Here is a 57671-nt window from a genome sequence, read left to right as displayed (position 1 = left end):
CACGCGCGGAATCATGTTGGCCGGGAACTGGAAGACCTTGTAGCTGCGCGTTTCCTGGGCGAGGGTTTGGTGACCTAGGTTTAGCAGGCAGAGAAGGAACAGGAGTGAGATGGATGAACAGCGCATGGTTGTCAAGGTAGCAAATGCCTTGTAGGAACGCGCCACGGCGCGTTCGGTCATTGCGCAATTTGGTGACTAACAAAGCGGGTCGCGTGTACTGCGTTGCAACGTGTTGAGCAAGCAAAGCAGCCGACGAACGCGCCGCGGCACGTTCCTACAAAATTTGGTTTTTCCACTTAGTCTAGCCGCTGCGCTGCAACCTCTTGCGCGCAAAAACCATAGGCAGAGAGAAACCACTCCACTTGGCGTTTCCTCTCCGCTATGAAAAAGATTGCTCTGGAAGAACACTTCCTTTCTCCTGCTTTTGTCGAAGAGTTTAAGAAAGGTATGCGCAGCCTCCCCGACGAGGCCATGCAAAACATCCTGACGCGCCTGCAAGATTTTGGTGACCAACGCCTAGCTGCTATGGATGCGGCTGGTATCGATAAAGCTTTTCTTTCGCTCACTAGTCCTGGTGTGCAAATCGAGACCGATACTGCCCGCGCCGTGAAGCTTGCCCAAGAAACCAACGACTTCCTGGCCGCCGAAATTCAGAAGCAGCCTACGCGCTACGGTGGCCTCGCTCACCTAGCCCTGCAAGATCCCCAAGCGGCGGCCGATGAGCTGGAGCGCAGCGTGCGCCAACTCGGCTTCCGCGGCGCCATGATCAACAGCCATACCAACGGTCACTACCTCGACGAAGAACAATACTTTCCCTTCTGGGAACGGGTGCAAGACCTAGGAGTGCCCGTGTACCTGCACCCCGCCAACTCCTACCAAAAGCTCCAGATACTAGAAGGCCACGACGAGCTGCTAGGTGCCACTTGGAGCTGGACCGTCGAAACGGCGACGCACGCCTTACGGCTGGTATTCGGCGGCACCTTTGAGCGTTTCCCTAACGTGAAGCTGATCCTAGGTCACATGGGCGAAACCTTGCCTTACGTTCTCTGGCGCCTCGACAGCCGCTCACGCCTCGCGGGCTTACCCAAGGGACTGACCAAGCTGCCCTCACAATACATCAAAGACAACATCGTGATAACCACCACCGGCGTCTGCGCCGATGAGTCGTTGCAATGCGCTTTATCGGCCCTAGGTGAAGATAACGTGCTGTTCTCCGTCGATTACCCATTTGAGGAATCGAAACAGGCCGGCGATTGGATTGAGCAGGCGCCGATTTCGGAGGCGGTGCGGGAGAAGGTGTGTTATAAGAATGCGGAGCGGGTGCTGGGGTTGAAGTAAGAAAGATGACTTCGTAATAAACTGGAATAGGCCCAAAACTATGTTACGGGTTCTTTAGCTCGGCCGGGTTTATGATCCAGTTGTAAAGAATTTGTAATTCCCGCCCGCAAAGAGGACCAACCGGCTAGAATGTTACGTTGCAAGCAGCGCGGGTGCTGCGGATTACAAATCCGCTTCTCGAACGACTGAATTATAAATCCGGCCGAGCAACGTTGGTATATTAATACTTATGTGCAAATATTACTTTGATCTTAATATTCGCTTCTGTTTTTCCAATCGAATTTATCTTTATTGTTATTATTCCATTTTTCTAGATCGTTAAGCATTGTGCCAATTATTTTCTTGCTGATCCAGCGGCCGTTGGCAAAAACACCGGATATTTTTCGCGTATTATGTATATTTTCCAAAGGATTGGCATCAAGCAAAACAAGATCAGCATATTTTCCAACTTCTACAGTCCCAATTTTATCGCCAAGCTTCAGCCAAGTGGCGGGTAAGCGTGTGGCTGAAGCTAGAGCCTCTTCTGTGGTGAGCCCAGCTTTAACCAATAGTTCTAGTTCATCATGAAGTGAATATCCCCAAACTACCCCAGAAACCCCCGCATCCGTACCTGCAACAATAGGAACTCCGGCTTCCTTGAAAGCTTTTACCAATCGAAGGTGAAAATTCACCATGTCATCAATACGGGCAACACGTTTCGGATCTGTTTCCTGATTATAGTGATTGGAATTAAGCCATTTGCTTTGCATAAGCGGATGCACATATTTAAGGCTAGGTAGGTTGCGAACACCATCCAGTGAGCGTGTTTGATTAGCAATCCACACCATAGTGGTTAGGGTCGGGGTTAACCAGGTTCCATTGTTTTTGGCAAGTGTTGCAAAACCTCGTGCATCCTCGTCGCTTAAATCTTTGCTCTGCTTCGAATATTCTTCGGCGTGAGCTACCATGTCGAAATGAGGGATGAATGCTTCACGTAGTCTGCCTCTAAAAGCATTTGGAATATGCCCTACAACCTTCATTCCTTGCTTGTTAGCCTCATCAACAATGGCTTTGAACGTTTCAGTGTCTAAGCCGGAATAAAGCTTAATAAACTCGTATCCTTGCGCTTTAGCTATACGAACTGTTTGACGGCCATCAGATGGCGTGTTAGCCACATTACCTGAAACATTTCCTCCATCTATCAAAAAAGCTAGTGCAACACGAGGGCCGATTACTTGGCCTTTCAGTATTTCATTTCTTTGCCCGAAGTGTTCTACTCTTGCGCTTAATTCGAATACCGTTGTAACAGCATTTGCTATATAAAGCAGCATGAAATGCTGAGTTTTCGCGAAAAGTGTAGCTCCTTTTGTGGGGTAGTTTGCACTAAAATTAACGTCAGCTAGATTATGGACGTGCATGTCAATGAGTCCAGGAATGAGCCATTTGCCTCTTCCATCTATTATACTACTTGCCTTATCAGAGATACGGCTATTTATTGATAAAATTTTCTTATTCTTAATTACTACCGTAGCATTTTTAATAGTCTTATTTTCTGGCGTCATCGGAATAATATTTACATTCTTAATGATGTATATATCTTCTAATGGTATTTTGTTTTGTTTCAAATTACTGATAGATGATTGTTCTGATGCAGTGCAGCCATTAAGAGCTAGTACAATAAAAAATTGCGCAAATAGGCAGTAATAAGAACTATCTCTCATACCATTTTTGAATTATGTTCAACAATCGTATTGCTAACAGTAGCAATGTAACTTTAATATCAGCAATCTGCCTTCAATGCACAAGTAATGCTTCACGTCAATAGCTTAGAGCAGTGAAGGTGTACTAAGCATTCTAGCCGCCTTAACGCCAACCCAAGCCGGTAAGCTGTACCTTCGTAAACTCCTTTCCTACTGTCGGAAACCAAACCCTAGGGGAAGGCTGTTTACTGCTCTATGGCCGAAGAATCTTTACAAGTGGCTGCCCCCGCGGCAGATCCGATTGACCAGCTAGACCCACGCGAGTTCATTCTTATCAAAAACGCGCGGGTTCATAACCTCAAGAATCTCAGCGTGGCGCTGCCGCGCAATAAGTTTATCGTCGTCACGGGCCTGTCGGGTTCGGGCAAGTCGAGCCTGGCTTTTGACACCTTGTATGCCGAAGGGCAGCGCATGTATGTGGAGAGCCTGAGCAGCTACGCGCGCCAGTTCCTGGGCCGCATGGACAAGCCCGACGTCGATTACATCCGCGGTATCTCGCCGGCCATTGCCATCGAGCAGAAGGTCAGCATTAAGAACAACCGCTCGACCGTCGGGACCAGCACCGAGATTTACGATTACCTGAAGCTGCTATTTGCGCGGGTAGGTCGTACATTCTCGCCTATCAGCGGCGAGCAGGTGCGCAAAGACAATGTGGCCGATGTGGTCGACTACCTGTTTCAATTGCCCGATGGCACCCGCGCGATGATTTTGGCGCCGCTGCTGCCGAGCGAGGACGGCCGGCCCATGAGCAAGGAGCTAGATCTGTTGTTGCAGAAAGGCTACTCCCGGGTGGTGGTCGATGGCGAAACGTCGTTCATCGAAGACCTGATCGGGGAAGGCAAGCCGGAGCCGAAGGGCGAGTTTTACATCATGATCGACCGCGCCGTGATTCGTCCCGGCGACGAAGACCTGATGTTCCGCCTGTCGGACTCGGTGCAGACTGCTTTTTTTGAAGGCCACGGCACCTGTCTGGTGAAGCTCGATGAGGAAACGCGCACCTTCTCCGACCGCTTCGAGCTGGACGGGATGGTGTTCGAGGAGCCGAACGTTAACTTCTTCTCGTTCAATAACCCCTATGGTGCCTGCCAAACCTGCGAAGGATTCGGCTCGGTGCTCGGTATTGACGAAGACCTCGTTATTCCCGACAAAAGCCTGACGGTGTACGAAGGAGCCATTGCGCCCTGGCGCACCGATAAACAAAGCGAGTGGCTGAAGCCGCTGCTGAAAAACGGCATCCGCTTCGACTTCCCGATTCATCGGCCCTACAACGAGTTGAGCGAGGCCGAGCGCCGTCTGCTGTGGACGGGCAACAAATACTTCCAGGGCCTCGACGACTACTTTAAGTGGGTAGCCGAGCAAACCCACAAGATTCAGTACCGCGTGCTGCAAAGCCGCTACCGGGGCCGCACCACCTGCCCCGACTGCCGCGGCTCGCGCCTGCGCAAAGACGCCCAGTACGTCAAGATCGACGGCCACAGCATCACTGATTTGGTGCTGCTGCCGGTGAGCAAGGCGCTAGAGTTCTTTCAAAACCTAGGTCTCGACGAACACGACGCCAAAGTAGCCGAGCGCCTCGTGACGGAAGTCACGAACCGCCTGGAGTATCTAAACCGCGTGGGCCTAGGCTATCTGACCTTGAACCGCCTGAGCAGCACGCTATCGGGTGGGGAGTCGCAGCGGATTTCGCTAGCCACGTCGCTTGGTTCGGCGCTGGTAGGCTCCATGTACATTCTGGACGAACCTAGCATTGGTTTGCACCCGAAGGATGCGGAGCAGCTGATCGGGGTGCTGCGCTCCTTACAAAAGCTCGGCAACACCGTGATTGTGGTGGAGCACGAGGAAAAGATGATGGAGGAAGCCGACCAAATCATCGATATCGGCCCGGAAGCGGGTTCGGGTGGCGGACGGCTGATGTTCCAGGGCACGTACGAAGAGATTCTGCAAGACGAAACAACGTACACCGGGCAGTACCTGAGCGGCAAAACCGAGGTAAAAGTGCCAACGTCGCGGCGCCCATGGCGCAACGCGTTGGAAGTAACTGGTGCCCGCGAAAACAACCTAAAGAACGTGAGCGTGAAGTTTCCGCTGGGCGTGATGACGGTAGTAACGGGCGTTTCGGGGTCGGGCAAGTCCACGCTGGTAAAGCGCATTCTGGCGCCGGCCGTAGCCAAGCAGCTCGGCGGTGGAGCCGGGGAGGCTACCGGCAAATTTGACCGCCTCACGGGTGTACAAGGGCAGGTGTCGCACGTGGAGTTCGTGGACCAGAACCCCATTGGCAAGTCGTCGCGCTCCAACCCGGTGACGTACGTGAAAGCCTACGACGCCATTCGCGCGCTGTTTGCCGATCAACAGCTTGCCAAAGCCCGCGGTCTGAAACCCTCGCACTTTTCCTTCAACATCGACGGGGGCCGTTGCGAAGTGTGCCAGGGCGAAGGACAGGTAAAGATCGAAATGCAGTTTATGGCTGACATTTTCCTGACCTGCGAAGCCTGCGGTGGCCACAAGTTCAAGCAGGACATTCTGGAAGTAAAGTACAAGGACAAGGGCATTGACGAGGTACTGGAAATGACCATTGCCGATAGCCTAACGTTCTTCCAGGAGCAGCCCAAAATTGTGGAGCGCCTCAAGCCGCTCGATGATGTGGGGCTAGGTTACATCCGTTTGGGGCAGTCGGCTAACACGCTCTCGGGTGGGGAAGCGCAACGCGTGAAGCTCGCTTCTTTCCTCACCAAAGGGGCTACGCTTCAGCAGGATAAGATTCTCTTCATCTTCGACGAGCCCAGCACCGGCCTGCACTTTCACGACATCAACAAGCTCATGAAAGCACTGAATGCCCTCATTGAGCAGGGCAACTCGGTGCTGATCATTGAGCACAACGTGGACATTATTAAGTGCGCCGACTGGATCATTGACCTAGGTCCGGAAGGCGGTATCAACGGCGGACATTTGCTGTTCGAGGGTACGCCGGAGGAGATGGTAAAGCTGAAAGACACGAACCACACGGCGCGCTTCCTGGCCGAGAAAGTGTAAGCGAAAAGCTAGGCTTGGTCGTAGAAGAAAGAACCGCACTGTTGCGGTTCTTTTTTTATCTATACTAGTACCATGAAGCTAGGTGCCGAAGAACAAATCTTGGTAGGCCAGCCCCCGGCCGACGAAACCGAAACCGTGATAGGCAGCTTTCCGCCCACTCGCGAAGGGCTAGGTGCCGTGTTTGAGGACGACGGCGCAACCGGCTACTTCTATGCCGTCGACCAAGGCGGCGAGGACCCGGAAATTTTGGATGCGCTCCACATTTACAACGTGGAGGATGTAGCCGATAAACAGCTTCCCGTTACGGCCCAGATCTTTTGGAATGAAGAAGAAAATGCCGTCGCGCTCATCCTAAACGGCCAATGCCACGCCCTATACGATTTTCAGCGGCGGGCTGGGTTCTGCCGAAATGCTTTTCCAGCGGCGCAAAACGGGCAAACCGAGCCCCGCGAACTAACAGATGAACTAGTGCAGCAGTACTTTGCTGCCTAATAACCTAGGTTGCGCAGACAGTAAGTTGAAAAACAATCGTACGGAGCCGGTCGACGCATCGCTACTGTGAGTGACTTTTGATAAAAGAATTACTTTGACGGTAACGATGCGCTGAGCAGCTCTCCCTGACGGTTCAAACGGACAAAAACCAATTGTCTTTGGCTGTTGCGTGACGACCTAGGTTGCTCTCCCGACAAAGCACATTCGTTGTAAGAACCCATGGATACTACGTTTACAACAGAACCTTCAGCGGTTGCCACAACTACCTTTCGCCAGCGTCGCTGGGTGGCGGCGCTGACTATTTTCGGCAACATTGCGCTTACGTATTGGTCGCGCCTTCAGCCCTTTAATGGCCAAAGCATGGGCTACGTGTCGGGCAAGTATCCGTCGTTGCTCACGCCGGCGGGCTATGCATTCAGCATTTGGGGCATCATTTTCCTGGCGTTGGCCGTTTATGCGGTTTGGCAGCTGCTACCCACTCAGCGCCCGAATCCGTTGCCAGATGCTGTAGCGAAGCCCCTAACGCTCGCCAACCTAGCAACGGCCGCGTGGGTGGTGATATTTGCCTATGAGCACATTGCGTGGTGCGCCGTCCTGATGGTACTCATTCTGGCCGCGCTTATTCTTGTGTATGGGCGGGCGCGGCAGCTCATAGCCGCTGGCGTAGCACCTAGGCTAGCGAGCTTGCCATTTGCCCTGTACTTAGGCTGGATTTCCGTGGCCGCACCCGTAAACGTGACCATTGGCCTGCGTGCTCTTGGTTGGGAAACGCCCACCAACGTGACAGTGGTACTCACCCTAGGTTTGCTGGTCGTCATCACGGCGCTGAGCCTGTGGGTGAGCCAAGCGTTTGGCGATGTAGCCTTTAGCTGCGTGATAACGTGGGCGCTGATAGCCGTGTGGGTAGCACGGCGCGGCATGTACCCCGAGCTGGCCGGCGTCGCCCTGATTGGGGCGGTGGTGGCCTTATTGGGTGGTAGCGTGCTAGCTTGGCGGCAACAAAAACGGATGACGGCGGGAGTCTGATTCGTGTGCGTACTTTTACGCCAACATTTCGCCCAATACACTTCTTTCGCTATGCGCCAACACATCGTTGCCGGTAACTGGAAAATGAACACCACCCTCCAGGATGCCCAGGCTTTGGTTTCTGAAATCACTAACATGGTCGCCGACGAGGTTACCGACTCCAACGTGCAGGTGGTTATCTGCCCGCCCTTCCCGTTCCTGACGTCGGTGGCTAAGCTGCTGCCGGAAGGCGGTCGTTTTCACCTAGGAGCGCAGAACTACCACCACAAAGAAAGCGGTGCTTACACCGGAGAAGTGTCGGCGCAGATGCTGAAATCGGTGGGCGTGGAGTACGTAATCCTTGGTCACTCCGAACGCCGCGAGCATTTCCGCGAGGACGACCAGCTGCTCAGCCAGAAGCTGAACGCTGCCCTGGCCATTGGCCTGAAGCCGATCTTCTGTGTGGGCGAAAGCCTAGAAACCCGCGAAGCCGACGAGACTTTTAACTTCATTAGCAAGCAACTGCAAGAGGGTGTGTTTCACCTCTCGCAGGAAGATTTCGCCAAGGTGGTGATTGCCTACGAGCCTATCTGGGCCATCGGGACGGGCAAAACGGCTACGAGCCAGCAGGCACAGGAAGTACACGCCTTCATCCGCGAGCAGATTGCCAAAACCTATGACGCGGCCACGGCCGAAAACACGACTATCCTGTACGGTGGCTCCGCCAACGCCAAGAACGCTCAGGAGCTATTCGCTCAGCCCGACGTTGATGGCGGCCTGATTGGTGGCGCTTCGCTCAAGTCGCGCGACTTCACCGAGATTATCAAGTCGTTTTAAAGGTGCTTTGTCTTTCTGAACGTTGTGAGGCGCTGAGTATGGTTGCCCAAGGAGCATATCTCAACGGCCTCACGGCGTTCGGCAGGACAAATACTTAGGACCTAGGCCGCCTCTGCGGTTACTGAACCAAAGCTGGTCGAAAAATTGTCCGCAAGCGGAAGCCCTTACTTACTGCTCATGTTCTACGCGTTTATTCTTGCAAGCTTGTTGGGCGTGGCTACTGCCCCCGCCGCTCCCGCTCCGATCAGTCCGAAGCTAGCTGCCCCGGCGCCCTTCGGAACGATTGATGCGAGCAAAATCTTCGGCTCTATTTATCTGGAAACCGATCCGCGGCGCAAAAGCTACTGCTTTGCAGTAATCTACGAGGAGCCTGAGCAGGCTTTCGCCGACGTGCTGGTATACAAGGAAGATAGCAAACTCTTCGCCGATAAAGCCGGCGTTTGGTACTTCACGCCCACCCGGGATTTTGCCGACTACGCGCTGTTCGTAACAAAAGACAGAGGCCAAGCCGACTTCTCCATCCACTACACGAAGGTGCGCTCCTACGCGGGCTTGCAGCGGCAGTGAACCTGGACCACGGATTCGGCGGATTTTTCGGATTCCACGGATTTTGTAGCCGATTCTCTTTTCGAAGTAATGCTTGCTTGAATAAGTAGCTAAATAAACACAAAGCCTGCTCACCTAGAGCAGGCTTTGTGTTTATCAAAAGGAGCTAGCTACAAAATCCGTGGAATCCGAAAAATCTGTTCGAATCCGTGGTTCGGTATACCTTTGCCGCTCCCAAATGGGCGGCTTTTTCTATTGCTAACTAATTCAACATGGACTTTGTAGAGTTGCGGGTGCAGGCGCCGCGCGAACTGGCCGATATACTGGTAGCTGAGCTAGCCGAAGTAGGCTACGATACCTTTGAAGACAACGACGAAGGCTTCTGCGCCTACATTGGCGAGGGCGACTTCAACCTAGATAACGTGGCCGAAATCATAGCGCGCTACGAAGGCATCGGCGAAATCGAGTACGACCACCGTGTAATTACGCGCCAAAACTGGAACGCTGAGTGGGAGAAGAACTTTCAGCCCCTCATTATTGCCGACCGGGTTTCGGTGCGGGCGCCGTTTCATCCCAAGCCGGAGCCCATTGAGTACGATATCGTGATAATGCCGCGCATGTCGTTTGGCACCGGTCACCACGAAACCACCGCGCTGATGATTGAAAATCAGCTCTCCATCGATCATCAAGGCAAGCGTGTGCTCGACATGGGCTGCGGCACTGGCATCCTAGCTATTATGGCGGCCCAACTCGGTGCCCGCGAAGTGCTGGCCGTGGATGTGGAGCCCTGGACGGTGGAAAACGCCGCCGACAACGCCGCCGAAAACAACTGCACCAACATCGAATGTCGCCTGGGCGGGGTGGAAGTGCTGGCCGGGGAAGCACCTTTCGATATCATTCTGGCCAACATCAACCGCAACGTATTGCTGGAAGATATGCACGCGTACGCAGCTTTGCTACCCGCTGGCCACCCCATTCTGTTCAGCGGCTTCTACCAGGAAGACCTAGCCAAGATCGAGGCAGAAGCGCAGAAACATGGCCTCGTGTTTCAGTCGCACCGCACGAAGAACAACTGGGTGTCAGCCAGCTTCCTTAAGCAGTAAGGAACCAGTAAGTAATAGCATGAAGCTCCCGCTTCGCGTGTCGTTGGACGATAAAGCTAGCCTAGTAACCTAGGTGCCAGTCGCTCAACGATACGCGAAGCGGGAGCTTCGCGCTATCGCCTAGCTTGGCATGGGCTGCGGCGTGTAGGTGGGGCCTTGGCAGCGGGGGCCTTGCGGCGTCCAGGCTAGCTTGTCGATACACAGCTGACGCTCCTTCATGTTCTTGTCCCAGGCATGATACACGAGGTACTCAGTTTTGCCGTCGGGGCCCATCACGTGCGAATGGTGACCGGGGCCACGCACGTGGCCTGCTACCGCGTGCAGCACGCGGGCGCCATTCTCCGCTCCAGCGTCGGAGTAAGGACCTAGGATCGAATCGGCCACGCAATAGTCTACGCCGTAGCGCGGGGTAAGGAAGTTGGCGCCGCTGTAGAAACAGTAGTATTTGCCGTTGTGCTTCCGCATGAAAGGGCCCTCCAAGGTATGCCACTGCGCGAAGGTCTTGTTACCGTAGAGGGGCATGGTACGGTTGGTTTCAAAAACCGTCCAAGCGTGTTTGGCACGCATCACGGTGCGGCTTTCTCCCGCGAGCTTGGTCATGTTCACGAGCCGGTCCACGGCTAGGCCAGTACCCGGATAGTAGCCGTTATCGGAGTCGATAAAGTCGCGGGCATAGAACAGGTACCATTTTCCATCAGTATCCTGAAACGGGTGGGCGTCAATGGTGAATTTGCTTTCGGGTACGTCAAGCAAACCTACTTCTTGGTAGGGGCCTTCGGGTTTGGTGCTCGTTGCCACGTACAGCCGGTGGCCAACGCTCGCCCCGATGGCCCCGCCACCCCGGGAGTAATACATATAGAAAGTGCCGTTGTGGTGCACTACCTCCGGTGCCCAGAACTCTGCGCCTTCCGCACCCTTCGGTGGGGCGAGGGCACCTCCAAGCGGCTGCCAATGCACGAGGTCTTTGGAGGAAAGCAAGGTGAAGATGCGCCCATCCTTCGTCCGCGAATTGCCCGTAGTGCCGAAGGCGTAGTAAACGCCTTGGTGTTGCAACACAAAAGGGTCGGGGAACTGACTAGCGTATACTGGATTGGTATACGTACCGCGGCCGGAGGGCAGCATTGAAGTTTCTAATTGTGGCAAAAAGGGGAGCAGACCTAGCCCCGCCGTGGCTTGCTTGATAAAGGTTCGACGAGAAGGAGGAGAAGGGGATTCGGATGAAAGCATCTAGAAAATAGCGAGTTGAAAGGGTGGAAGGCAGTAGCTGGCTCTTATCGTTGCAAGTAAGCCGGCTAAGCAAACCTCGAATAGCTTGTGTGCTCAAAGGTACTATTTATGCAATCGTTTGCACAAATGAAAGGCAACGGGCGCATTACACCTTCCGTGTGCTAATAGGGTCTTAAACGCACCCTGGCTAAGCCCAATTCACGGAAGCTTGTCTACCAACCTGAGCACCACCTAGGCACTTCTGAAAGCTAGGTCAGCTTTTGCTCGGCTGCTGTGGCTTCTTCTCTGAAGCGTGGTATTGTAATGTTTAGCTTTTAGTTGATAACGGCTATAGATGAAACGACAAACAAACGAGCAAATGGCCCTGTGCCGTCCATGCTAGTAGGCCAATGAGTAGTTTCGCAACCTGTTGCCCTTCATATCCTTTTTGACTAAGGTTGGTGCAATCCAAACAACATAGAAAGTTGATTTTTACACCTAGGCTCCTAGCGATTCCCGTTCTTGAACACAGTTGCTCCTCTTCCTCCTAAAGGCTGGATCTTCGGCTTAGTTGGCCTAATTGCGTTGGTGTTAGGCGTGCGGCTGTCGTTTGTGGGGCACGGGGCCATGGCCTTTCCCGACGAAGAGCGCTACTATCAGTCGGTAGAAGCCATAAAGAGCTTTTCGAAAGGTGATCTGCGAGCTGTAGGGGCACATCTGGTGCAAACCCAAGGCCGTCCTGGCGACGCGCTGCTGCGCCTGCTTCCTGCCGCCATGCAAGGTATATGGTACACCGTGGGCGGGCCAGGCCCGCACAATCCCACGTCATTGCTGATTCCGGTGCTGTTCACATACGGGGTATCGGTGTTGTCGCTGCTGCTATTCTACCGTTTGGCACGCATGCTACTGCCCACGCAAGTAGCGGCTCTGCTGAGCACATTGCTGTATGCTTGTCTGGTGAATAGCAACGTGTATATCCGTCATATCTTGCCTTACGAGCTAGGTCTGTGCAGCTTCTTGGGGCTACTGGTTTGGCTAGTGCGAGCGCAGCAGCAAGGCCGCATACTAACGCTAAAGCAAACCTGGGCGTTAGGAGTAGGGGCCGCCTTCACTGTGGCTATTTATCCAGGCTATTTTTTCGCTCCAATAATTCTGTTGGCAGTGATGGTAAGCCCACTCCTGAAAGAGCCTATCTCCGCATTAAGCGCTACCCATCACAAGTTTCCCAGCTTCAAAGTTGTCGTTTGTTTTTTCGGGATAGGGGCCCTAAGTATGCTAGCTATTCTTGAAGTGTTGGCGCTACTTACCGGAGTTTCGTATCTGCAAGCTTGTCAGGAGCTGTTGTCGGTTCAAGCTAGCACCATTACCCAGGGCGATTTTCAGGAAAGCTTCTCTTTCTTATTCAAGTACTTATTTGAGGTTGAAGGTGCGCTTGGAGTGCTGCTGCTCATGCTAGTAGGTTACGGGTTAGCAAGCCGTTTATACAAAATGGTGCGCAGGCGAAAGCGAGTACCAAAGGTTGAGCTATCATCTAGCAATGCTCTGTACCTAGCTGTGCTAGCTGCGTTCCTGGCATATGCTGCGTTAGGCTTCTGGGGGCACAAGCTCGTGTTTTACGGCCGGGTCCTACATTTTTTTCTGCCGTTCATAGTGCTATTCGCAGTGGCATCTGCATGCAGTTGGAAAAGTATGGCGTTGAGGGTTCGGCCGTTGGTAGCTGCCTTCCTTATTGGCGTAGCGCTCTATTCATTTGGCAGATTTGCCCTGCAATACCGGGAAGTAGTATATCCACTCGATCTTCTAGCTAGCCCAGCCCTCAGGTTGGTGCAGCAGAACACACTTTTTCGCAATCAGATGAATGCATCTGATAATGACGACTATTATATAGCTCGGCAAAACTTAGCTCATACTGAGGGTGCACAGGGGGAAGCTATCCTGCTGAATTTCAGCTTTCTCTATCCGATTGTCGGGCCAGGTTGTAACGAGGTACGTATTCCAGCCGGTTTCCATCAAGTTTTTGCCGCGCCACATTTTTTGACTATTCCAGCGTACGGCTTTGAGGGCTTCCTCCCAAAAGAACGGGCCCTGCTCCAGCAGTGTCAATACCAGTGCAAAGTTTTTGTGCGGCAATGATGACAAGAGCGTAAGCTTATGCTGTACCTGTGGCTACCTCTTTCAGCGCGGCGGCTACTTGGTCTTGCATGCGTTGCAACGACTCGCGGGCGAAGCGGCGCTGCAGCATGCGCCCAAATAGCTTGAAGCCTAGCCAGTAGAACGGATTGCGGATGCGCCCGACCTGCGAGACGGCATGAATGCGAAACGTAACTTGGCCACTCGTGAGCTGCTTGTGAATGGTAAACTCGATACGGCCACGCTCAAAGTGGCCCTCCAAGGTGCTGTAGCTATAGCCCCACACCTGTTCGGGGCCGGTGGGCGTATCGCGGGTCTCATCTGTCACTTTACCAATGCGTACCCCAAACCAAAAGGTGAAGAGCAGGAACCGCCCGCGCAAGATCATCGTGCGGTTTTCCAGGGGCGCATCGGGGGTGAATATACCCGTGATGAGGTCGGGGGGCGGAAAAGTGTAGTTGCGTAGTACTTGCTGTGCCGCTTGCCAGGCGCCGTGCGGCGCGGGTGGCCCGGGGGCCTCGGCGGGCAGCGTGGTTTCGTAGTCATCGAGGCGCCAGCCATTGGCCGCATTGTATTCGTTGATGCGGTCGAGGTCGAAATTGTAGTTGGCTTTGGCGTACGTAGCCAAGCGAGCCTGTTGCTGCTGCCACAGGGCAGGCGGCCTAGGAACGGTGGTTGTCGTCGGGCTCATGCTTCTGCGTTTCAATGGTAACCGGACCTAGGGCTTGTCCGCCACTCACGGCGGCCACTCGCTCGCAGAACAAGCGCCACGTTTGTTCCTGCACGCGCTGACCGGCACCCACGGTATCGTAGAGAAAAGCCACCAGCCCGTCGCGGGAACTCGCCCACGAGTGAATCTCGAAGTGTAGCACGCCGGGCTTATCGGGGTGGGCGCCCGTCGAAAACCGGATACGGCCCGCTTCTGGGTGTCCCTCAAGGGTGACAAACTCGAAGAAGGTTTCGCCGGCCTCCGTTACGCGCACGCCCCCATTCCACGGACCTAGGATCTTGATTTTAAACTCGTCGCCTACTTCCAGGCGATGAGCTTCGCCTTTTACTTTCTCAAATTCAGCTAGCAAATCGGGCGAAAATTCGGCGATGTTACACCGAATGGCTTCCATAAGCTGCTTGGCTGATTGGCGAGGATGGGCAATATCAATGCTATAGCGGCGCTCAAATAGGGGGCCGGCGCCAGTGCTGGCCGGCTGCTCAGGTTCGTTCATATGGTAGAGAGTAACTGAATGGCCAAGTGACGGAGAGCATATTCTTCGGTGCGGGATAAACTTATCCTTTCACGTGAAACGCTCGTTTTCCTAAATACGTGGGATCTGCCCACGCAGCTACTCAGTCACTCAGTCACTCTCATGTACCGTCCCTATCACCCGCCCGCCGACCCCCTGGTAGTGCGCGAGCTTACCCACGAGCAGGAAGCCATGCGTACCCGCGTGCGTCTGCTGGCCTTGCCCCGCGAACCCGCCTTCATCGCGGGCTGCGACTCCTCCTTTCCCACCCCCGATACCATCTTGTCGGTGTTTGTGCTGCTGCGCTTTCCTTCCCTAGAACTCGTGGAAAAGGTGTGGAGCGCAGGCCCGGTTACGGTGCCCTATGTGCCAGGCTTTCTGGCATTTCGCGAAGCTCCCAATTTGCTAGTAGCCTACGAAAAGCTCATCCAAAAGCCCGACATTATTATGGTGGATGGGCACGGGATTGCGCATCCGCGCCGCATGGGCATCGCGGCGCACCTAGGGGTGCTGCTCGACAAGCCGACTTTTGGTGTGGCCAAGCAAAAGCTTACGGGCAACTACACCGAACCAGAAATCACGCGGGGCAGCATTACACCCCTCACCGACCGGAGTGGAGAGCTGCTGGGCGAAGTAATTCGCAGCAAAGACAAAGTGAATCCGCTCTTTGTCAGTCCTGGGCATTTGTGCGACCAAGCCACGGCCACTCGCCTCACCCTGGCCTGCCTGCGCGGCTACAAGCTCCCCGAGCCCACGCGCCTCGCCGACCATTGGGCGGAGGAGTTTAAGAAGGAGCTGAAGAAGTAAGAACTTCTCCTGTGCATTGCAGTAGCACGCAACCTAGCTTTTACTTAATAAAAACATAAACCAAAGCCGACTCTGCTGAGTCGGCTTTGGTTCGTTTAGCTGCTTGCTAAATCCGGAAAAACGCGGTTTTCAGCCAAATGTGACAGAATAGATGCACAATATTGTACATCAATCCAAGACGGCAATATAGAGAGAAGGTTTATATAATAATAGGGGGATAAAATTTTACTTTGACCGTATAAGCAGGCGTTCAAGAGGTACTAACAAATTCATTTAAATCGGGCCTGATCAGCCTTTTCACGCTTCCATCGGCTCCCTCGATTGTGGGCAGTGCCTAGCATTCCGCGTGCGCTATGCGCGGGAGGCTTGCTCGTATTTTTAGGACAAGCCGGCAGTGTTAGCGCCCAGGTGTTTAGTGTCACGGGCACGACGCCACCGAGCAACCGCGTATCGGTGCCACGCACAACGAACGTGGTAGCCACCTTCAACGAGCCGCTGAACACCACCCCCGCCACGCTGCAATCCTTACGGGTATACAGCTTCTTGGCCGGCGGAAAAAAAGCCGGTACGGCAACGGTGAGCGGCAATACGCTGACGTTTGCGCCCGGTACTCCTTTCCAGCCGGGCGAAACGGTGCAAGCCGTCGTGAGTTCCGCGGCGCAGAGCAGTAGCACGGGCAACACCCTAGGCCAGGCCGAGTCCTTTGCCTTTCAGTTTACGACCGCCACAACGCCTAGCGCCGGTACCTTCGGGGGCGGCTCCGACCCCACGGTGCAGTCGATACCCAGCGATGTGGCACTCGGCGACCTCGACTTAGTGACCCTCAATTACAACGGCAACGTGGTGAGCGTGCGCCTGAATGACGGCACGGGTACCTACGGTGAGGGCAGCGACGAAACAATCACTACTCCCCAAGGCTCCGGCCTGATACGGCTTGGTGACGTTGATAACGACGGCGACCTAGATTTCGTCACGGCTAACTCCAACACGACCACGGCCAGCGTGCGCCTGAACGATGGCACCGGCACCTTCTCCGGTAGCACCGAAGTACAGGTAGCGTTTAACCCCGAATCGGTGGCTTTAGGTGACCTCGACCGCGACGGCGATTTGGATGTAGTAGTAGCAAATCCGGCCCTGAATGCAGCAAACGTGCGCCTGAATAGTGGCAGCGGCAGCTTCTCCGGTAGCCAGCAAGTGGTGGTGGGTAGCAGTCCGCACCAAGTGGTGCTGCACGACGTGGATGGTGACGGTGACCTCGACCTAGCTACGGCCAACACGGGTAACGCCAGCGCCAGCATACGCTTTAATGATGGTTCCGGTACCTTCGGCGGCAGCCAGGAAGTAAGCGTTGGGGCTAGCCCGGTCAGCCTCTCCTTATCCGACTTAGATGGCAACGGCACCCTCGACCTAGCTGCGGCCAATTATGGTGCTAACACGACCAGCGTACGCCTGAGCAGCACCGCTGCAACGGCACAGGCCGCTAAGGTGCTGGCGGCTACTTCTTCCCGCCTCAACCAGCAGCTAAGCGTGTACCCCAACCCGGCGCACGCCCGCGTGCAGCTGCAACTATCGCCTGAGCTTGCCAACCAAGCGTTGCAGGTAAGCCTGCTCAACTCGCTAGGACAAGTAGTGTCGGAGCAAAAGCTAGCACCCCAAGCGGCGGAACTGGTGTTGCCCCAACTGCCCACCGGCGTGTACAGTTTGCAGGTGCGCACCAACCAAGGCCTCATCAGCAAGCGCCTAATGATTGAGTAGCGCGTTGCGCTTTTTCTAATGCGCCTTTTCCAAAAAGAGCCGACTACAGGTTGTAGTCGGCTCTTTTTTTAGGAGCCTTCTAGCACATGAGTGCTCCGCTCGATTAATAAAAACTAAGCTCGCTGTTCTCGGTTCAGGCCGATTCGCAGCCGCAGCGTTTTCGGTTTGAGGGGCTGTTTTACAAATGACCGATCAAAAGCTGCTTAGCAGACACAACTGAATTTAGCGCCGAGCCTTGGCATTCTAACAAGCGGCCTTCCAAAACGAAAGTTACCGTCTGAAGCAGTTGCAGACAGAAGGAGTAAGCTAGCTCTGGTCTTACCAGCGTTCAAAGGTTGAAGAAACGCCAACTGCAATCCACCAACTTCACAACCTATTCAGTGGCTGTCTTTTGTGACGGCCACTGGGCGGATGGTGTCTAACGCTATAAGTATTTTCATAAAATTTGTATTTTATATAGAAAAACAAGCTTTTTATTCTGTTCGGTAATAGCTATGTATTGTGATTATCAGTATCATTACGAGCGAACCATACCAAAACCCTGTTACTATGAAAAAACTTTTTACCCCCATCCTACTCGTACTCGGTCTGGCGGCACCCTTCGCAGGGCAAGCCCAACAGCTGTATACCAATGGCAACTTTACGACGGGCGCCACGACCAAAAGCGGTGTAGCTGCTCCTGCTGGCTACACTTGGAGCGAAGTGCAAAACAACACGGGCAATACCACTGAGGCGAACACCAACTCGGGCTACACGGCTAACCAAACTAGTAGTATCACGCTGGCCGATGATTTTACGGTACCCACCGGTCAATCGTGGACAATCAATGACCTTTCCTTTTTTGGCTACCAAACCGGCGCACTCAGCACGCCTTCGCCCTTTACACAGCTATACATCCGCATCTGGCGGGGTTCGCCGGCCGTAGCTGGCTCCACAGTAGTGTTTGGCGATCTAACGACCAACCGCTTGGCTGGCTCTACGGATGCGCGCTCCTATCGCATCTTTAACACCCTGTATCCGACCCCTAGCGCGCCCACTACCACGCGTAAAATCTGGAAAGTACGCGCTACTGTGTCGCCAGCACTAACGCTACCGGCGGGTACTTATTGGGTCGAATGGGCGTCAAACGTGACGGGAGGTGCCGCGCACTTCTACGTGCCCGTTACTGTTGCCGGGGTGCGGCAAACGCCGGGCGCTAATGCGCTGCAGTTCATTTCGGGCGCCTGGACGCCTACCATTGACACTGGCAACCCCGATTCGGCTCCCGATGTAACGGTTGACTTCCCCTTCATCATCAACGACGGAACCATTCTGGCCAACGGCCTCAAGAAAAACGCGGTGGAGCTGAAGGTTGGGCCCGTACCGACTAGCGGCACCGTAAACGCCGAGTTTGAAACCTTGCGCAGCACTGCTACGCTGGAGCTCAGCGACATGCAAGGTCGCCAGGTGTGGAAGGGCAGCGCAAAATCGGGCAGTAGCTCGGCCACCGTGCCCATGGACAACCTAGCTTCTGGCATCTACATGTTCACCATGACGTCGGCGCAGGGCAGCTCGCGGGCTCGCCTCGTGAAAGAGTAGCCTTCCTCTTCGCTGATATATGTAGTTAGCGCGCCAGCAGTTTCTACGGAGCTGCTGGCGCGCTTTTTTGTAGCCAGCTCTGTTGCAAAGCTCCCAGCGAACTGCTGGCCTCCAGAGGCAAGCCTAGCAACTGCGCAACGGCCTGGTACACAACCTGCGGACCCGCGGCCTGGGCGAGCACGCCGCGCTCCAGGGGCTGTTGCTGCGATTTGGACAGCTTTTGCCCATCGGGGCCGGGGAGCAGCGCATGGTGCAGAAACTGAATACGCGTGGCGTTGAAGGCAGCCGTAGCGGGCAGGTGCTGAGCTAACCATAGTTGGGCGGCAGTGCTGGGCAATAAGTCGGCCCCGCGCACGATGAGCGTGGTGCCGAGCCGCAGGTCATCAACCACCGAACCAATCTGGTAGGCAGGGGCACCATCTTTTTTGCGGATTACAAAGTCGCCCAGCGCCTGGCCTAGCGCTACCATAACCTGCCCTTGCCACCCATCGGTGAAAGAGACTACTGCTTCGTCGGGTACGTGCACGCGCCACGCTGCGCCAGGCGTATCGAGCGATAGGCCGCGGTGGCGACACGTGCCGGGGTAGCGGCCATCGGGGGCCAGGGCCAGAACATCGGTGCGGGAGCAGGTGCAGGCGTATACCAAGCCCGGCTGGTGCCGAAGCTGTTCGAGCAAGTTCTGGTAGGAAGCTAGGTAGTGCCGTTGTGAGTAGTGCTGCTCAAAGTCCGCGGGGTCGCGCGGACCGGTATCGTAGTCTAGCCCCAGCCAGTCGAGCGTGTGGAAGATGTTGGCTAGGTACGCCGGCCGGAGTCGGGCACGATCAAGGTCGTCGATGCGCAGGTGCAAGGTACCGCCCGTCCGGCGCACGAGCAGCCAGGTCAGCACGAAGTTGACGGCGTTGCCTAGGTGAAGGTAGCCGCTGGGAGTAGGGGCGAAGCGCCCCCGAGTAGGTGCAACAAAAGCAGGACGAAACAGCATCGCCGCGCAAGATACGGTAGCAATATTTCCAATGTAGCCGTAAAGAGACGCGTCGACTCCGGTCCGCCACTAACCTAACCTGCATCCGTATGCCCGCACCTCGTCGTCGTTATTTGCTTTGGATTGTGCTAGTCATCGTGGGGCTTGCCGCCGGAGCCTTCGGGCTAGGTTGCGCGCTGTCGGCACCGCATTACCAGGGGCCCGCTTCGGACCATTTTGGTGGCAAGAAGTTTAAAAATGCGGGCGACGTGCACGGGCAGGAAGGCCTAGGGCCAGTGCTGCGGTGGTACCTGCACCGCGACAAAGGGTACTTCCCCGACCAGCCTAACCTGCCCTACGGACCGAAGCCGCCCGCCCGCGTGGGCAGGGGCGAGCTGCGTGTGACGTTCGTCAACCACGGCACGTTTCTGCTACAGTTCGACAGCCTGAACATTCTCACCGACCCGATCTGGAGCGAGCGAACCAGCCCCTACGAATGGATTGGGCCGAAGCGCCTGCGCCCGCCGGGGCTGCGGTTTGAGGATCTGCCCAAAATTGATGTGGTAGTCATCAGTCACAACCACTACGACCACCTCGACGTGCCCACGCTGCGCCGCCTCGCGGCCCGCGACCAACCGCGCATTTTTGCGGGCCTAGGGGTAAGTGCGCTGCTGAAGCAGGAGAAAATTCCGAACGCCACCGACCTCGACTGGAACCAAGCCGTGCCACTGAGCCCCTTGGTGAGGCTCACGTGCACGCCGGCGCAGCACTTTAGCGGCCGGGGCCTGGGCGACCGTGACGCTACGCTTTGGGTAAGCTACCTTTTCCAGACAACGCGCGGCAGCTTGTATTACGCCGGTGATACGGGCTACGGGCCCCACTTCAAAGCCATTGGGCAGCAGTTTGCGCCTATTCGCTTGGCCATCTTGCCCATCGGAGCGTACCGGCCGCGGTGGTTTATGCAGCCCATTCACATGGACCCGGCCGAGGCTGTACAAGCCGCCCTCGACCTAGGTGCTACCCGCAGCATCGCCACGCACTTCGGTACCTTTCAGCTCGCCGATGATGGCCTGACCGAGCCCGTCACGGATTTGCGCAAAGCCTTGCGCAGCAAGAATCTGCCTGATAGCGTGTTTATGGCGCTCAAGGAAGGGGTGGGCTGGCAGGCTAGGTAGTGCGCGTTGCGGCGCGTGCCTACGACATCAACTCCTGGAGCTGCTGCGCATTCAGAATGGCCGAGGCGTCGATATCGTTGTTGAAATAGATGTATACTTCCTGTACCTGCTCGGGCGCTTGAATCTGCTGGGCAAGGGCGCGCAACTCCTCCACGGCGTAGGGCGACTTGTACAACTCGGGCACGCCATGCAGGCGGTAGTAGAGCACGTCGGTGTTGGCTACCACGTCGCGGGGCAGATCTGGGTGGCTCATGCCGCAGAAGCTGATGCCGTGCTGGGCTAGCTCTTCGTAAATAGTAGGCTGCCACCAGCTTGCGTGGCGCGGTTCTAGCACGTTACGGAATGCCGGGTCGAGGCTGCCAATGATGCGTTGGAGCCGCTCGGGGGTATAAGCCATTTTGGGAGGCAACTGAAACAGCACAGCCCCTAGCTTTTCCTGCAAGCCAAGTTGAATGGTCTGGTAGAAATCGGCGAGCAGCTGCGCCGATTCGTGAAACTGCTTGTAGTGCGTAATCAACCTAGGTGCCTTCACCGAAAAGCGAAACGTATCCGGGCTCTGCGCGTGCCAGTTCTGCAAGAAAGATACCTGCGGAAAGCGGTAAAATGTAACGTTCAGCTCCAGCGTGTTGAAGTGCTGGCTATAGAACTCAAACCAACGACGCTGAGGCAAGCCTGGCGGATAAAAGCGCTCTTTCCAGTGCCGATAATGATAGCCGGAACACCCAATAAACCAAGCCTGCGTCATACGTCTAAAAAGGCATTTCGTGAAGCCGCTTATACGGCTAAACCCCGCAGAGTGGTGGTCCGCAACGGTTCAGCTAAAAATTTCGATAATGTAACGTAACCAAGAGAAATTGGACTGCGTTAAATTCCTCATAAGCTCCACCTATTACTCTTCAGTGAGTAGCAATATTCAACTTCAGACGTCATGAAAGTTTTCAAAGTATTCGTCATCATGCTGCTAGCCTTCTTCACGCTCGGCAGCGAATTCACTCAGGCTCAGACAGCTCCAAAGAAAGGATGGAGCAAGAAAGCAAAAGGCGCTGCCATTGGTGGTGGTGCTGGTGCCGTAACGGGTGCCGTCATTGGCGGTGGTAAAGGTGCCGTTATTGGTGCCGCTGCTGGTGCCGTCGGCGGCGGATTAATTGGCCGCAACAAAGACAAGAAAAAAGACCCCGTACGTTATAAGAACTACGCTAAGAAGTAAGCTAGCGGCTGATAGAAAAAGCAAGAGCCTGCGGTGTGCACCGCAGGCTCTTGCTTTTTCTATCAGCCGCCGGTCCGACGCCCTAGGCGTCCGACCGATTGTCGGCTGCATTCAACGGGTGACGCTTGCACGAGCTCAGTGCATCGTTGTAGTAGATCGTTTTAACATCAACCGGTCGGATGTCTAGGGCGTCGGACCGGCAGGGGTTAGCAGCCGCAGGAGCTAGCTGCTTCAGTCGAGGATGACGTGCTAGCGGTTGGTGAGCTGCAGTCAAACAAGCCGAAGTGCCGCTCCTTGCTGCCATCTACGCGGAAGTACTGGCCGTAGCGCGTGTAGGTGAGCATGTCGGCGGTGTTGCCACACACGAGCACCGGGCGGCCAGTTTCAAAGTAATGATGGTCGTCGAGGCGAAAACCGTGGGGCTCATCCGGGGCAGCACCTAAGTAAGTAGCTACTTGGCCGTAGTCCTCGCACTGGTCTTCCAGGTCGAGCTTGAAGGCGCGCACCGTCATGGAGTAGAACTTAATGTTGCCGACTTTTCGCTCAATCTCTTCGTTGTTGATGGTAAGCTGGCGCTGCTCCGTGAGGCGGTAGTCGCGAATACCTAGGTCGCGCAACAGGCGCCGAAAATCCTCGATGTACAGCGCCCCGCTCAGGCATTCGCCGTACAGTACGGGGTCGTGGCGCAGTGCCTCGGGCACCCGGCGGTCGGCAAATACATCAGAAATGTATAGCTCGCCGCCGGGCTTCAGCACCCGAAAAATCTCGCGGTAGGTAGCGGCTTTGTCCGTGCTAAGATTAAGCACGCAGTTGCTCACTACCACGTCCACGCTGTTGTCGGCAATAGCGGCGCTGGCTAGGTTTTCGATGTAGCCTTTGCGGAACTCCACGTTCGGGCGAGCGTAGCCGAAGCGCTCCGTGTGCGTCTGCACGTGGCGCCGCGCCACCGCCAGTTGCTCGTCGGTCATGTCGACCCCGATAACGTGGCCCTGCTCGCCCACTAAGCTAGAGAGCAGGTACGCGTCGCGCCCGCTGCCCGAGCCTAGGTCGAGCACCGTGCAGCCCTGCACTGCCGCGGGCACGCACACGCCGCAACCGTAATATTTCTCCAGTACTTCGGCTTCGAGCGTGGCCAGTATTTTCTTATGCGCCGCTGGTACATCGGTGGTGCAGCAAGCGTTGGTTTTCAGATCTTGGCTGGAAGCTAGCTGCGTGCCGTAGTAGTCCTGCACTTGCTCCTGAATCTGTTGTTCCATAATCAATCCTCCGTTCGGCTAGTTGTTAGGATATAACTGCATTGGGCGCTTTTAGTCTCACAATGGCGACAAAAAAGTCATTCCGAGCAGGGCGAGAAATCGGAGGTTGCCGTGAGAACAGCTCCCCTAACTTGCTCGCGCTGCTCGGAATGACAGGCTACCAGCGACTTTCAGGCACTGTTCTTATTCGCCCGACGGGCTAGGGATGGGCTGCTTGGTCGAGAGCGGGGCCCCGAAATGCGGCGTGCCATCGGGGTTCCAGGTGAAGGCCTGAGCGCGCAGGCTGCGGGCTGCGCACTCGCCGGTAGCCGCATTTTTGGCGTGGTACACAATCCAGTCCTGCCGGCCGTCGGGGGAAGTGGTGAAGCTGTTGTGGCCGGGGCCGTACACGCTGTTCTCCACCGATTTGTGGAAGACCGGCTCGGGCGACTTCGTCCAGGAGCTAGCTTGCAGCAAGTTGGCGTTGCCCTTCGCCGTGAGCATACCCAGGGAATAATTGTCGTCCCAGCAGGCACTGGCCGAGTACACGATAAAAACCTGCCCTTTTTTGCCGCGCAAAAATTCAGGTCCTTCCAGAATCTGCCGGCCGCCGCCCTTTTCCCACGCAAACGTTGGGGTGGCAATGATAACCTCTTGGTCTGCTTTCACGGTCCAGGGATTTTGCAGCGGCGCTAGGCACAGCACGCTCTGTGGTCCCACGTAAGCCGAATACAGAAAATACAGCTGGCCACGGTCCTCAAATACCGACCCATCCAAGCCTGAGTATTTAGTGTTGACCTTGCCCCGGTCGATCCAGGTGCCAGTAGTAGGGTCGGGGGCGCTATTTTCCAGCACAAACACCGCGCGTGTCGCGTCGCTGGGGTGCTGGGCGTCGGTGGCGGTGTAGTAGAGATACCATTTGCCGGCTAAGTGGTGCAGCTCGGGTGCCCAAATGTCGCGGGCGTTAGGGCCGGTGGCGGGCGGCGTCCACACGGTAACGGGCTCCGCTGCGGCTAGTTGGCTTAGCGCCTTCGTCTTGCGAATGGCGAGCCGGTTGCCCATCGTATTCAGGTAATAATAGTAGCCGCCCTGACGAATCACCCACGGATCAGGACCATTGGCAAGCAGCGGATTCGTGAAGGTTTTCGCCGGCGATTGTGCCTGGCTGCCATAGCTAAGCAAGCAGAAGCCAACCAAAAACACCCGATAGAAGAAGCGAGGCATAGACAAGGAATAGATGGGAGAGAAACCAACAAGAATACCAGCGGAGCCTTTCAGCAAATGGCGAACGGCTTGCTTACTGCTGCCTGCTTTAGCGCGTAAGGCTAGCTATCTGAAACCCTTCGAAGCCCACCGTAGCCGTGGAAGGGCCCTGGGCCAACACGCCCACCCGCACGCCCCGGTCCCAGGGTGGCAGGAAAGAGCCATCCACCGCGGCGCCGTCGGCGGGCAGGTTTTGCCAGGTTTTGCCGTCCGTGCTCCAGCTGAAGCGGTACTGGTTGCCGCTGCGTGCCTGCAACTGCAAGTGCAGCGCTTTGCCCGCTGGCAAGGCTACTTCACCTAGCATTTGAGGCTTTCCTCCTTTCATCTGACGAAGGCGCAACTTGCCCTCACCTGCCACTAGCGCCAACGTGTTGTTGGGGTCGCCGAGGGCAGCTAGGCCGGCTACGGTGCTAGCCGGCAGCGCCGTGGGGTCGAGGGTAGTGGTGGCGGTATAATCGGCCACGGCTAGGCTTTGGCCGAGCGCCGCGCCGCTGTGGTCGGTGCGGGCAGTGAGCAGCAGCTTGCCGCCGCGCAGCGCAAATTGGGGTTTCTCCTCCACCGGCCACTGCCAGGTTGGGGCGAGCGTGGAGCCGTTGAACTCATCCGAGAAGTCGCGCCGGCTGGTGTTAGCGGCAAGGGCTGTCGGTACGCTGTGGTTGTCCAGGAACTCAGGCCAGCCATCGGCGTTCCACCGAAACTCGCTGAGCACGCCTTGGCGGCCTACGTTCTCAAACCCATTGGTGTTGTAGGCGTGGTGCAGCATAAACCACCGGTTGCCGCGGCTAATGGCCGTGCCGTGACCGGGGCAGGTCCACACGTCGTTCTTAACCAGAATGGGGTTCTGCGCATACTTTTCCCAAGGACCTAGCAAGCTGCGCGACCGGGCCACGCCGGTAGCGTAGGTACAGCCCCGGCCGCAGCAGCCGTTCGCCGCGTAAAAAGCGTAGAAGTAGCCCTCGTGCCGCACCATGCTCACGCCTTCCACTAGGTTGCCTTCCCAGGGAGCAGTGTTGCGGAATAGCTCGGTTTTTTCGCCCGTCAGGGCTGTGTGCGCATCATTGATGCGTTGGGCCCAAATAGGAGTGGGCTTGTTTGCACTGTTGCCGTCTTCTTTCCAAATTAGGTACGCCACTCCGTTTTCATCCCGCATCGGAAAGGCATCAATGGAGCCGTCGGGCTGGCCAACCAGCGGACCTAGGTCCTGGTAGGGCCCGGCGGGATTGTCGGCGCGCGCCACGCCCACGCTCAGCGGCCCGCCTTTGCGGTGTGCGGTGTAGTACACGTACACCTTGCCGCCATCCTCGCTGATTTCGGGCGCCCAGAAGTAGTAGTCAGCCCACGCGGGCGGCCCATCCGGGAAAACGTGCCCTACCAATTGCCAATTGGTAAGGTCTTTCGACTTGAGCAACGGGAAGATAGCGCCCCAGTTGGAGGTAGTCGCCGTGGCCCAGTACGTATCCCCGATTTTCGTAACCGACGGGTCAGGGTAGTCGCCAGCCAGCACGGGGTTGGTGATGGGCGCTTCCGCGCTAGCCGTCGGCGTGGTAGCCGTGTCGGTGGTGCCAGTGGCGGCGTGTTGCTGGCAGCTAGGTAGCAGCAAAGCTCCTACTAGCAGGGAGGAAAGCGTGTGTTTGAGGTTAGAAAGCAGCACAGTTGCAGGGAGAAAGGTGGAAAGACAACTTATTCGCCACTGGGGCGCGGCAAGGCTGTATTGATGGCAGCGGGCACCCCGAAGTTCGGGGTGCCATCGGTATTCCAGGTAAATTTCTGAATGCGCGGGTTACGCACGTCGCCACAGCCCTGGCCAGCGCTGTTGTTGGCGTGGTAGATGATCCAGTCTTCGGCGCCGTCCTTCGACTTGAAAAAGGCGTTGTGGCCTGGTCCGTAGGCACCATTGCTCTTTACAAATACGGGCGTTGCCGTTTTGGTCCAGGCCGTTGGGGTCAGTGGGTCAGCAGTGGCCGTGGCGGTCAGCAGACCGAGAGCGTAGTCGTCGGTGCCGCAAAAGCTTGCCGAATACACCACGTAGGTTTTGTCGCCGTGCTTCAGGATTTCGGGGCCTTCATTCACGCCGAAGCCGTTCTTTTCCCAGGAGTACTGGGGGCGCGACAACTCTACCCGGGGACCAATAAGTGTCCAGGGGTTGCTCATCTCTGAGATATACAGGCGTTGCTCGCCGCCGCTGCCCGCCGGCCACCCCGACCACAAGAAGTAGCGCTTGCCGTTCTGTTCCAGCACCGTCCCGTCGATGGCCCAGTAGTCCTCCGTGGGGTTATAGACGCGGCCTTTCTCCGTCCAGGTGCCCGTGGTGGGGTCAGTGGCGGGGTTTTCCAGTACCCAGGTGCGCTGCCCAGCATCGGCGCCCGGCCCGGCCGTAAAGTACACGTACCACTTACCATCGAGGAAGTGTAGCTCCGGCGCCCAGATGTTGCGGGAGTTGCCCCCGTTGCTGGGCGGCGTCCAGATAACGGTGCTCACCGCCGATCCTAGCTCCGATACTTTTGCCGTTTTGCGAATCACCAGGTTGTTGCCGGTGGTTTGCATGTAGTAGTAGAAACCATCTTTCTGGTACACCCATGGGTCGGGGCCAGAAGGAAGTAGCGGGTTGGTATAAGTAGCTGCGGTAGGAGGGGCGGGCGTAGGCGGCGCGGGCGCCGGCGTACTGCTCCCACCAGAGTCTTTACAAGCACCAGCCGTAAGCAGCAAGGCCACGGCCAACAGGCGCCAGGAAGAGGGAAAGATTGCCATCGAGAAGAAGTAAGAGGTGAAAACCTAGCTTTTAACAAAACAGCCGCCCCGGTACGAGGCCGGAGCGGCTGTTAGCAACAGGCAACCGCCAAGAGGCTTACCAGCCTGGGTTTTGCTGAAGCCTAGCTAGGTCAATGTCGCGTTGTAGGATAGGCAACAAGCGCGACTTGCCTACCACGAAGTTGCTGAAGTCGACATCGCGGGCCTTCAGTTGATCCACATCAGCTTGGTTGTTGAGCATACCCCAACGCTGCAAGTCAAACCAGCGTAAGCCTTCGCCCGTGAGCTCCGTTATTCGCTCGTGCATGATTTGCCGCTTCAAGCTCGCTTGGTTGAAGTTGCCGGCTACCAGTGGCGCCAGGCCTGCACGAGTACGCACGCGGTTGATGAGCGGAATAGCAGTAGCCGTTTGGCCTTGCTCATTCAATGCTTCGGCTTGCAACAGCAGCACATCGGCGAAGCGCATTACCCGGTGGTTGATGGGCGAGTCGAAGTTCTCGAAGTTGCGGTAGTAGTCGGTTTGGTACTTGCGCCAGTACACGCGCACGCGGTTAGTGGCACTGCTCTTATAGCGGGTCAGGAAGCCAACGCCGTAGACCAGCGTATCAGCATCTGTTGGCAGCGAAGTGGCAAACTGCGTGCGGTTATAGAACACCGTAGCGGCCAGGCGCGGGTCGCGGGTACCAGCAGCGGTGCCTTCCTGCAAGAACTCGTTTACCACCCACGGGCGTACTTCGCCGTCTACGAAGCCGCCGGCGTTGGGCGCCCCCCAGAACTGCGAGCGTTGGCCGCCCTCCGAAGAGGTGGCGTCGTCTTGGTCGTTACCACCTAGCTTGGCATCCGAAAACTGTACCTCGAAGATAGACTCGGAGTTGTTCTCGCTGGTGTGGCGGAAGTTGTCCGTGTAAGCGGCCGTAAGGCTGTAGCGGTTCGAGCCGATTACTTCCTGAAACTGAGCCGAAGCAAGAGCCCACTGTTTGGTTTGCATGTATGCTTTGCCTAGCAGCGTCGTAGCGGCGCCACTCGTAGCACGGCCCACATCGTTGCCGGTGTAGCTAGCAGGCAGGTCGGCCTTGGCGGCTTGCAGGTCGGCAATGATCTGCTCCCACACCTGGGGCTCCAAAGATTGGGGCGGCAGAATGGTAGGATCAGAGGGCGTGAGCAGAATCGGCACGTTGCCGTAGAGCGACACCAGGTTGAAGTAATACAGCGCACGCAGGAACTTAGCTTCCGCTATTACCCGCTTGCGTAGCGTCTCGTCGATGTTCGTGGCCGAGATATTCGGCACGTTGGTAATCACCTGGTTGGTGCGCCAAATAGCGCGGTAGTTGTCGCGCCACAGGTTATCCGATACCTCGAAGTTGTAGTTGGTCAGCACAAACTTGGTGAAGCTAGCTAGCTCCCCCCAGGGGCTGTTGCTGAAGCCATCGTCGGAGCGCAAGTCGTAGGCAAAGTTGAGCCAGCGGCGGTAAGTGCCGAGCTGCTGGAGGCCGCTGTAGGCCGCATTTACGCCTTTTACGGCGTCGTTGCTGTTGGCCCAAAACGATTCGGTGGTGGGCTGGTTCGGGTTCGGCTGGTTTAGCAGATCCTTTTCGCAGGCCGTCGTGAGTAGCAGGCCGCCGAGCAGCGCCGCCAGTGAAAGTTTATATCGTTTCATGAGAGAAATCGGAAGAAATAAAAACAGAAAGCACCGCCTTAGAAGCCAAGCTGCAAGCCAGCCGTGAACGTGCGGATATTGGGGTAGCTGCCATCATCGACACCGCGCGCTAGTGTGCCACTACCTACCGTTTCGGGGTCGTAGCCGGAGTACTTGGTGATGGTGAAGACATTCTGACCCGTCACGTAGACGCGCAAGCTGCCGATGCCTTTCACCCGCTCAACTACCGACTTTGGGATGGTATAGCCAATCTGCACGTTCTTCAGGCGCAGATAAGAGCCGTTTTCCAACCAACGAGTCGAGTTCAGGAATGAGTTGGTGCCAGCGGCATAAGCTGCCGAACGAGCTTCAGGCGTGTCGCCGGTTGCTCCAGCAATAATGGCCCGTGGGGTAGTCGTCGAGGGGTTCTGCGGGGTCCAGGGGCTGAAGTCGCGGCGGTAGTTGCTGTTATCGTCGGTGCGGTCAAGCCACCACTTGCCCACGTTTAGCACGTCGTTGCCCTGCACACCCTGGAAGAAGGCTACTAGGTCGAAGTTGCCATAGGCAGCCGTCAGGTTCAGGCCGTACTGGATCTTTGGAAATACTCGTCCGACGTGGGCGCGGTCTTGCGGGTCGATAACACCATCATTGTTCAGGTCCTTATAGCGTACGTCGCCAGGTGAGGCGAGCGGCTGTGCACTGGAAGCAATGTTGTCGCCCTGCTGGAAGATGCCATCAAATTGATACAGGTAGAAAGAACCAACCTCATAGCCAGCTTCCGTCCGGGCGGCGTCAGCTGCGCCACCTACGAAGTTAAATGCTTGTCCAGAGTTGTTTACTAAGCGCGTAACCCGGTTTTTCAGCGTGGTCAGGTTGCCCGTTACGCTGTACGTGAATGGCCCTTTATTCTGGTTGTAGCCCAACGCAAACTCAAAGCCGCGGTTTTCCAGGCGCCCGATGGGTTGGTAGGGGTTATCACCAGCGTTGCCGTAGAAGGTCGCAATAGGTGGGTTAACCAATGCGTTGCGCGTCTGCGAAATGTAGTAGTCGGCCGAGAGCGTGAAGCGGTCTTCCAAGAAGCCAGCATCAAAACCTAGGTTGGTGGTGCGGCGCTCTTCCCAAGTAATGTTGTTGCTAGCTAGCTGCGTTTGCGATTGGCCGTTAATAATCGTCTGGCTGGAGCCGAGCGGGTAGTTAACGTTCGGGTTGATCGTGCCTAGGTAGCTATAAGAGCCACCGTAAGCGCCGGTGATGAAGTCGTTGCCGTTTGCTCCGTAGCTAGCGCGCAGCTTGAGGTTGCTAACCACATCGGTGGCTTCCTGGAAGAACTCTTCCTTGGAAATACGCCAGCCTGCTGACGCCGCCCAGAAGGTGCCCCAGCGGTCAGCGAAGCGCGAAGAACCGTCGCGACGGATGGCGCCCGTGAGCAAGTAGCGCTGGTTGTAATCGTACGACAGCTGTCCGAAATACGATTCCTTCGTCCAGGTGTATTCGTTGCCCGTTACTTGTGGCGCAGTGCTGCCTGCGCTCAACGCCCAGTAGTACACGGGGCCGGTGCCGTAATCGTTGTTGAGGCCGCGCGTAAACTCGTTGTGCTGGCGCTGCCGGCTATAACCCGCTACGGCCGTTAGGTTGTGGTCGCCGAAGCTTCTATCAAAGGTCAGCGTATTCTCGGCGAGGCCAAACAGCTCGTTGCCCTGGTTCTCGGCGTAGGAAGAAGGGTTCAGCGGGTCATTTTGCCGCCACTGTCCGTATTGCCGCTTTTCGCGGTCGTGGTAGGCGTGAAACTCCGTACCTAGGTTGAGGCGGTAGCGCAGAAAGCTCGTAATGTCGAACTCGCCGAAGATGCTACCCTGTAGGCGGTTAGAAGTGCCTGTGTTGTTAAACAGGTTTTGCAGCGCGATGGGGTTGGTGCCGAAGGTACTAGCATTGGTATCGCCGTAGCCATAACCTCCCGATTTGGTCGGATCCTTCACCGGAATCACCGGTAGCATGCGCAGAATGTCGTTGAACGGGGTTCCGTTGATACGTGTCTGGTTCGTGCGGGTGAGTAGTAGGCTTTCGCCTACGCGCAATTTGCCACGCGAGAAACCCGAGTTGATCCGGACGCTGTAGCGCTCAAACTTAGGTCCGACAACGGTGCCGTTCTGTTTGAAATAACCCGCACCAATCAGGAAGTTGGTCGAGTTGTTCTCTCCTTTGCTACCACCCGAAAAGTTCAGGTTGTAGTCCTGTACCGAGCCCTGCTTGATGAACTCTTTCTGCCAGTCCGTATCAATTACTTGGCCGTTAGCACCTAGGGGTAGCGTGTTGGCATATGGAAGCCGAGGAACACCTGGGGCGTTATCGTGCGCTTGGTTGTTGATGGTTGCCCAGTTTTGGGCATTCATCAGGTCGTACGTCTTGGTGATGTTCTGCACCCCAGCGTAGGCGTTGAAGCTAACAGCGGGTGTGCCGGCCTTGCCGCGGCGGGTCGTGATGATAATCACCCCGTTAGCACCGCTGGAGCCGTAGGGCGCCAGAGAGGCAGCGTCCTTCAGCACCTGCACGCTTTCCACATCCTGAGGATTGAAATCGCGCAGGTTGGTGGTCCAAAGTCCATCTACTACGTACAGTGGGCCGCTGCCACTACCTAGGCTTCCAATACCGCGAATATTTACGGTGGGAGCTTGGCCCGGCACGCCCGAGCTCGTGACTTGCACGCCCGGCAAGCGACCTTGGATACCTTCGGCTAGGGTAGCCACCGGGGCCCGGCGCACGTCGGTGCCGCTAACGGTGGCTACAGAACCTGTTACTTGCTCGCGGTTCTGGGTCAGATAACCTACCACGACCACATCGTTGAGCGTTTTGGTATCCGGCGCCAACGAAATGTTAATAGCGGTGCGGCCTCCTACGGCAACTTCCTGGGCAGTATAGCCTACGAAAGAAACGACTAGTGTGGCGTTGCTAGGGGCCGTTAGGGTAAAGCGACCATCGGCATCGGTTTGCGCTCCGTTGGTAGTGCCTTTCACCACTACGTTTACGCCGGGCAATCCGGCACCTTTCTCGTCAACTATGCGGCCACTGACGGGGCCATCCGCTTGGAAATAAACGAGTGCTGCCTCGTTGGATAGGTCAATTGAGCGACCCGTGGCTGCTGCCAACGGCTGAGCGGCCAGGCAGCAAAGCAGGGCTGGCGCCGCGAGCTGAGGCAGCTTGGGTACGTGCTTTTTCATAAAGATGTGTGGTTTGTGGGAAGAAAGGGGAAGCTAAACTGGCATGTGCAATCGATTGCACATAGCATGCATTTGCAATCGATTGCAAATTGAGGAGTTAGAAAAGTAGGGGATTGAAAAAAAGGCTGGGAGTCAGTAAGCGTTGACGCCGTTGGTTAACGGTCGGTGGGGGTGGATCTGGTGGGTGCCAGTGAGGAAGTTGCTCCTCCGCAAGAAAGCAGCAGCAATTTTACCAGTAATTAAGGATAATGTCAATAAATAACGTTCAATTTTCATATGGATTAATCCTATTATGTACGATAAACCTCTTTTTAACGGATTCATTCACACCTAGGTTTTCACCTGTAGACATAGTGAGTAAAAAAGATGCACTCAGTCAAAAACATGTTAGTTTGTTGAATGCCATATAGATGATAGCCCATTTGCAATCGATTGCACGTGCATAATCTTTACAAGTCATTTTAATACTTTATCATTGCCACACGTATACTTGTTTCTTACTATCTCCTCCGCATATGCCCCTTCAGTCCATTGCTGCTGCTTTTCAGCGTCATTTTGGGCACGAACCGCTACTGGTGCGCGCCCCAGGCCGAGTTAATCTAATCGGTGAGCACACAGATTATAACGGCGGTTTTGTGCTACCAGCCGCTATCGACAAAGAAATTTACTTTGCCGTGGCCCTCAATGATAGTACGACGGCGCGGCTCCATTCTTACGACCTGAACGAGTCGTACACGACGGAGATAAGCGAAGTTCACCGCGACGAGACGCAGTGGGCCAACTATTTGAAAGGCGTGGTCGCGCAGTTTCAGAAGCGCGGCATTGAGGTGCCCGGTTTCGACTGCATGTTTGGTGGTAATATTCCGATAGGAGCAGGCTTGTCGTCGTCGGCGGCGGTGGAATGCGGCCTAGGGTTCGCCTTGAACGAGCTGCTTGGCACCCGCCTCGACCGCATGGAGCTTGCCCGCATGGGCCAGCAGGCCGAACACGAGTACGCTGGCGTCCGCTCGGGCCTCATGGATCAGTTTGCCAGCCTGTTCGGCAGACCCGAGCATGTGGTACGCCTCGACTGCCGTTCTCTTGACTACGAGTATTTTCCCTTCAACACCGAGAATTGCCACATTGTGCTTTGCAACTCCGGCGTGAAGCACTCCTTGGCTAGCTCCGAGTACAACACCCGCCGCCATGAGTGCGAGCAAGGCGTGGCGATTTTGCAGAAATATTATCCTCAGGTGCACAGCTTGCGCGATGCTACCCTCGAACAAGTGGAGAAGCACCGGGAAGAGCTAGGGGACGTGGTATACCGCCGCTGCCGCTACGTGGTGGAGGAAAACCTACGGGTGGAATCGGCCAGCAACCACTTGCTAGAAGGCAACTTGGAGGCGTTCGGCCAAGATATGTACGGCTCGCACGCCGGCCTGCGCGACGATTATGAAGTGAGCTGCAAGGAGCTAGACGTGCTAGTGGATGTGGCCAGAACGGTGCCCGGCGTGTACGGCGCCCGCATGATGGGTGGTGGCTTCGGCGGCTGCACCATCAACCTAGTAGCTCCAGATCAGGTCGATAACTTCGTGGCTACCATGACGCAGGCCTACCACGAAAAGCTGCAACTGAAGCTCGAAACGTATAAAACCAAGATTGTTGGTGGTGTAGAAGCGGTGGCTTCGCCAGCGAGTAAGTGAGTAACGGAGTAAGGCGGCGCCAAAACATTACTCAGCTACTTCGTCACTCAGTTACTTAAATACTCAGTTACTCAAACACCCTCTCATGTCTGCTTTCGATACCACCGAGCACTCGCACCGCCGGTTTAACCCGCTCACGGGCGACTGGATCCTTGTGTCGCCGCACCGCTCGAAGCGCCCCTGGCTAGGCCAGCAGGAAAAGCCCGAGCAGGAAGTGCGCCCCGCCTACGATCCTACGTGCTACCTCTGCCCTGGCAACACCCGCGTGGGCGGCATCGTGAACCCACAGTACACCAGCACGTTCGTCTTCGACAATGACTTCGCCGCTTTGCAAACCGACGCTCCCCAGGGCTCGGTGAACCTAGGTGGCTTGCTCCGGGCCGAAGCCGAATCGGGCTTAGCACGTGTGATTTGCTTCTCGCCCCGCCACGACCTCACGCTGCCCGAAATGGACGTGGCGGCTATTCGCGGTGTGGTAGACGTGTGGGTGCAGCAGTACCAGGAAATCGGCGCCCGGCCCGACATCAACTACGTGCAGATCTTCGAGAACAAAGGCTCGATGATGGGCGCTAGCAACCCGCATCCGCACGGCCAGATATGGGCTCAGCGTACCGTGCCCGTTGACCCCGCCAAGGAAACGGTGCAGCAGGAAGCCTACTTTAAGGAGCATGGCCGCAGCCTGTTATCGGATTACCTGGAAATCGAGCTGAAGGAACAAACGCGTATTGTAGTTCAGAATGAACACTTCGTGGTGGTAGTGCCATACTGGGCCGTATGGCCGTTCGAAACGCTGCTGGCGCCGCGCCGCCACGTAACGAGCATCGAGCAGCTCACCGATGCCGAGCGCGATGCCTTCGCCGATATTCTGCGTCAACTCACTATTCGCTACGACAACTTATTCGAAATCTCCTTCCCTTATTCGGCAGGAATTCACCAACGCCCTACCGACGGGCAAGCGCATGAGTCGTGGCACATGCACATGCACTTCCTGCCCCCGCTACTGCGTTCGGCCACAGTAAAGAAATTCATGGTCGGTTACGAACTGCTCGCTAATCCGCAGCGGGATATCACGCCGGAATCGGCGGCGGAGCGCCTGCGCGGCCTTTCGGATGTGCACTACAAGAGCCGTCAGGCATAAGTTTTAAGCGACTTTCGCTACTGAAAAGCGCGTTTGTTATTCCGAGCTAGAACGGAATGACAAACGCGCTTTTCACTGGTAGACAGTGCTAGGCTGGATTTGCAATCCGCCATGCGTGCGTCGTTGGGATTTTCAGGCTTGTGTGGCCGCCCGCGTTGCGGACGGGAATTGCAAATTCCCACCTCCTAGCAACCGGATTATAAAGCTGGCTGAGCTTTGAGAACCGCCAAGCATACGACACGCGCTTTTTGTTTGGCTTTAGCCCGCTTCGCTTCGCAACACTTCCAGCGGCGGGCGCGTGAGCACGTCGCGGCTGTTGAGCAAGCCGATTAGCATGGTAAGAGCCGTGGTGACGAAGGCCAACAACAGCAACGGGCTTAGCTCAGGCGTGAACTCTACCTCGAACACCCAGAGCGCCAGCGCCCAACCAGCGAAACCCGCCAGCACCAACCCCGCGACGGCCGCCAGTAACCCCAGCAGCGCATATTCTACCAGGGTAATGCGTAAAATTTGCCGGCGGCTCGCGCCCAACGTACGCAACAACACGCTTTCCTTTACGCGCTGATACCGACTCACAAACACCGAGCTGATGAGCACCAACAGCCCCGTGGCAATGCTGAAGAGCGCCATGAAGCGAATGACGAAAGATATTTTGCTCAGAATGTCGTCGAGCGTTTTCAAAATCAGACCTAGGTCGATTGCCGATACATTGGGGAAGTTTTGCACCAGCTCACGTTGCACGGCCCCTAGGGTGTTGTTGTTGGGCACCCGCGTCATGAGCACGTAAAACTGCGGGGCCGCTTCCAGCACGCCGCGGGGAAACACGACCAAGAAGTTGGTTTGTACCCGCGACCAATCTACGGTGCGCGTGCCGCTCACGATGGTGTTTAGCGACAAGCCTTGCACGTTGAACGTCAGCGTATCACCTAGCTTGAGCTTGAGGCGCTTGAAGTAGCCATCCTCCAGCGAAATACGCGGCGTGCCATCGGCACCCAGCGACGGGGCGCGACCCGCTTCAATCTTCTCGGAGGCAATAAGCTTATCGCGGTAGGTGACGCGGTACTCGCGGCTGAACACCCACTTCGGCACACCCCGCGTGCTGTCCTTCTTAAATTCGGAACCTGTGTGGCCGTTGATAGCGGTCAGGCGCATCGTCACGATGGGCACTTGTTGCAGCAACGGTAGCTTTTGATCTTTCACCAGTTGCACCACGCCGGCCCGTTGTTGGGGCTGAATGTCAAACAAGACGAGGTTTGGCTGCTTGCCACTCGCCGCCACCTGCACCCGACCTAGCAATAGGCCTTGCAGCAGATAAAGCGTAGCCAGCAGAAACACACCTAGGCCAATCGAAACGGTGAGGGTAATTGTCTGATTATTGGGTCGGTACAAATTTGCCAGCCCTTGCCGCCACACGTAGCTCCAGGAGCTCGGGAAGTAGCGACGTACCGCCGCGCGCAAGCCTTGCCCTAGGGCCGCTAGGGTGCCAAACGCGACCAGCAAGCCCGTTGCAAACCCTAGGGCTTGTTTCCAGTCGCGGGTTTGTAAGTAGGCAAAGCCCGTGATGAAGGCCGCAATCAGGGCGAACACCACGAAGCGAAGCGGGTCGGCGCGCTCGGTATTTTCCTCATACGACGCTCGCAACGTGCGCAGCGGCGACACGCGCCGAATTTCCAGCAGCGGCAGCAAGGCAAACAGCACCGCCACCAGCACACCCGTCAGCACGCCCTGGGCCACGGCTGTCCACGAAACGGCCACGCTCACTGCCACCGGCAAGAAGCCCGCAAATACACGCGGCAGCAGCAACTGCACCGCCGTACCTAGGGCAGCGCCAATGATGGCGCCGAGCAAGCCCATCAGTGCAATCTGAAGCAGGTAAATGAGCAAGGCTTGCCAGCCGCTGGCCCCTAGGCAGCGCAGCACGGCTACAGCCGATATCTTCTCGCGCACATACAGGCTCACGGCGCTGGCCACGCCCACGCACCCAAGCAGCAGCGCCACAAACGCCACCAGGTTCAGGAAGCGCGTGAGGTCGGCAAAAGAACGGCCCGTTTGCTTTTTGCGACTGGCTACGGTGTCAGAATCAATGTTGACCTTATCAAAGCTAGGTTCGAGGGGCTTAATCAGCTGGTCTACGTTGGTAGTAGCCGGAAACTGGTAGTAGCGGCGGTACTGAATGCGGCTGCCGCGCTGCACCAGGCCGGTTTGGGCCAGCAAAGCGCCCGGAATGAACACTGTGGGAGCAATAGACGCGCTAAACTCTGACTGACCCGGCGTTTTGCGCACGCGCCCAGCAATCTGAAACGTAAGGTTGCCGACTTTAATTGAATCGCCAGGCTTGGCACCAAACTGTACCAGCAATGCATCATCTACTAGCGCGATGCGCTGCTGAGCAGCTGAAGCTTGCCGAAACGCCGGCACCGCGGCTGCGGGCTCCACCACCCAGTCGCCATAGTACGGAAAGCCGCCGCTGAGCGCACGGATTTGGGCCAAGCGCACACCCTGGCCTTTTGGGAATTGGACGAGCGAGGCAAAGGCCACCTCGTTGCTGCGCGTGCGACCTAGCTTGCGCAACGTGGGTTGCAGCGCAGCTGGGAAGGGCTGGGTTGATGATAACACCAAGTCGGCGCCCACCAGCTCCCGCGCCTGTTCGTCGATGCTGCGGGCTAGGTTGTCGCCAAAGCCGTTGATGCCAACCAAGGCCGCAATGCCGAGCACGATGGCCGACAAGAACAGCAGCAACCGCGAGCGGCTGCGGCGACTGTCGCGCCAGGCCATGCGCCAGAGCCAGCCCACACCCGGCCGGGCCGAGGGCGTAGCGCCGTTCAAAGGGCCGCTCATTGGGCTGGGGTGGACGCGGTAGCCCGTTGCGTAAATGAATCCGAAACTACGCTACCGCCCTTGATGCGCACCACGCGCTGGGTTTTGGCGGCTAGCTCCAGGTCGTGGGTCACGAGCACCAGCGTGGTGCCGGCTTCGCGGTTCAGGCCAAACAGCAAATCCACTACCGTGGCGCTGGTGTCGGCGTCGAGGTTGCCGGTGGGTTCGTCGGCAAACAGGATCTTGGGGCGATTAGCAAACGCCCGGGCTAGCGATACGCGCTGCTGCTCTCCGCCCGACAGCTGGGTGGGGTAATGATGGCCGCGGCCTCCTAGCCCCACGCGCTCCAGCAGGGCCTGCGCCGCTTTGGTACCGCCCGAAACGCCGCGCAGCTCCAGCGGCACTAGCACGTTTTCGAGGGCCGTGAGTGTGGGTAATAGCTGGAAGTTCTGGAAGATAAACCCTACGTGCTCGTTGCGCACGGCGGCCCGCTGGTCTTCGTTGAGGGTGTCGAGTTGAATACCATTTAGCCACACGCTGCCCGACGACGCCCGGTCGAGGCCGGCGCACAAGCCGAGAAGGGTGGTTTTGCCGCTGCCCGAAGGCCCAACGATGGAGAACGTGTCGCCGGGTTGCAGCTCGAAGCTGACGGACTCGAGCACCGTAAGCGACCGGCCGCCGCTGGTGTAGGATTTAGTGAGGTTTTCTACTTTAAGCACGAAGCAAGAATGAATGAGCCGCTGAGGAAGCGGCGGCGAATACCAGAGAAGTGAGAAAATACGCGTCGGTCATTCTGCGTAGCGCCAGCAAGCTGAGTTAGCCCTTAGACCGGAAATCCAGCTTGCTGGCGCTGCGCGGAATGACAGACGCCTAAGCAGTTACTACCAAGACGGGCTCGCCGTTACGATATTTTCTACCGTTACGCGTATACCCGAAAAAAATCGCTGCTTGCATGAAAACAGTTCCGATCCTCCTTAGTTGCTGGTTGCTCTTCCTAGTAAGTGGCTGCGGCAACAATTCGCAGTCGTCCGCCGATTCGGTAGAAGCCCCAGAGGCTAGTGCGCCCACCGCTTCCACGCCGGCCAAAGCAGCCAGTAAACCAACCGTGCTGTTCTTCGGCAACAGCATTACTGCCGGCCTAGGTGTCGACCCCGAGCAAGCCTTTCCGGCCTTGGTAGGTCAAAAGATAGATTCTGCCGGCCTAGGCTATACCATCGTAAATGCCGGCCTGAGCGGCGAAACCACGGCCGGTGGGCGCAGCCGCGTTGGGTGGGTACTGCGCAAGCCAGTGGCCGTGTTTGTGTTAGAGCTAGGTGGCAACGACGGCCTGCGGGGCATTCCGCTTTCCGATACCCGCCGCAATCTGCAAGCCATTATTGATACGGTGCGCCAGCTCAGCCCGCAGGCTAAGATTGTGCTGGCTGGCATGCAAATTCCCCCAAACCTAGGAGTTGACTACGCCGCGCAGTTCAAGCAACTCTACGGTGATTTAGCGCAGAAGAACAAGCTCACGCTCATTCCTTTCTTATTGGAAAACGTTGGCGGTATTGCCAAGCTCAATCAGCGCGACGGCATCCACCCCACGCCAGAAGGGCACCGCCTAGTCGCCCGCAACGTGTGGACGGTGCTGCAACCGTTGCTGCGCGAGCCAACAGCGGTGAGTCAGTAAGGAAGCTGCGTTTTTAATAAGCGCGAGCAGCGGCGCGCAGGCAAGCTAGGTTAGCGCTTCTTGCCGGCTTCCCGCATTACAAAAGACGCTGCCGCTAGCAGCAGCTTGCGCGAAGGCATTACCCCAGCCGTGAAAGATAGAACTCGATTTTGCCAACCCGGTACAACGTTGAGCTTGCCGCGCATCATGCCACGGTAGCCGGCCTGGGCTACTACGTCTGCCCGTAGCATGGTGCGCTGGGCCTGCGCCGAGCGACCCATGTCGGCCCGCTCGACGAAGCCAGTTTCGGTGAGGCCAGGGTTCAACACCGTGGCCGTCACGCCCGTGCCTTTGAGCTCCGCGTGCAGGCCTTCGGTGAAGTGCATCACGTAGGTTTTGGAAGCGCCATACGCAGCTAGGTTCGGCAACGACTGAAAGGCCGCTAGCGACCCAATGTTCAGAATGCGCCCAAATCGCCGCTGCACCATGTCCTTTACAAACAGAGTCGTCAAGGTAGTGAGCGTGATGATATTCAGGGTGAGCATGTTCTCGTACGTGGCGGAGTCAGCCTGCGTCACCGAGCCGTAGGCGCCGTAGCCGGCATTGTTGACCAAATAATCGATTTGTAGGTTTTCAGCTTTGCAAGCTTGATACAGTGCCTGTGCTTCGCCTAAACTGGACAAATCCAAGGGCATGCTGACGACACGAATACGGTATTGCCGCTCAAAATCGTGCTTGATTTTTTCTAATACTTCTCCGCGACGGGCCACAAGCACCAGGTTGATGCCATCTTGCGCGAATAATTTAGCTAGTTCGTACCCGATGCCGCTGGAGGCACCCGTAACAAGAGCCGTCTGGTTTTGAAGATCAGTCATAAGGAAAAACAAGTAGATCTTTTTAGTACGCAGAACCCAGCTGCACAACTTGTCATCCTTAGCATTACCGCCTCCGAGTAGAGGCTATGTAGAAGATTAAGAATGAATTAAAACTTATTAGTTGATTGGCTAGAGTCCTGATAATAGACTACCCTAACTACCAGAGAGGAGCCTAGGGCACGGGAGGAGAGCTGTTATAATACGTACCCATGGCGTGAGAAGTACGGACAGGCTGTTCCGTATATGTGTCTATTTAAAGTATAAGATTAAGGTTTTGAAGCATATTTACCACGTTATATTGCTATGTTAGTTGGTAAATGTTTACTTTCGAGTTCTTTTTCTGGTTAAACAGATACGAAATTGGATTTATCTAAGTATTTTTTGGTGGAAGGGAATATCGCTTCTGTATTGAACTCGCTTGTACATTCGTTGGAGGATGTTGGGCAAGGAAATCAACAGCCGGCACTGTCGCCGCAGGATTTAGCGGCACAAAAGGTGCTGCAGCGCAACAACGTGCGCGTAATTGGTGAGGGGAAACCGCCTATTTTACTGTGTCACGGGTTTGGCTGTAACCAGCATATATGGCACTATTTAACAACGCCACTCGCTGCGCGTTACCAAATTATCCTGTTCGACCACGTGGGCGCCGGTGAATCGGATTTGACTGCCTATGACCCCGTGAAATACAACAGCCTTGATGGCTACGCGCAAGACATCATTGAAATATGTCAGGCGCTGAAGCTTCAAGAAGTAGTAATCGTGGGGCACTCCGTAGGGGCCATGATTGCTATGCTAGCTGCTATTAGCGGACCAGAGTATTTCTCGAAAGTGGTGATGCTGGCACCCTCGCCGTGCTACTCCAACCAGCCAGGCTACCATGGAGGCTTCGAGCCAGAGGACGTGCAGCAACTATTGCAACTGATGGACGCTGATTATAACGGCTGGGCGCACATGTTTGCGGGCCTGCTAGTAGGGCCCGACCATGCATCCCTGGGCGAGGAGCTAGCTACTTATTTCTGCGAAACTGACTCAACCATCGCCAAGCAGTTTGCGCGGGTTTCGTTCCTGTCCGACAACCGCGCAGAAGTGCCGCACCTACAAACCAGCACGTTGCTGCTCCAGTGCCAACAGGACGCCGTTGCGCCCGAAGAAGTAGGTGCTTACTTGCTAGAGCACATGCACAAAGCAACGTTGGTACAACTCCAGGCCACGGGGCACTGCCCACACCTAAGCGCTCCGCTCGAAACCCTAGCTGCCATCGAAGCCTTTCTAGCGGCATAAATCACTAGCAGCTAGATACATGCTAAATAAGCCCCGGCGAAGCCGTACCTAGGTTAGGTACGGCTTCGCCGGGGCTTATTGCTATTGGTGATTAATACAAGTCCAAACCACGCTACTCGAAGCGCTGCGGCAGTTCGGTTTAGCAGCTGCCAGTTTCTAGCTGCGAGTAGGTGGGGTAGGCCGGTTGCGCAAGGCTTGCTTTAGCTCATGCTCTTTCATCTTTTTACACGTGAGCAGAATAACGGCGTCGTTGCTCATAGCATTTTCCTCGTAGCTCATGTGCACCAGTTTCCCGTTCCACGAGTAGCGTTGCGCGAAAGGGCTACTTTTCACGCCTGGTCCAGCTTGCTGCTGCAAAGCCGCAAGCACGGCACGACTGTTTTGCACACCCTGAGTTTTGATGACTACCACCGAGAGTTTGCCCTTGTAAAAGCCGTAAGTGATATCAGCGGCTTCTCCTTCACCTAGCTTCTTAACTTCGCTGGCGCGACGATAGTAGCGCGTGTTGCCCGCCTTCTCAGCCAGCGCAAGGTCTCTAAAAGCCGACGTGTCTTTCTCGAAGCGGGCCCCGTGAAAGCCGTACGCTTCATCTAACGATTGGAGCCTAGCTTGCTGGCTTTGTGCATACAATGAGGTGGAGGCGCAAGTCAACAAGCCAAGTAATGTGGGCAAAAACTTCATTTAAAAAGGAAATAGATAGCAGAAAGAAAAAATAAGCTAGCACAAATGCATTGCAAAGTGCAATAATATAAATAAAGTATAATGTGTAAGTTGATAAAATCAGGCCGCTGCGCCATAGCGAAGAAACACGTTGCAGTAGCTGAAGGACTGGTTAGCAGCTATAGTAACCAGCGGCAAGAGTTGGTCTAATACGAAGTAGCCAAGCTTAAGCAGCTTAGATTACCCAGCTTCCGTGAAATCGGCGGGAAGAGGAAGAATGCGTTCTACAGCACTCTGTAAACCATTGAAGTTTATTGTATTGCGCAAGGAATAATGATCATGGATGTACCGCTCCACGATGAAGGAAGCCACTTGCTGAGTTCCCATCTGCGCCCAGATAGGGCGCACCCCCGCAATACGCCATACAGCTCGGTTAGCAGGGTTTGTTACAACAACAGTTACATCCTGCGAGGTTACTTTTTCGCACTTAACAAGCAATTGACAATCCAGTGCTGCGGTCATGAGGTTACATCCTAGTATGCTAGCTCTCTACCAAATGGCGTGCCTATCGTGCGTTCACACTGACCACGGTAAATGGTGTTAAATTGTTGTAATTGTATTTTATATATAACTCTGCTCTTATCATTTGCAAGAGAAAGTACTGTAGTCAAGAGTGCGAAAGGGCACGTTTACTGTTGAGGTGCTAGGATGTTATTGTTGAGCTTGTTCTGGTAGGATGCGGTGGGCGCTAGCACAAATAGGACGTTGGGAAGTGGTTGGTAACAAAATAAAAACCCGGGGGCTTCTGCAAAGCAGCTGAAGTGAGCAAGTATTACACTTAGCAAGCACCCATCAGTAAGCCAGCTACCATCAGGGCTCATTGGGCCTATCTGCTGTGCAGCACGGTGCTAGGGCTAGGAGCGGTGTGAGGCTAGGGTTCCTGGCTCTCTAGCAGTTTAAACTGCCAGGCCGCTTAGTGGTGGAGAAGGACCTAAAAATGCTTATTTGCTTACCTTAAAAGTGTATCTGTCAGATAAGCAAACGTTTGCGGGTATTTCTAGCTTCCTCGAACAGTAGCGGCCGAAGCAAATTATCTCCTGGCTGTACCATTCAAATGCTGGATTACCGCGTATAGCCAGGGTTTTACTTCCATACCCTCAGTTTGGTATCATGGCTAAAAAAGTAGCAGAACAACTCGTGGAAATGCTGGTCGAGGCTGGCGTGAAGAGAATATATGCCGTCACGGGCGACAGTCTCAACGAAGTGAACGATGCCGTACGGCGCAATGGAGAACTCCAGTGGGTGCACGTGCGCCACGAAGAAGTTGGTGCGTTTGCCGCTGGCGCCGAAGCGCAACTCAACGGCCTAGCCTGTTGCGCAGGCAGCAGCGGCCCCGGTCACGTGCACCTCATCAACGGGCTGTATGATGCCCACCGCTCCGGGGCGCCGGTTATTGCTATTGCGTCCACGGAGGCTAGCTTCGAGTTTGGCACCGAGCACTTTCAGGAGACGAACACCATCAAGCTGTTCGACGATTGTAGCTGCTACAACCAAGTGGCGAGCACCCCCCAGCAATTCGCGCGTATGTTTCAGGCGGGCATTCAGCACGCTATCAGCCGCAAGGGTGTGGCCGTGGTGGGGTTGCCCGGCGACGTGGCCGCCGCCGAAGCCGAGGAAAGCATGACCGCTAGCCAGGTGTACCGCACCAATCCCATCACCCGGCCGTCCGACGAGGAACTGCAAGCCCTAGCTAACTTGCTGAATGAGTATGACAAGGTCACGCTGTATTGCGGGCTAGGTGCGGCCGAAGCGCACGATGAACTGATTAAACTAGCGGGCTTGCTTCAGTCGCCGATCGGGTACACCTTCCGGGGCAAGCTCGAAATCCAATATGCGAATCCTTACGAAGTAGGCATGACGGGCCTGCTGGGCATGCCTTCGGGCTACCACAGCATGCACGAGTCGGAGCTACTGGTGCTGCTCGGCACCGATTTCCCCTACACAGCCTTTATGCCCGTGAAGCCCAAGATTGTGCAGATTGACATTCGGCCGGAGCGACTAGGGCGGCGGGCTAAGCTCGACCAAGGTTTGTGCGGTGCCATCAAGCCCACCTTGCAGGCGCTCATTCCGCTGATCCGGCAGAAAACGGATGATAGCTTCCTGAAAGAACAGCTCGACCTCTACAAGCAGGTGCAGGAAAACATGCGCGCCTACGTGGAAGACACTGGCAAACACGACGCTATTCACCCCGAATACGTGAGTGTGGTAATTGACAAGCTAGCTGCCGACGATGCCATTTTCACTGTCGATACGGGGATGAGCTGCGTGTGGGGTGCCCGTTACATCAGCGCTACGGGCAAGCGGGTGATGATGGGTTCGTGGAACCACGGCTCAATGGCCAATGCCATGCCCCAAGCTATCGGCGCGGCGTTGGCCCGGCCCGGTCAGCAGGTTGTTGCCATGTGCGGCGACGGTGGCCTAACCATGCTGCTTGGCGATTTATCGACCATCGTGCAGTATGAATTGCCCATCAAAATTATCGTGTTCAACAACCGCGCGCTGGGCATGGTGAAGCTGGAAATGGAAGTGGCTGGCCTGCCCGATTGGCAAACCGATATGCCCAACACCGACTTTGCCGCCATCGGGCAAGCCATGGGTATTCACAGCGTTACGGTACACGAGCCTGGCCAAGTACAGCAAGCGTTGGAACAAGCCTTTGCGCACCCGGGTCCAGTGCTGGTCAATGTTCTTACTGACCCCAATGCCCTCGCCATGCCTCCTAAGGTGGAGTTCGACCAAGTAAAAGGATTTGCTTTGTCGATGAGCAAACTCATCTTAGGTGGCCGCATGGACGAGGTGCTGGACACCATCAAAACTAACTACAAGCACATGCGGGAAGTGCTGTAGAAAATCCTGCTATCCAACAAAAAAGCCTAGCTTCTGCTGGGCTTTTTTGTTGGGTACGAAGCTAGGCTAGCCAGTCCACGTCTTTGCGCAACCACGCTAGGGTAGCTGCCTCCGGCGTGCCGGGCTCGGGCTGGCGGTTGTAGTACCACTCGGCTTGCGGTGGTAGGCTCATCAGGATGCTTTCGGTGCGGCCGTTGGTTTCCAGCCCGAAGCGCGTGCCCCGGTCGATGGCGAGGTTAAACTCGGCGTAACGGCCGCGGCGGATGAGCTGCCACTGTTTCTGCGCTTCGTTGAAAGGCAGGTTGCGGTTGGCAAGCAGAATCTCGCTGTACACCTCGCCGAACAGGTTGCCTACGTCTTGCACAAAGGCGAATAAGTCCTCAAACGAACCATCTTCCCCCACGGTAAGGCGGTCGAAGAAAATGCCACCTACGCCGCGCGTTTCCTGGCGGTGGGGGAGGTAGAAGTAGTCGTCGGCCCAGCGCTTGAACTGCGGGTAGTAGTTTGGGTTATGCCGCTGACACACTGCGTAGATGCGGCGGTGAAAATGCTGCGCCTGCCGCTCATCCACGTAAATCGGGGTTAGGTCGAGGCCGCCGCCGAACCACGCGTCGCCGTTGCCGGCCTCGAAGTAGCGCACGTTCATGTGGGCAATCGGCTGGCGCGGACTCCGCGGGTGCATCACCACCGATACGCCCGTGGCGAAAAAGCTAGGGTCGGGCATGAGCAGCTGTTGCGCCGCGGCGGCGCTCATCTCGCCCCACACGGCCGAAAACGCCACGCCGCCTTTCTCCAGAATGTCGCCGTTCTGAATAACGCGGGTGTAGCCGCCGCCGCGCTGCGGGTGGTCCCAGGCATCGGTTTGGAAGGTGGCGCCGCCATCGGTTTCTTCTAGCTTGGCGCACAGGCGATTCTGAAAGTCGCGCATCCACGCCTCGACGGTGGCGCGCACGGTGGTGTCGGAGGCAACAGCTGTACTCGACATAAGGGTAATAAGTAAGAACTGATTGGGTGAATTATCTGCGTGAAAAGGCTACTATTCAGCCGGATATATCATCCGGTTGTCAGGAGGTGGGGATTTGCAATCCCCGTTCGCAACGCGGGCAGCTACGCCAGAACGAATACCCAAACGGCACGGCTCCGGCGGATTACAAATCCGCAGCTCCGAACAGCCGGATGATAAATCCGGCCTAGTGGCGACCGAGCGGCGAGGGGTAGAGATACCTACTTATATTTTAATCGTTGCTGACGGTGTTTAGAGCGGGTCGTTTTAACTGGGTCGTTCAACGAGGAGACGCGAGGTGTCGCGTCTCTACATCGTTCTAAATATGGGCACCTAGCACCAGTGCGGCTTGTGCTTCGCGCAGAGCTTGTTGGGCGCAACGGGCACAGCAGGCGGTGGTGGGCTTTTGCTCGTTTTGCTGAATCACCAGCACCGGAATCTGGGTGTGATAGGACTGGGTTTTGGCGTAGCACACATCGAAGAAGCGCAGCAGGGTGGCGCTGCTAGTGGGGGCGATGATGAGCAACTGGGTTTGGGTGCGTGAGCAGAAGTCGCTGATGCCTTCTAGTGCGTCTTCGTCTTCCACGAGGTGGGTGGTGATGTCAGGCCAGGTGAGCTGGGAGGCGGCTTTTTCCAAGGCACGCTTCAGGCGGGCACGCTCAGGGCGGTGGCTGGGGGCGTAGAATTGCACGAGTTGAAGCTGAGCCGGAAAAGCACCTCCCAACGCTGAGGTTTTGGGCAACACGTTCAAGTCGAGGGTGCTGAAGTCGGCGGAGAAGGCGACGCGGGTGGGCAAGGAGCGGCGACCGGGCGGCACGACGAGCACAGGGCAGGCCACCAGGCCGGTGATGGTCGCGGCGTGGTTGCCAGCGGCTTCTACTCGGCCACAATCAATGTAATCGAGGCTCATCACCACGAGGTCGGCGGCGCAGCGGGCGGCTTCTGCTTGCACGTGGTCGTGGAGGCAGCCGCTGAGCACGCGGTAATGGTAGCGGATGCGGCGGCCATCTTGGCGGGTAAGCTGCTGGTAGCGCAGGCGCTCAGCTAGGGTGCGGAGCTGCTGTTCGAGCTTTTCGCCTGCTTCGGCCGTGAACTCGTCTCCATGATGACAATGCAGCAGCACGACCTCAGCCGGCCAGCGCACGGCTAGCTTGTTGGCGTAGGCGAGGGTGTGTTCGGCGGAAGAAGCTAGGTCAATTGGAACGAGAATGGTCTTCATGGAAGGAGTTGATAGTAAGCGGTAGCGGCAAGTCGCCGATGAATAATTCTTGGTAGTTTCCGCTCCGACGCGCCAGCGTCCAATCGGTATCGTTGTGGTCGTTTGCCGGTCCGACGCGCTAGGCGTCCGACCGGTTGTCGGCTGCAAAAAGCTAGGGGCACGCGAGTCGTTCTAGCAGGTCGTTCTATCGGCAACCGGTCGGACGCCTAGCGCGTCGGACCGGCAGGCGCGAGCTGTTTTGGGGTTTCGTTCAACGATTCGGATGCCTCCGGCATCTGACCGGCGGGAGTTAGCGACAGTAATGCACGGTGGGAGTTAGATGCGGGTGAGCGGCTTGGGCGGTAGATGCACGCAGTTGCGGACTCAGGTACGGAATACCTAGCCCCAGCCCGCGCACGATGAACAGCACCGCCAGCAGCGAAGCCACATATGGCACGGCTTGCCGCATGCGGGCCCGCCACCGCATCGGCACCAGCCGACTCGTCAGCGACAAACCAAACATCAAGGGCAGCGTGCCGAGGCCAAAGAGCAGCATATAGCCCGCCGCTCCGCCCAAACCGGGCGCACTCAGCGCCCCCGCCAAGGCTAGGTACACGAGGCCGCAGGGCAGCAACCCATTCAACACGCCGGTGAGATACAACGCGCTCGGCGACGCCTGCCGGAACAAATACGCCAGCGTTTGCTTCAGCCGAGCCAATGACCGATCGAGCCCAACCGCCGCTGCGGCCCGACCCACGTGGCGCTCCGGTACCACCACCAGCACGAGAATCAGCAGGCCCGATACAATGGACAAGCTTTGCTGCCAACCCGCCAGCCGCAGCGTTTGGCCTACTAAGCCCACCCCCGCGCCGAGCACCGTGTAAGTCGTGATGCGGCCTAGGTTGTAAAGCAGACGCCCCCCTAGGTAGCGTCCGTTGGGTTGGGCGGCATCCAGGCGGCCGGGCAACGCCAGCGCAATAGCACCGCACATGCCCACGCAGTGAAAGCTGCCGAGTAACCCAAAAAGAAAACCTGCCCAGAGCATCGGTGAAGGAGCTGCTTGAATTGGGCGGCAAGTACGGCAGCCAAAAAAAGAGCGGACATGACAAAAATCAGTCGGCCGGGATGACTTTTGTTCTGGCGGGGCGCCTCACCCCCCGGCCCCCTCTCCGAAAAGGAGAGGGGGGAGCCGAACGCAAGAAGTTGGGAATGATGAGCACTAATTCTTAAGTGACATCTCCGTACAACATCCAGCACTTTTCACTCAACACCTCAGACGACTGGCTCCCCCTCTCCTTTTTCGGAGAGGGGGCCGGGGGGTGAGGCGCCCCGCCAGAACGATTCCCGCCCCACCAGCCAACCAATTCTGACCTAGGTGGTATAGAATACCTACTTCACTCAACCATTACATATGAGCTCACAACCCCAACTAGGCTGGATTGGCCTCGGCACGATGGGCAATCCGATGTCGCGCCGCCTGCTCGAGGCGGGCTACCCAGTTGCCGTCTATAACCGCAGCAAAGACAAAGAAGAAGCCCTGCGCGCCGCCGGCGCCACCCCCGCCGATTCGCCGGCCGCCGTGGTGCAGCAAGCCGATGTAGTGTTCCTGATGGTATCCGACGACCAAGCCGTGCGCGACCTGTTCACCGGCCCCGACGGACTGCTGGAGGTCGAAGCCAGCGGCAAGCTGCTCATCAACATGAGTACGGTTTCGCCCGGCATCAGCCAGGAAATGGCAGCCCTCAGCCAACAGAAAGGCCATACCTACCTCGATGCGCCGGTTTCGGGCAGCGTGAAGCAGGCGGAAAGCGGCCAGCTGGTAATTATGGTGGGCGGCGACGAGCCGGCGTTCCAACAGGCGCAACCGCTCTTTGAGCACCTAGGTAAGCTCGCGCTGCACCTAGGCCCGGTCGGCAACGGCAACTTGGCCAAACTTGCCATTAATACCTTGCTAGGTATCTACACGCAGGGCCTGGCCGAAACCTTCCTCTTTGCCCAGCAGCACGGCCTGAAACCCGAGGATATGCACACGATCATCGGCAACGGCGCTATGAGCAACGTGTACGCCAAGATCAAGGGCGAAGCCATTATGGGCGACAACTTTCAAGCCGCCTTTGCCCTGAAGCACCTCGCTAAAGACCTGCGCCTAGCAAAAGCCGAAGGCCTGAACACGCCCCTGGGTGAGGTGGTCCATGAGACCTACCAGCAAGCCGAGCCCGCCCTAGGCAACGAAGACGTCATTGCCATCATCAAGCACCTGCACCACGACTAAGGAGGCAGGGCACTGGCTGCTCAGCGGCTGAGAAGGAGCTACGTATTCCGCGCTATAAGAAACGGACGAAGTGCGCGTAGCTCACTCACCGGCAGCTTCTGCAACATACGGGAAGCGAGTAGAAAGAGCCGCCCCGCCGGAGCCCTTCCTGACTAGAAGGTCCCAGCGGGGCGGTGTTGCTTCCGTAGCGCTAGCGACTGTACCGAAGAAAAGTATTGTCAGTAAAGAAGCAAGCCTGGAAGCAGTACCAGCCTGCTGCTAGAACGGCAGGCAAGGCCTAGCCTCCCTATAGATTGAAGCATGAGCTACAAGCTCGTCCTCTCTGGGTAGTCTACCTGCTAAAACGGAATTTCCTGCGCGTTTCTGGCGCGAATAGCTTCCTCGGTTTTGGGGACGAAAAAGGCGTTCAGCATGGTAACCGCGGAGGCTTGCACTTCCTCGACAAACGGCCGCAACTTGTGATTGTAGGCTTGAAAAGCTAGCTCGAAATTGCCTTCGTAGGCTGCCAGCCCATCCGCTACCGTTGCGGCGCCGGTCATTGCCAGTGAGGCCCCGATGCCTGCGGCGGGCGAGGTACAATAGGCGGCATCACCCACCAGCGCCACGCGGCCTTTGGTCCACGACGGCATCCTGATTTGGCTGAATTTATCGAAGTACGAAATCCCCGCTTCCTGTACTTCTGCCAGTAGCTCGTCGGTGCGCCAGCCTTGTCCGGCAAACTGCTGCTGCACAATGGCGCGTTGCTGCGCAGCATCCCGGTAATCGTACGGAAGCTCGTTTTCGGAAAAGAACCAAAAGATGACATCGGTCTTCCCGTTGTACGCATTCAGCAGCACGCCCTTACCCGGCGTATTATACAACTGGGCGGTGTTTTGTTCTAGCAACAAGTGGTTGACGATGGTAAGCGAGGCGTAATGGTGCAGAAAACAGGAGTATTCCGATTCGTGACCAAACCATAGCTGCCGGACGCCCGAATGCAACCCATCGCAGCCAAACACCAAGTCGAAGGCACGAGGCGAGCCTTCTTTAAACGTCACGTGGATAGCGTCGGCGGTTTCGCTGAGTTCCGTGATGCGGTTGTTAAACAGGAAGTCTACCTTGCTCTGGAGGTTACTCAGTAGAATCGTCACCAGCTTATCCCGCTCGATTTCGATTTCTTCGATGGTATCGTCCGAAGCAGCTTCGGCGGACTCTGGCAGCAGCGGGGTTTCCGTCAGATCGTCGGCGTTTTTAAACGCCAGCTGCATGGGGGGCAAACGATGCGCTTTTAGCTGCTCAAAGATGCCCATGCGTTTGGCGCTGGCCAGGGCCTCTCCCTGCACATTGATGGCGGCTCCGCCCAAGCGGGGCTGGGCGGCCTGCTCCACCACCGTTACCTGATAGCCTGCGTTACTAAGCCAATAGGCGGTAGACAGGCCGGCGATGCTAGCGCCCGAGACAAGTACTTTTTTTTCGTGTGCTGATTCCATTTCCAGACAATTTTGTGGGCTGACACTTGCAGTAGTGCCGCACAAAATTCCGGAGCGAGCTAGCCCTAGGCTAGAATAAACGCGACAAAATCGGTGTTGACCTCCCGTTGCCAGCGCGTGGCGTGACGTGCGAAAACCGCGGGCGTAATGCCGCTGTAGCGCTTGAACTCCCGACCTAGGTGTGATTGATCGGCATAGCCTAGCTCCTGCGCTAAGCCGGCCAGGTTGGTAGTCGGCTGCTGCCAGAGGGAATTGCGAGCCTGCTCAAAGCGCATCAGCCCCGACACGTCTTTGACGGTGTGGCCAGCGGCTTGCTTGAACTTCCGCTCCAGGGTGCGCACCGTGGCGTGCGCCGCTGTGGCCACTTGGCCAACCGACAGGGTGCCGCCGGCAGCCCGCATTGCTTCGCCCACTTGGTCGAGCAACCGGTCACGCACCATCTGGGACCTAGCCTGCTCGCAATACCGGGCTACCTCGGCCAGGGCTTCCGCTACGTTGCCTGCGTGTAGCCACTTGGCTAGCGGGGCTTGCAGCTGAGCAATAGGATGCACCATGTGGCGCACGCTGTCCTTGCCGGGCGGCAAACCAAGCAATTCGAACACAGCCCACGGAAAGCACTTGATGCCAATGACCTCCAACCGACCTTGCGTATGCAACAGGAACGGCTGATTGAGCAGACCTACCAGAAACGGAGAGGGCAGCAGTTGCAAGCCGTCCGGGGTCGAAATGGTACAGGGGCTGCCGAAATAGAAAATGATTTCCGCGTAGCCATCTGGGGTTACCTCAAAACTTGATTGCCGTTCGCCGAAGTCCCGGCTGATGTACCAAAAGTCTTTGATGATACTCCGTAGCGTTTCCGGCGGTTCAACTTCTTGGTGCTCCATGCGGAAAGATAGTTTGTAGAGATGGACTGGTTGCCATCATCAAGCACCTGCACCGCGACTGAGAACTGTCATTTCTCCCGTTAGTCGAAATGACGTTGGGACAAATTTTCTGTACTTTCGGACAAAGCTCCTGCCGATGCATTCCTACCAGCAATATATCTCCATTGATCCTGAAATCCGCTTCGGGCGGCCCTGCGTCACGGGTACGCGCATTGCGGTGGCCGACGTGCTAGGCTGGCTAGGCAGCGGCCAATCGGTAGAGGAAATCATAGAGGACTTTCCCGAACTGACCAAGGAACAGATTCAAGCCTGCCTGCTCTACGCCGCCGACCGGGAGCGGCACCTGCGCATTGCCGGATGAAACTCCTGCTAGACGAGAACATTTCCTACCGTGTAGTGGCACAGATTACCAGTACGTGTTCCGGCTTAGAGCAGGTGTGTCGCCTAGGTATACTTAATTGGCAAGAATGGCTTATTTGAAAGAAGCCGGTAAGAGCTATAATTAAGCGCTAACAGGCGAGTGTAGCGGCTATGCAGGAGGTAGAAACAGGTGAGTTAATACGATTGTTAATATACTTGTAAATCAAACATATTTGAATGTGGAACTTCCAATGGAAAATATCAATCTAAGTGTTGTAAAAGATATTGCGACTGTTGTAGCTCCAATAACGAGTTTAGTAGTAACTACTTTTCTTAAACCTAAAATGGATGCAGTTGCTGCATTCTTAGGAAGAGAGAAGAAAAAAATAGAACATGATATTATAAATAAATTTAGTGATTATTTAAATAGAACTTACGAAAAGCAGTCTTATTTAAAAACAGTTGTATTTCAAAATGAAAAACGGCTTTTAAAAGATCTGTACATACCCTTAACTGTATTGAATTCTAGTACTAATGAGAGCGTTAAAATAGATTCATATCCTAAAAAACTACTCCCTATTCATGATAAGGTTCTTTTAGTTGATACGGCCGGGATGGGTAAGTCAACTATCAGTAGATTTATTTTTCTGAAAGCAGTGGAAGGCAATTGTGGTGTGCCCGTATTTCTGGAGCTGAGGCAGTTAAAAGCTGGGCTTACTGTGTTAGATCTTATGTATGATGAAATAAATGGTATTAAAGATATATTTGATAAAGAACTTTTATTGCATTTAATAGAAAAGGGAGATTTTATATTTATTTTTGATGGTTTTGATGAAATACCTCTTAAAGAAAGAGAATTTGCCACGCAGCACTTGCAAGATTTTATAAGTAAAGTTCCTAATAATAAATTTTTAATTACATCTAGACAGGATAATGCATTGACTGCCTTTGCTGATTTTCAAAGGTTTGTTATTCGGCCACTTCGGCAAGTAGAAGCGTACGACCTGTTGAGAAAATATGATGGAAAAAATGGTGAAACTGCCGAAGCGCTCATAGCGAAATTAGAAGAATATCATAAGGATACACTGAAAAGCTTTTTAGTAAATCCTTTATTAGTTTCATTGTTGTTTAAAGCATACGACTTCAAGCCTACGCTGCCATTGAGAGCAGATAATTTCTATCGACAAGTATACGAAGCACTATTTGAAAACCATGATCTGTCGAAAGGAGGATCGTTTATTAGGCAAAAAAGATCAGGTTTAAATATTGACGATTTTGCCAGGGTATTAAGAGCTATGGCAATGAAGACCGTTGTCTTAGGGAAAGTTCAATATACAACAGATGAGTTGCTTTTGTATATAAAAGAGGCCAAAGAGCGCTGTGTTGGTCTATCTTTTTCTGAGTCTGATTTCATAAAAGATATAATCCAGAATGTTCCTTTATTCGTTCAGGACGGGTTAGATATACGGTGGAATCATAAATCCTTTCAAGAATATTTCGCTGCTATGTTTATTGCTGTAGATGCAAAGGGTAGTGCCGAATCTATGTTGAAAAAACTTGTTAACAATAAAGATCAATCTAGGTTTGTGAATATATTAGAGCTTTATTATGATATTGATCCTTCTACATTTCAGCGCGCTCTTACCAAGGATTTGATCCAAGATTTCTTCGATTATACTAAATCTAATGCTTATGCTCATAGGTATCTAAATATAGATAGAGAAGATATTCAAATACGGAGATTGATGGCTTTTGGAAGGAGATATGTATTTTTTTCAACTTTTTCAATTGATTCATTGGCAGGAGAACAAATTCATAATGACCCAGTTCGGGTGCATGACTGCATTCGTGAATATTGTAAGGAGAATAATATGATCGAAGATGGCGAAATAATAGGTAGTTCTACTCATTACCCAAGTGGTAGTGGATTAGTAGTACTGAGTAAATATAATATTGCTATAATGGAGCTGCTTGCGAGAAGAAAGCATAAAATTGTAGTTGATATGAGAAGTAAAATATTTAGGGATAAAAGGTTTGGAAATTCTCCTTTGAGTCCTAATAATGTTGTTAATGATGCTAAACATTTGCTGTTGACTGAAGACCCTGGCGGATATATGAACCGAGGTGATAATTTTGAGAAGGTTAATATTATTTTAGTAGATAATGATAGAGTAAGAGTGGCATTAGACGTTGATGCGTGTAAAAAGCAATTGAATGAAATAAATGAAGCGATGACTAGGGAGGATATTGATAATTTTTTTGTATAGTAGATAAATTATTTATGAGATGTTATTGGCTTGATTTTATATCGCTTAGTAGTAAATAATCGGATCTGGTTGTACTATGCTCAAGTAGATGTATATACAACTTAACGATAAATGTTTGTAAAGTAGGGCGTTGATGTAATCTGTTCGCTCGCTATTTAGCATTAATAATACGATACTGATATAATACCTTGTTAGCCGTATTACTATTGGGTAGACGTTCTTGTTCTAGCCTACTCCAATGACATCCTAAATCGTCAAATCCTTCTCCGCAAAATACGCCTGCCCATCCGCGGTGAAATCCATACGGATGCGCCAGAAGCCGCGGGCCATTTTTTGGGTGCTGAGGCGTTGGGCTAGGTCCGAGCTAGGTTGCAGAGGCAAGGTGAAATCGAGCTTCAGATCGGAAGGGCGGAAGAAGTGGATTTGCCCTTCGAGGCGCTTGCCGGCAAACGAGGGCGGCAGCTGCAAGTAAAGCTGCGAAACCGCTGCTTCGTGCGTGATGGCCACGGCCGCGGGCAGCGCCGCCGTGCGGACCACTGATTCCATGCGCTGCTGGTAGGCTAGCTCCTGTTGGTAGTAGTCGGGGCTGATCAGGTCGACGCTGGTGTGCAGGGCCTTGCTCACCATGAAGCCGATGTAGGACATGAACAGCACGAACACCCCCACGATGGCAGGTCAGGGTTGCAACGAGAGCACGAAGCTTGTGCTGGCGGCAACCGGTCGGACGCCTAGGGCGTCGGACTGGCAGGCGCGAGTTGTGCTGGCGAGTCGTTCTACATCGTTGAACGACTCGTGTCTGCTACCATCAGCAACGATTACTGCTCAACGCTACACACCGCGAGAGCTGCGCGCTACATTCTTCTTTTCTACTCGCCGTGCATGGCTATTTCTGCCAGTTCGATAACACGCTCCCAAGTAATGCCATTCTCTTGTTCTAGTGTCAACGGGTGGCCTTCCTCAATCACTTCAACCCGTGGAATAGTGCCTACAGATTGGGTGTGAACCATTGTTCTAATATTCGGCGTGGATGGATAGCCGGGTAAGACGGTTTGCAGCCAACCGAAATAGGCAGGTTCGTTTACCCGTTTCGGGTCATTCCACAGGACATTTGTCCGAACAAAATTCTTCTCGCTTAGGCTAGTCCACACGTTCCAACAGAAGACTTCATCCGAGTCGATAACTGGAATTTTGATGCGGGCTCGGATGAAGAAATGCTCTTCGTCGACAACGCACAAATCATCCAGGTACTCAATTCGCGTGGCCCGCTCTTCTGGCGAAACGCTGAAGTAATAATCGGGATATTCTGCGCCGAAGCACATTGGTATTTTCTCGTGAAACTCGCCGCAGCGGGAGCAGGTAAAGCCTTCTATCATTTGGTGAGAGCCTAGACAAACAAGTTGCTTGATCGAAAGTAAGAAAAGCGGGTGAGGTGCCGTTTCGCTTGCTTATTGAGTGCGGGAAACTGCCGTACCTTCGCCGGTGTTAGGCTAGCAATACTTATGCGCCTAGCTGCTCGCACACTTTTCCTATGAATCGCAAGAACCTGTTGGAGTGGCTGCCGTGGGCCATTTTCGCCGTGGTCATGTTCACCGACCTGCGTCCCCTTGTGCTCGGAGAGCTACAGCGCGGCTTGCTGGCCACAGGACTGTGGCGAGCCGAGGCGCCGGTAGCACCCGCCAAGGTGCCCGCCATGCCTGTCAGCAGTTTGACGTATCCGCATAATCTGCCCTTGGTGGGCCTCGATGGCAAGCAGATGAACCTGAGCGACCTGAAGGGGAAGGTGGTGTTCGTCAATCTGTGGGCGAGTTGGTGCCCGCCTTGCGTGGCCGAAATGCCAGGCATTTATGCGCTATACAAGAAGCTAGACCCGGCCAAAGTCGCGTTTGTGATGATTTCCTTCGACCAGAATCCGGTTAAAGCGCAGCGCCTGCTTCAGCGCAAAGGCTACACATTCCCCGTGTATTTTCCGACCGCGCCGCTGCCCGCGCCTTTCGATTCCAACTCCATTCCTTCCACGGTTATCCTAGCTCCCGACGGCAAGGTAGCGGCCCGCCACGACGGCATGGCCGACTACGACACGCCCGAGTTTAAAGCCGCCCTGGAAGACCTAGCCGTTTCTCCGCGCAGTTGATAGGCCTTTAGGCAAGTAAAACTGATAAAGCCTACTAAACTCGCTTGAGAATTTGGCAGGCTTTAGTGTACGCTTTGGGGATGCTGGTTTGTCAACCAGCAGAAGATGTCGGTAGTGATCTGCATTGTCATCGCTCAGCCCGCCACCGACCATGACGATCGGTTCTACAGCATCACTCCACCCGTAGCCTCAAGGCGCTGGCCGTTGAGCCAGCGGGCAGCATCGGTGCAGAGGAACGCGACGATACCGCCGATGTCGTCGGGCTCGGCCACGCGGCCTAGGGCAGTCATCTGGCGCACCCAGGTGCGTATTTCGGGCGTATCCATCATGGCGCCGCCGCCAAACACGGCCCCAGGCGCTACCACGTTGGCCGCAATGCCGCGAGGGCCCAGTTCCAGCGCCAGGTAGCGCGTGAAGACCTCCACAGCCCCCTTCATGCTGGCATAGGCCGAAAAACCCGCGAAGGAGCTGCGCGCCGACACCGTAGAAATATTGATGACGCGGCCGCCATCGCGCAGTAAGGACAAGGCCTTTTGGGTGAGGAAATACACGCCCTTGAAGTGCACGTTCAGCATTTCATCAAACTGTGCCTCAGTCGTCTCAATGATGGGGGCGCTTAAACTAGTGCCGGCGTTATTGATGAGAAAGTCAAATTGGTCAGTGCCAAAGGTATCGCCTAGGGCCGTGGTGACTTGCGCGAAAAAAGTATCAAACGTGCTGATGTTGGCCGCGTCTAGGGGTAGGGCCACAGCGCGGCGACCTAGGGCTTCAATGTCGGCCACCACGGCGGCGGCTTCGGCCTGCTGGCTGCGGTAGGTCAGGATAACGTCGATGC

48 protein-coding genes (1 of these 48 running past the window's edge) are annotated in these 57671 nt (G+C 55.5%); 22 read left to right on the top strand and 26 right to left on the bottom strand.

What is annotated here, in order from left to right; all coding sequences use genetic code 11:
- On the bottom strand, positions 1-180 hold the beginning of the coding sequence (locus BXP70_RS11610; RefSeq protein ID WP_245849609.1) for a PKD domain-containing protein. It extends 957 nt beyond the left edge of the window; the window shows 180 of its 1137 coding nt (coding positions 1-180); its start codon is at positions 178-180; the stop codon falls past the left edge of the window.
- 201 nt (positions 181-381) lie between these two features.
- Here BXP70_RS11610 and BXP70_RS11605 point away from each other — a divergent pair, with 201 nt between their 5' ends.
- The gene (locus BXP70_RS11605) at positions 382-1338 is read left to right on the top strand and encodes an amidohydrolase family protein (RefSeq protein WP_086594248.1); all 957 of its coding nucleotides are present in this window, start codon (positions 382-384) and stop codon (positions 1336-1338) included.
- Positions 1339-1589: 251 nt separating this feature from the next.
- On the opposite strand, the gene BXP70_RS11600 is transcribed toward BXP70_RS11605, so the two are convergent.
- Entirely contained in the window at positions 1590-3038 is a 1449-nt protein-coding gene (locus BXP70_RS11600) for an amidohydrolase family protein (RefSeq protein WP_086594247.1), read from the bottom strand.
- Between the two features lie 234 nt (positions 3039-3272).
- Here BXP70_RS11600 and uvrA point away from each other — a divergent pair, with 234 nt between their 5' ends.
- From uvrA to prmA, 6 genes are all read left to right on the top strand, one after another.
- Positions 3273-6107 (top strand): excinuclease ABC subunit UvrA, encoded by a 2835-nt coding sequence (gene uvrA, locus BXP70_RS11595; RefSeq protein ID WP_086594246.1) that lies wholly within the window; start codon positions 3273-3275, stop codon positions 6105-6107.
- Positions 6108-6179: 72 nt separating this feature from the next.
- Positions 6180-6599: a DUF2251 domain-containing protein gene (locus BXP70_RS11590; RefSeq protein WP_086594245.1), complete on the top strand. Its 420-nt coding sequence runs from the start codon at positions 6180-6182 to the stop codon at positions 6597-6599.
- Positions 6600-6818: 219 nt separating this feature from the next.
- Positions 6819-7625 carry a tryptophan-rich sensory protein gene (locus BXP70_RS11585; RefSeq protein WP_086594244.1) on the top strand — a complete coding sequence of 269 codons (807 nt, stop codon included), beginning with the start codon at positions 6819-6821 and terminating at the stop codon, positions 7623-7625.
- A 51-nt stretch (positions 7626-7676) separates the two neighbouring features.
- On the top strand, positions 7677-8441 hold the full coding sequence (gene tpiA, locus BXP70_RS11580; RefSeq protein WP_086594243.1) for a triose-phosphate isomerase: 765 nt from the start codon (positions 7677-7679) through the stop codon (positions 8439-8441).
- A gap of 177 nt (positions 8442-8618) precedes the next feature.
- Complete coding sequence (locus BXP70_RS11575; RefSeq protein WP_245849608.1) at positions 8619-9008, top strand: DUF6150 family protein; 390 nt, start codon at positions 8619-8621, stop codon at positions 9006-9008.
- A gap of 251 nt (positions 9009-9259) precedes the next feature.
- Positions 9260-10090 carry a 50S ribosomal protein L11 methyltransferase gene (prmA, locus tag BXP70_RS11570; RefSeq protein WP_086594242.1) on the top strand — a complete coding sequence of 277 codons (831 nt, stop codon included), beginning with the start codon at positions 9260-9262 and terminating at the stop codon, positions 10088-10090.
- A gap of 120 nt (positions 10091-10210) precedes the next feature.
- Here prmA and BXP70_RS11565 read toward each other — a convergent pair whose 3' ends face one another.
- Positions 10211-11317, bottom strand: a complete 1107-nt coding sequence (locus BXP70_RS11565; RefSeq protein WP_218779778.1) for a glycoside hydrolase family 43 protein — start codon at positions 11315-11317, stop codon at positions 10211-10213.
- Between the two features lie 501 nt (positions 11318-11818).
- On the opposite strand from BXP70_RS11565, the gene BXP70_RS11560 reads away from it, so the two are divergent.
- On the top strand, positions 11819-13429 hold the full coding sequence (locus BXP70_RS11560; protein ID WP_086594240.1) for a hypothetical protein: 1611 nt from the start codon (positions 11819-11821) through the stop codon (positions 13427-13429).
- A 16-nt stretch (positions 13430-13445) separates the two neighbouring features.
- Here BXP70_RS11560 and BXP70_RS11555 read toward each other — a convergent pair whose 3' ends face one another.
- Both BXP70_RS11555 and BXP70_RS11550 read right to left on the bottom strand, forming a co-directional pair.
- Positions 13446-14117: a DUF1990 domain-containing protein gene (locus BXP70_RS11555; protein WP_086594239.1), complete on the bottom strand. Its 672-nt coding sequence runs from the start codon at positions 14115-14117 to the stop codon at positions 13446-13448.
- Positions 14089-14649, bottom strand: a complete 561-nt coding sequence (locus BXP70_RS11550; protein ID WP_086594238.1) for a DUF1990 family protein — start codon at positions 14647-14649, stop codon at positions 14089-14091. The genes BXP70_RS11555 and BXP70_RS11550 overlap by 29 nt, the downstream gene beginning before the upstream one ends.
- A gap of 141 nt (positions 14650-14790) precedes the next feature.
- Between BXP70_RS11550 and nfi the strand changes: the two genes are divergently transcribed.
- The 3 genes from nfi (at position 14791) to BXP70_RS11535 (ending at position 18807) form a co-directional block, all read left to right on the top strand.
- Positions 14791-15474: a deoxyribonuclease V gene (gene nfi / locus BXP70_RS11545; RefSeq protein WP_086594237.1), complete on the top strand. Its 684-nt coding sequence runs from the start codon at positions 14791-14793 to the stop codon at positions 15472-15474.
- 366 nt (positions 15475-15840) lie between these two features.
- Positions 15841-17229, top strand: coding sequence for an FG-GAP-like repeat-containing protein (locus BXP70_RS11540; RefSeq protein WP_179197667.1), 1389 nt, complete (start codon positions 15841-15843; stop codon positions 17227-17229).
- A gap of 549 nt (positions 17230-17778) precedes the next feature.
- Positions 17779-18807, top strand: coding sequence for a T9SS type A sorting domain-containing protein (locus tag BXP70_RS11535; protein WP_143436467.1), 1029 nt, complete (start codon positions 17779-17781; stop codon positions 18805-18807).
- Between the two features lie 43 nt (positions 18808-18850).
- Here BXP70_RS11535 and BXP70_RS11530 read toward each other — a convergent pair whose 3' ends face one another.
- Complete coding sequence (locus tag BXP70_RS11530) at positions 18851-19786, bottom strand: glutamate--tRNA ligase family protein (RefSeq protein WP_086594234.1); 936 nt, start codon at positions 19784-19786, stop codon at positions 18851-18853.
- Between the two features lie 89 nt (positions 19787-19875).
- Here BXP70_RS11530 and BXP70_RS11525 point away from each other — a divergent pair, with 89 nt between their 5' ends.
- The gene (locus BXP70_RS11525; RefSeq protein WP_086594233.1) at positions 19876-20940 is read left to right on the top strand and encodes an MBL fold metallo-hydrolase; all 1065 of its coding nucleotides are present in this window, start codon (positions 19876-19878) and stop codon (positions 20938-20940) included.
- 19 nt (positions 20941-20959) lie between these two features.
- Here BXP70_RS11525 and BXP70_RS11520 read toward each other — a convergent pair whose 3' ends face one another.
- Entirely contained in the window at positions 20960-21685 is a 726-nt protein-coding gene (locus BXP70_RS11520; protein ID WP_086594232.1) for a DUF72 domain-containing protein, read from the bottom strand.
- A gap of 183 nt (positions 21686-21868) precedes the next feature.
- Here BXP70_RS11520 and BXP70_RS11515 point away from each other — a divergent pair, with 183 nt between their 5' ends.
- Positions 21869-22147 carry a YMGG-like glycine zipper-containing protein gene (locus BXP70_RS11515; protein ID WP_086594231.1) on the top strand — a complete coding sequence of 93 codons (279 nt, stop codon included), beginning with the start codon at positions 21869-21871 and terminating at the stop codon, positions 22145-22147.
- A gap of 206 nt (positions 22148-22353) precedes the next feature.
- On the opposite strand, the gene BXP70_RS11510 is transcribed toward BXP70_RS11515, so the two are convergent.
- The 6 genes from BXP70_RS11510 to BXP70_RS11485 all read right to left on the bottom strand — a co-directional run bounded on the left by BXP70_RS11510 (position 22354) and on the right by BXP70_RS11485 (position 32244).
- The gene (locus BXP70_RS11510) at positions 22354-23403 is read right to left on the bottom strand and encodes a methyltransferase domain-containing protein (protein ID WP_086594230.1); all 1050 of its coding nucleotides are present in this window, start codon (positions 23401-23403) and stop codon (positions 22354-22356) included.
- A gap of 183 nt (positions 23404-23586) precedes the next feature.
- The gene (locus BXP70_RS11505; protein WP_086594502.1) at positions 23587-24606 is read right to left on the bottom strand and encodes a glycoside hydrolase family 43 protein; all 1020 of its coding nucleotides are present in this window, start codon (positions 24604-24606) and stop codon (positions 23587-23589) included.
- A gap of 88 nt (positions 24607-24694) precedes the next feature.
- Positions 24695-26296 carry a family 43 glycosylhydrolase gene (locus BXP70_RS11500; protein WP_245849607.1) on the bottom strand — a complete coding sequence of 534 codons (1602 nt, stop codon included), beginning with the start codon at positions 26294-26296 and terminating at the stop codon, positions 24695-24697.
- Between the two features lie 29 nt (positions 26297-26325).
- On the bottom strand, positions 26326-27393 hold the full coding sequence (locus tag BXP70_RS11495) for a glycoside hydrolase family 43 protein (protein ID WP_086594229.1): 1068 nt from the start codon (positions 27391-27393) through the stop codon (positions 26326-26328).
- Between the two features lie 97 nt (positions 27394-27490).
- Positions 27491-29050 (bottom strand): RagB/SusD family nutrient uptake outer membrane protein, encoded by a 1560-nt coding sequence (locus BXP70_RS11490; protein ID WP_086594228.1) that lies wholly within the window; start codon positions 29048-29050, stop codon positions 27491-27493.
- 38 nt (positions 29051-29088) lie between these two features.
- Entirely contained in the window at positions 29089-32244 is a 3156-nt protein-coding gene (locus tag BXP70_RS11485) for a SusC/RagA family TonB-linked outer membrane protein (protein WP_086594227.1), read from the bottom strand.
- Positions 32245-32759: 515 nt separating this feature from the next.
- Here BXP70_RS11485 and BXP70_RS11480 point away from each other — a divergent pair.
- Positions 32760-33926, top strand: coding sequence for a galactokinase (locus BXP70_RS11480; protein WP_086594226.1), 1167 nt, complete (start codon positions 32760-32762; stop codon positions 33924-33926).
- Positions 33927-34011: 85 nt separating this feature from the next.
- Positions 34012-35064 (top strand): UDP-glucose--hexose-1-phosphate uridylyltransferase, encoded by a 1053-nt coding sequence (locus BXP70_RS11475; protein WP_086594225.1) that lies wholly within the window; start codon positions 34012-34014, stop codon positions 35062-35064.
- 258 nt (positions 35065-35322) lie between these two features.
- Here BXP70_RS11475 and BXP70_RS11470 read toward each other — a convergent pair whose 3' ends face one another.
- Positions 35323-37839, bottom strand: a complete 2517-nt coding sequence (locus BXP70_RS11470; protein WP_086594500.1) for an ABC transporter permease — start codon at positions 37837-37839, stop codon at positions 35323-35325.
- A gap of 59 nt (positions 37840-37898) precedes the next feature.
- The gene (locus tag BXP70_RS11465; protein ID WP_245849606.1) at positions 37899-38600 is read right to left on the bottom strand and encodes an ABC transporter ATP-binding protein; all 702 of its coding nucleotides are present in this window, start codon (positions 38598-38600) and stop codon (positions 37899-37901) included.
- Between the two features lie 233 nt (positions 38601-38833).
- Between BXP70_RS11465 and BXP70_RS11460 the strand changes: the two genes are divergently transcribed.
- Positions 38834-39550, top strand: a complete 717-nt coding sequence (locus tag BXP70_RS11460) for an arylesterase (RefSeq protein WP_086594223.1) — start codon at positions 38834-38836, stop codon at positions 39548-39550.
- A gap of 50 nt (positions 39551-39600) precedes the next feature.
- Here the strand turns inward: BXP70_RS11460 and BXP70_RS11455 are convergent, their stop codons facing one another.
- Positions 39601-40404 (bottom strand): SDR family NAD(P)-dependent oxidoreductase, encoded by an 804-nt coding sequence (locus BXP70_RS11455; RefSeq protein WP_086594222.1) that lies wholly within the window; start codon positions 40402-40404, stop codon positions 39601-39603.
- 408 nt (positions 40405-40812) lie between these two features.
- Between BXP70_RS11455 and BXP70_RS11450 the strand changes: the two genes are divergently transcribed.
- Positions 40813-41685 carry an alpha/beta fold hydrolase gene (locus BXP70_RS11450; RefSeq protein WP_245849605.1) on the top strand — a complete coding sequence of 291 codons (873 nt, stop codon included), beginning with the start codon at positions 40813-40815 and terminating at the stop codon, positions 41683-41685.
- 156 nt (positions 41686-41841) lie between these two features.
- Here BXP70_RS11450 and BXP70_RS11445 read toward each other — a convergent pair whose 3' ends face one another.
- Positions 41842-42366, bottom strand: coding sequence for a hypothetical protein (locus tag BXP70_RS11445; RefSeq protein ID WP_143436466.1), 525 nt, complete (start codon positions 42364-42366; stop codon positions 41842-41844).
- A gap of 219 nt (positions 42367-42585) precedes the next feature.
- Complete coding sequence (locus tag BXP70_RS11440; RefSeq protein WP_086594220.1) at positions 42586-42867, bottom strand: hypothetical protein; 282 nt, start codon at positions 42865-42867, stop codon at positions 42586-42588.
- Between the two features lie 648 nt (positions 42868-43515).
- Here BXP70_RS11440 and BXP70_RS11435 point away from each other — a divergent pair.
- The gene (locus BXP70_RS11435) at positions 43516-45252 is read left to right on the top strand and encodes a thiamine pyrophosphate-dependent enzyme (protein WP_086594219.1); all 1737 of its coding nucleotides are present in this window, start codon (positions 43516-43518) and stop codon (positions 45250-45252) included.
- Positions 45253-45313: 61 nt separating this feature from the next.
- Here BXP70_RS11435 and hemF read toward each other — a convergent pair whose 3' ends face one another.
- The 3 genes from hemF to BXP70_RS11420 form a co-directional block, all read right to left on the bottom strand.
- Positions 45314-46237, bottom strand: coding sequence for an oxygen-dependent coproporphyrinogen oxidase (gene hemF / locus BXP70_RS11430; RefSeq protein WP_086594218.1), 924 nt, complete (start codon positions 46235-46237; stop codon positions 45314-45316).
- Between the two features lie 337 nt (positions 46238-46574).
- On the bottom strand, positions 46575-47474 hold the full coding sequence (locus BXP70_RS11425) for a universal stress protein (RefSeq protein ID WP_086594217.1): 900 nt from the start codon (positions 47472-47474) through the stop codon (positions 46575-46577).
- 289 nt (positions 47475-47763) lie between these two features.
- The gene (locus tag BXP70_RS11420) at positions 47764-48498 is read right to left on the bottom strand and encodes a sulfite exporter TauE/SafE family protein (protein ID WP_086594216.1); all 735 of its coding nucleotides are present in this window, start codon (positions 48496-48498) and stop codon (positions 47764-47766) included.
- Between the two features lie 366 nt (positions 48499-48864).
- Here BXP70_RS11420 and BXP70_RS11410 point away from each other — a divergent pair, with 366 nt between their 5' ends.
- The gene (locus tag BXP70_RS11410; RefSeq protein ID WP_086594214.1) at positions 48865-49725 is read left to right on the top strand and encodes an NAD(P)-dependent oxidoreductase; all 861 of its coding nucleotides are present in this window, start codon (positions 48865-48867) and stop codon (positions 49723-49725) included.
- Positions 49726-50063: 338 nt separating this feature from the next.
- Here the strand turns inward: BXP70_RS11410 and BXP70_RS11405 are convergent, their stop codons facing one another.
- Both BXP70_RS11405 and BXP70_RS11400 read right to left on the bottom strand, forming a co-directional pair.
- Entirely contained in the window at positions 50064-51194 is a 1131-nt protein-coding gene (locus BXP70_RS11405) for an FAD-dependent monooxygenase (RefSeq protein ID WP_086594213.1), read from the bottom strand.
- Positions 51195-51259: 65 nt separating this feature from the next.
- On the bottom strand, positions 51260-52078 hold the full coding sequence (locus BXP70_RS11400) for a helix-turn-helix domain-containing protein (RefSeq protein WP_086594212.1): 819 nt from the start codon (positions 52076-52078) through the stop codon (positions 51260-51262).
- Between the two features lie 136 nt (positions 52079-52214).
- Here BXP70_RS11400 and BXP70_RS11395 point away from each other — a divergent pair, with 136 nt between their 5' ends.
- Entirely contained in the window at positions 52215-52439 is a 225-nt protein-coding gene (locus BXP70_RS11395) for a DUF433 domain-containing protein (protein WP_086594211.1), read from the top strand.
- Between the two features lie 250 nt (positions 52440-52689).
- Positions 52690-54705, top strand: a complete 2016-nt coding sequence (locus tag BXP70_RS11390) for an NACHT domain-containing protein (protein ID WP_086594210.1) — start codon at positions 52690-52692, stop codon at positions 54703-54705.
- A 246-nt stretch (positions 54706-54951) separates the two neighbouring features.
- Here BXP70_RS11390 and BXP70_RS11385 read toward each other — a convergent pair whose 3' ends face one another.
- Together BXP70_RS11385 and BXP70_RS11380 are read right to left on the bottom strand one after the other, a co-directional pair.
- Positions 54952-55365, bottom strand: coding sequence for a FixH family protein (locus BXP70_RS11385; protein ID WP_262490755.1), 414 nt, complete (start codon positions 55363-55365; stop codon positions 54952-54954).
- 206 nt (positions 55366-55571) lie between these two features.
- Positions 55572-56078, bottom strand: a complete 507-nt coding sequence (locus BXP70_RS11380; RefSeq protein WP_086594208.1) for a DUF2199 domain-containing protein — start codon at positions 56076-56078, stop codon at positions 55572-55574.
- A 155-nt stretch (positions 56079-56233) separates the two neighbouring features.
- Here BXP70_RS11380 and BXP70_RS11375 point away from each other — a divergent pair, with 155 nt between their 5' ends.
- On the top strand, positions 56234-56836 hold the full coding sequence (locus tag BXP70_RS11375) for a TlpA family protein disulfide reductase (RefSeq protein WP_086594207.1): 603 nt from the start codon (positions 56234-56236) through the stop codon (positions 56834-56836).
- 164 nt (positions 56837-57000) lie between these two features.
- Here BXP70_RS11375 and BXP70_RS11370 read toward each other — a convergent pair whose 3' ends face one another.
- Positions 57001-57669: an SDR family NAD(P)-dependent oxidoreductase gene (locus tag BXP70_RS11370; RefSeq protein WP_086594206.1), complete on the bottom strand. Its 669-nt coding sequence runs from the start codon at positions 57667-57669 to the stop codon at positions 57001-57003.
- Positions 57670-57671: the final 2 nt, after the last annotated feature.

The sequence above is a fragment of the Hymenobacter crusticola genome, from assembly GCF_002154225.1.
GTDB lineage: Bacteria > Bacteroidota > Bacteroidia > Cytophagales > Hymenobacteraceae > Hymenobacter > Hymenobacter crusticola.
This window is presented reverse-complemented; position numbering and strand designations above follow the sequence as displayed.

Excerpts from the sequence above, each read along its gene's own strand:
- BXP70_RS11605 (WP_086594248.1), top strand. The coding sequence starts at position 382 with ATGAAAAAGATTGCTCTGGAAGAACACTTCCTTTCTCCTGCTTTTGTC.
- BXP70_RS11600 (WP_086594247.1), bottom strand. The coding sequence starts at position 3,038 with ATGAGAGATAGTTCTTATTACTGCCTATTTGCGCAATTTTTTATTGTA.
- uvrA (WP_086594246.1), top strand. The coding sequence starts at position 3,273 with ATGGCCGAAGAATCTTTACAAGTGGCTGCCCCCGCGGCAGATCCGATT.
- BXP70_RS11590 (WP_086594245.1), top strand. The coding sequence starts at position 6,180 with ATGAAGCTAGGTGCCGAAGAACAAATCTTGGTAGGCCAGCCCCCGGCC.
- BXP70_RS11585 (WP_086594244.1), top strand. The coding sequence starts at position 6,819 with ATGGATACTACGTTTACAACAGAACCTTCAGCGGTTGCCACAACTACC.
- tpiA (WP_086594243.1), top strand. The coding sequence starts at position 7,677 with ATGCGCCAACACATCGTTGCCGGTAACTGGAAAATGAACACCACCCTC.
- BXP70_RS11575 (WP_245849608.1), top strand. The coding sequence starts at position 8,619 with ATGTTCTACGCGTTTATTCTTGCAAGCTTGTTGGGCGTGGCTACTGCC.
- prmA (WP_086594242.1), top strand. The coding sequence starts at position 9,260 with ATGGACTTTGTAGAGTTGCGGGTGCAGGCGCCGCGCGAACTGGCCGAT.
- BXP70_RS11565 (WP_218779778.1), bottom strand. The coding sequence starts at position 11,317 with ATGCTTTCATCCGAATCCCCTTCTCCTCCTTCTCGTCGAACCTTTATC.
- BXP70_RS11555 (WP_086594239.1), bottom strand. The coding sequence starts at position 14,117 with ATGAGCCCGACGACAACCACCGTTCCTAGGCCGCCTGCCCTGTGGCAG.
- BXP70_RS11550 (WP_086594238.1), bottom strand. The coding sequence starts at position 14,649 with ATGAACGAACCTGAGCAGCCGGCCAGCACTGGCGCCGGCCCCCTATTT.
- nfi (WP_086594237.1), top strand. The coding sequence starts at position 14,791 with ATGTACCGTCCCTATCACCCGCCCGCCGACCCCCTGGTAGTGCGCGAG.
- BXP70_RS11535 (WP_143436467.1), top strand. The coding sequence starts at position 17,779 with ATGAAAAAACTTTTTACCCCCATCCTACTCGTACTCGGTCTGGCGGCA.
- BXP70_RS11530 (WP_086594234.1), bottom strand. The coding sequence starts at position 19,786 with ATGCTGTTTCGTCCTGCTTTTGTTGCACCTACTCGGGGGCGCTTCGCC.
- BXP70_RS11525 (WP_086594233.1), top strand. The coding sequence starts at position 19,876 with ATGCCCGCACCTCGTCGTCGTTATTTGCTTTGGATTGTGCTAGTCATC.
- BXP70_RS11520 (WP_086594232.1), bottom strand. The coding sequence starts at position 21,685 with ATGACGCAGGCTTGGTTTATTGGGTGTTCCGGCTATCATTATCGGCAC.
- BXP70_RS11515 (WP_086594231.1), top strand. The coding sequence starts at position 21,869 with ATGAAAGTTTTCAAAGTATTCGTCATCATGCTGCTAGCCTTCTTCACG.
- BXP70_RS11510 (WP_086594230.1), bottom strand. The coding sequence starts at position 23,403 with ATGGAACAACAGATTCAGGAGCAAGTGCAGGACTACTACGGCACGCAG.
- BXP70_RS11505 (WP_086594502.1), bottom strand. The coding sequence starts at position 24,606 with ATGCCTCGCTTCTTCTATCGGGTGTTTTTGGTTGGCTTCTGCTTGCTT.
- BXP70_RS11495 (WP_086594229.1), bottom strand. The coding sequence starts at position 27,393 with ATGGCAATCTTTCCCTCTTCCTGGCGCCTGTTGGCCGTGGCCTTGCTG.
- BXP70_RS11490 (WP_086594228.1), bottom strand. The coding sequence starts at position 29,050 with ATGAAACGATATAAACTTTCACTGGCGGCGCTGCTCGGCGGCCTGCTA.
- BXP70_RS11485 (WP_086594227.1), bottom strand. The coding sequence starts at position 32,244 with ATGAAAAAGCACGTACCCAAGCTGCCTCAGCTCGCGGCGCCAGCCCTG.
- BXP70_RS11480 (WP_086594226.1), top strand. The coding sequence starts at position 32,760 with ATGCCCCTTCAGTCCATTGCTGCTGCTTTTCAGCGTCATTTTGGGCAC.
- BXP70_RS11475 (WP_086594225.1), top strand. The coding sequence starts at position 34,012 with ATGTCTGCTTTCGATACCACCGAGCACTCGCACCGCCGGTTTAACCCG.
- BXP70_RS11470 (WP_086594500.1), bottom strand. The coding sequence starts at position 37,839 with ATGGCCTGGCGCGACAGTCGCCGCAGCCGCTCGCGGTTGCTGCTGTTC.
- BXP70_RS11460 (WP_086594223.1), top strand. The coding sequence starts at position 38,834 with ATGAAAACAGTTCCGATCCTCCTTAGTTGCTGGTTGCTCTTCCTAGTA.
- BXP70_RS11455 (WP_086594222.1), bottom strand. The coding sequence starts at position 40,404 with ATGACTGATCTTCAAAACCAGACGGCTCTTGTTACGGGTGCCTCCAGC.
- BXP70_RS11445 (WP_143436466.1), bottom strand. The coding sequence starts at position 42,366 with ATGAAGTTTTTGCCCACATTACTTGGCTTGTTGACTTGCGCCTCCACC.
- BXP70_RS11440 (WP_086594220.1), bottom strand. The coding sequence starts at position 42,867 with ATGACCGCAGCACTGGATTGTCAATTGCTTGTTAAGTGCGAAAAAGTA.
- BXP70_RS11435 (WP_086594219.1), top strand. The coding sequence starts at position 43,516 with ATGGCTAAAAAAGTAGCAGAACAACTCGTGGAAATGCTGGTCGAGGCT.
- hemF (WP_086594218.1), bottom strand. The coding sequence starts at position 46,237 with ATGTCGAGTACAGCTGTTGCCTCCGACACCACCGTGCGCGCCACCGTC.
- BXP70_RS11425 (WP_086594217.1), bottom strand. The coding sequence starts at position 47,474 with ATGAAGACCATTCTCGTTCCAATTGACCTAGCTTCTTCCGCCGAACAC.
- BXP70_RS11420 (WP_086594216.1), bottom strand. The coding sequence starts at position 48,498 with ATGCTCTGGGCAGGTTTTCTTTTTGGGTTACTCGGCAGCTTTCACTGC.
- BXP70_RS11410 (WP_086594214.1), top strand. The coding sequence starts at position 48,865 with ATGAGCTCACAACCCCAACTAGGCTGGATTGGCCTCGGCACGATGGGC.
- BXP70_RS11405 (WP_086594213.1), bottom strand. The coding sequence starts at position 51,194 with ATGGAATCAGCACACGAAAAAAAAGTACTTGTCTCGGGCGCTAGCATC.
- BXP70_RS11400 (WP_086594212.1), bottom strand. The coding sequence starts at position 52,078 with ATGGAGCACCAAGAAGTTGAACCGCCGGAAACGCTACGGAGTATCATC.
- BXP70_RS11395 (WP_086594211.1), top strand. The coding sequence starts at position 52,215 with ATGCATTCCTACCAGCAATATATCTCCATTGATCCTGAAATCCGCTTC.
- BXP70_RS11390 (WP_086594210.1), top strand. The coding sequence starts at position 52,690 with ATGGAAAATATCAATCTAAGTGTTGTAAAAGATATTGCGACTGTTGTA.
- BXP70_RS11380 (WP_086594208.1), bottom strand. The coding sequence starts at position 56,078 with ATGATAGAAGGCTTTACCTGCTCCCGCTGCGGCGAGTTTCACGAGAAA.
- BXP70_RS11375 (WP_086594207.1), top strand. The coding sequence starts at position 56,234 with ATGAATCGCAAGAACCTGTTGGAGTGGCTGCCGTGGGCCATTTTCGCC.